The sequence below is a fragment of the Paenibacillus harenae genome (genome assembly GCF_030812415.1).
In the GTDB taxonomy this organism is placed as follows: Bacteria; Bacillota; Bacilli; order Paenibacillales; family Paenibacillaceae; genus Pristimantibacillus; species Pristimantibacillus harenae_A.
Genome location: NZ_JAUSST010000010.1, coordinates 1 through 57,671 on the forward strand (window position 1 = coordinate 1; position 57,671 = coordinate 57,671).

Genomic DNA, 57,671 nt, shown 5'->3' on the forward strand with positions numbered 1-57,671 from the left:
CTTGCTCAAAAACATTTTATTGCTTTAGTAATGAAGCCGAAGCTTCATATACTGGCAGTTTCGCTCGTTGTTCAGTTTTCAAAGAACAATCATTTATCTTTCGTGTCGGCCGTATGTTTCAGCGGCGACTTAGATAATATATCACAGACGCCTATAGCATTGCAAGTACTTTTTTTATATAACTTTATCTAGTTTCTACTATAGAAGAACAAAGAAAAACACAGTGCCTAAGCACCGTGTCCGTTAGCTATTCATTCTAGTATTGTTTGGCTGCCGAATATTTCGAAGCGTCTTTAATGAGATCGAATTTCTTATTGCTTTTCTTGAGACCAGCGTCAACCGTCGTGTCGATAATAACCCATTTGCCGTTCAAGAACACTTCGTTCCAAGCGTGGTACACACTCACATACTCCGTGTCTCCCATCACAAGTTTTGTAGGAACGCCTACACTGCGAAGCATTGCAGCGAATAACGACGAGTAGCCATAGCAGATGTCTTTTTTCGTCGATAATGTTTTATCGATGCTTGGTAGGTAATCTGTCGAGATGTTAGCCGCTAGATCGTAATCATATTTGATGTTGCCGATGATATAGTCGTAAATAGCTTTAACTTTCTCATTGTCTGTTTTACTGTTTTTTGTTAGTTCTTTTGCTTTAATAATTGCTTGATTAGCATTTGTCCAAGCGACGTTTTGAACCGAGTTCAGATATACCACGCTGCTATTAGTAAGGTTCAGGTTAACCGTTTCCTTCTTAACTACTTTGTATTTGTTACCTTCTGTATTCTCAAGCACCGAAACGGTGTAATCGCCATTTCCAAGTTGCAATGGAAATTGTTCTACTTTTTTGGCAGCAGTCATGTTGTATGTATATTTGTAATCGCCTTTTACGATCATTACTTTTGTTTTGACATTGGCATTCACTTGGTATGCTACCGATACAACACCTTTATCCAAGTTACCTGTATTCAACCAATTTGTGCTTTCGCTTGCTTCTGCACTTGTCACATTTATCGATGCGATCATTACGAACGCGGCTACTAACATAAGAATGAACTTGCGCATGAATAAAACTCCCTTCGGTAGCTGGCTGCCATCATTCGGAAGGCCCTTTAGCTTTGCGTCCCTGCCTTTCGGTAGGTTTGCCGTTATCGTGTAAAGTTTCATGGGATTGCTTGTCCCTTATTATAAAACAAAAAAAGCTCTGTCATTCGGTAGCTGGCTGCCATCATTCGGAAGGCCCTTTAGCTTTGCGTCCCTACCTTTCGATAGGTTTGCCGTTATCGTGATTCGCTTCTTCAAAACTTGTCCTACTATGAAGTAAATAAAAAATGCCTTGTCTTTCGGTAGCTGGCTGCCATCATTAGTAAGGCCCTTTAGCTTTACGTCCCTACCTTTCGGTAAGTTTGCCGTTATCGTGACTAGCACTATGGTTCTATTGTACCATATGATTCTAGTAAATCAATACGATCTAGCAAATTGATAGATCAAAATTTTACAACCGAATACACATACTCGTCGACACCAATACAGTTCAATTTATGCGCCGACAAAAAAACGCCCTGATAACCATTCGGCTCGGCTGTCAGGGCATTTGCTAAATTATTTTATACTTTTGTTATCTTTTTCTTTCTGAACGAGAGCAGTCCAATCAGGAGCAAGCCAAGTCCTACCATATAAGTAGGCAGTGAGCTTGTATCTCCTGTTTTCGGAAGTGTAGCTAATGGTACTACAGTACCCGTAACAGATGCTTCTTTCCCACCAACAGCATCGATATCAGCTCCTACTGCACCTTGTGGAATCTCGTTGTTATCTTCAACAACAACTTCCTCTTCGTCACCAACTGCCGACCCTTGAGGTGTTTCGTCCTCGTCAACGACAACTTCTGTTTCAGGAGTTGCTGTTGGTTCATTAGTTGGTGTTGGTGTCGTTGTAGGCTCTTCAGTCACTTCCGGTGTTTCCGTAGGACTTGATGTCACTACTGGTGTAGGCTTCGGTGTTGCGGGCGTTTCTGTCGCCGGCGTTTCTGTTGCCGGTGTCTCTGTTACTGGCGGCCCCGGTGTTACGTCTGGTGTGGGCTCTGGTGTTGGGCTAGGAGTAGGCTCAATGACTGTCTTTTTCACAAAGAACTCGATTTCTCTAATTCTATCGGTTTGAGCAGTTGCAGATCCGGACTTGACTCCGTTTGAACCATAAGAAGTGGTTTCGGTTTTATTTTTACTTCCCGATTTCCAAGTAATCTTCACGCATACTACATCATGATTCAAAAGCTCAGTGTCATTTATTACATCCCAATTTACTGTTTTTTTGTTATTCTCGAGTTTACCGCTAACTACTTTGTTGCCGCTAGGTCCAACTTCAAAGGAGTTCGCGTTGTTACTTACGCTATATTTGTGCTTGAATCGTAATCTTCCGTACAGCCTGGAGCAGGCAACTCCTTGAAATAGATTTGTACGTAAGCTATTCTTTGATCGACAGAGTAATTTACCCACTGCCACTTGCCTTTCACTTTCTCCCATAGCGAATATTCATACTTAGGAGCTTGCAGACCTGTATCGCTTAGAGCGCCGCCATCATACTCATATGTATTATATTCAAGATTCGTTAAACCTTGAACTTTCACGCAAGTAATCGCATAGCCGTCTGCTGCTTCCCAGTTCAAGTTTACTTTGGAGTTATCGCGGCTGCCGCTAACGACGGCATCTCCATCATCTTGCAGTTCGAAATTGTTGTTTATAATGAAAACATGATCCACGTAGCCGCCACTGCAATTGCTCGTTGATCCACCGTTGCCTCCGTGAGCAAATACCGTTCCTGCCGTTCCGATCGTCAGAATAACGACTAGCTTGATTAATAATGCGGACTTTAACCACTTCTTCTTAATCATAATTACCCTCCTAATATGATATGTGATCCATGGCTTCTGATAAAATAAAAAGACCGCCATGACAGTTCATGGCGGTCGGACGATCATTGTATCAGATACATATCGATACGGTAGACTCCTGGCTTTGCGTCCCAGCCTTTCGGATGGTTTGCGATTTACATGAGATATTGTTGTTTTGTAATGATTTTGCATAAATATGTAACATTCGTGATTCGAAAGAGACCTATTTTATTACTGTTTCTATTAAACTGTCAACACTAGAATTTGCAATTTAAGGACATACATTTCACGGCGTTAAATGAATACGCATTCATCGGTTTGCTCAAAGTCATTTCATCATTTATTCCGTAGAGAAAAATAAAAAAAGCGCGGCCGCCAGACGGTTATTCACCATCAGCGCAACCGCGCTTTTATATATTTCCTTATCCCGTCCAGCTACTCGCCGGTACGCTGCTCTCTCATATGCGGGAACAACAGTACGTCGCGAATCGAAGGAGCGTCCGTCAACAGCATAATCAGACGGTCGATGCCGATGCCCAGACCGCCGGTAGGCGGCATGCCGTACTCAAGCGCGCGGATGAAGTCGTCATCCATCTCATGCGCCTCGTCGTTGCCGTGCTCTTTCTCTACGAGCTGCGCTTCGAACCGTTCGCGCTGGTCGATCGGATCGTTCAGCTCCGTAAAGGCGTTCGCATGCTCGCGAGCTACGATGAACAGCTCGAAACGATCCGTGAAGCGAGGATCGGCTTCGCTCTTCTTCGCCAGCGGGGAAATCGCAACCGGATGTCCGGTAACGAATGTCGGCTGAATGAGTGTATGTTCGCCGAATGTCTCAAAGAACGCATTCAAGATATGACCGAATGTCATGTGCGGATCAACCGGAACTTTATGCTCTTTAGCCAGACGATGGGCTTCCTCATCGCTCATCTCGACGCTGAAATCGACGCCGGTGATCTCCTTCACGAGATCGACCATCGAAACGCGGCGCCATTGCGGCGTCAGGTCGACTTCTTGGCCTTGATACATAATCTTCGTCGTGCCAAGCACCTCTTGCGCGATATGCGCAATCAGATTCTCGGTAAGAGCCATAATATCTTTGTAATCCGCATAAGCCTCGTACAGCTCGATCATCGTAAATTCAGGGTTGTGACGCGTCGAGATGCCTTCGTTACGGTATACGCGGCCGATCTCGTACACCTTCTCCAAGCCGCCAACGATAAGGCGCTTCAGATGAAGCTCGATCGCAATCCGCATATAAAGCTGCATATCGAGCGCGTTATGATGAGTAATGAAAGGTCGAGCCGCAGCGCCGCCTGCTATGGAATGCAACGTTGGCGTCTCCACCTCCAAGTAACCCCTCGAATCGAGATATCGACGCATCGATTGAATGATTTTGGACCGGGAAATGAACGTTTGTTGAACGTCAGGATTCACGATCAAGTCGACATAACGTTGACGGTAACGAAGCTCGACGTCCTTAAGGCCATGGTACTTGTCGGGCAGCGGCAGCAACGACTTCGTCAATACCTCAACATCTTGCGCTTTGACGGAAATCTCGCCTGTATTCGTCTTGAATACGACGCCGTGCACGCCGACAATATCACCAATATCGAGCAGATCGAAGGCAGCGAACTTATGCTCTTCGACCGTATCCTTGCGGACGTAGATTTGAATCTTGCCGCTTAAGTCCTGGATATGCGCGAAGCCCGCCTTGCCCATGCCGCGCTTCTGCATAATACGGCCTGCAATGCTGACTTTAACCGCATGGCCTTCCAGTTCTTCCTTTGTCGTCGCCTCATAGGCTACTATTATGTCTTTGGCATTATGAGTGCGCTCGAACTTCTTGCCGAATGGATCGACGCCTAAAGCGCGAAGCTCGTCTAGCTTGTCTCTGCGGATCTGCAGAAGCTCGCTTAGCTCCTGTTCCTGTCCCTGCCCGTTGTTCTCATGTTCCACTTTCGTTCATCTCCCTGATACGTTAGGGTAACCGATAACGCTCAAAAAGCTTCCGGCAAGGAAGCTTTCTAAACCATTTATCGCAAACCTTATTTTTTGATATCGATAATTTTATATTGAATGATTCCGGCTGGTACGTTCACTTCTACAACGGTGCCTTTTTTCTTGCCTAGAATCGCCTTGCCAACCGGACTTTCATTTGAAATCTTATTTTGGAGGGGATCGGATTCCGCAGTGCCTACAATCGCATATTCCATCGTATCGCCGAATTCCATATCTTCAACCGTTACAATCGAACCAATGCTCACCGTGTCGATATCGATCTCATCGTTATTGATAATCCGCGCATTGCGAAGCATCTTCTCAAGCGTAATAATACGGCCCTCGATAAATGCTTGCTCATTCTTCGCGTCCTCATATTCGGAGTTCTCGCTAATATCGCCATAACCGATTGCAACTTTAATCCGCTCAGCGACTTCGCGACGCTTGATCGACTTCAGGGTCTCTAGTTCCTCTTCAAGCTTCTTTAAGCCGTCCTGAGTCAGAATGATTTGCTTATCGTTCATCTATCTGATTCTCCCGTCGTGTGACTTATTTTCATACCGTGTATGAATTCACTGTTACCTAATATATTACGCTTCACTGCCATCATACCTTGGGGCGTTTCACTTTGAAGGAGTCTCTTGCGAGTCTCTTTGGATTATATTGCACGATTATATTTCAAAGTTACCCTCAATGTCAATCAAAGCCAAACGACCCCTTGAAACCGTTTCATCTAGGCGTGAATCCATACATTCCGTATCATGACGACATCTGTCGAACGATGTCGATGCGAGTGCCGCTGCCTCCAAAAACGAAGCACACTCCGACATCTCGCATCCCTATGAACGCCGACCGCCATTCCTATTAATGAATGATCTCTTCGGCTCCGGTAGGAGCGGAAGAATTACCGTTGCGTTCCTGTTCCGCTTCTTCCTCCAACGATCGAATATAATTTTCTAAAATCGCCACCATGCGATCCCGGCCCGTTTCTTCCATAATAACATCCTTCACGCGAGCACCGCCCGGCAAGCCCTTCAAATACCATGCGAGGTGTTTGCGCATCTCGCGGACGGCTACCGCTTCGTTCTTCAGCGCGATCAGCCGGTCCAGGTGCAGAATAGCGACCTCCAGCTTCTCGCGTGGAGCCGGATCTCCCAGCAGCTCGCCCGTTGCCAAGTACTGAATGGTACGATAGAGCATCCATGGATTGCCCAGCGCGCCGCGTCCGATCATAACGCCGTCGACGCCGGTGTGATCCAGCATCCTTCGTGCGTCCTCTGGCGAGAATACGTCGCCATTCCCAATTACGGGAATAGATACCGATTGTTTGACATCCTTTATGATGTCCCAATTCGCCTTGCCCGTATACAGCTGCTCCCGCGTGCGTCCATGTACGCTGACGGCCTTGCCGCCCGCGCGCTCAACCGCACGCGCGTTCTCGATTGCGTAGATATGCTCGTCATCCCAGCCAATACGCATCTTCACCGTCACCGGCTTCTTCACGGCGTCTACCACTGCGGATACCATCTCGTAGATTTTGTTCGGGTCAAGCAGCCACCTGGCGCCGGCGTCGCATTTCGTTACTTTCGGTACGGGGCATCCCATATTGATGTCGATAATGTCTGCATTCGTCTGCGTATCGACGACCTTCGCCGCTTCGACCAGCGATTCGCGGTCGCCTCCGAATATTTGCAAGCTAAGCGGTTTCTCGCGCTCGTCAACGAACAGCATCTCCATCGTTCGCTTATTTCCGTGCAGAATCGCCTTGTCGCTTACCATCTCCGCGCATACAAGTCCGGTTCCGAATTCCTTCGCAATTAATCGAAAAGCAGGGTTGCACACGCCTGCCATCGGCGCCAGCACGACCCTGTTCTTCATCTCGATGTCTCCGATTTTCAGCATGCCGCTCCTCACTCCTCCATATTATTATTTCATCCAAGCGTCTTAAGCTGACGCTAGCCTTTTATTCACGGTTATCCGACATTAATTCCTCGTAGTCAATCCCGAGCGTGCTGGCGATATGGCCAAGCAGCTTCGGGTCTGTCTTCCTTGTACCGCGCTCAAGCGAGCCTAATACGGCTACCGATACGCCAAGCACCTTGGCCAGCTCCTGCTGTGTATAACCCTTCAGCTTCCGAAAGGCTCTGACGCGCTGCGCCAATTGATTGTTTTCCATAACGTGATGCCTTCCTTTCCATCCCGAAGCGCGCTGCCGGCCGCTAATGCGACCACGCTCCGCAGCGTATGCGATAATACGATAACGTCGTTAAGCGGCACAAGCACGAATGACCGCTCCATCATGCGCGGATGCGGCAGTGTCAGCTCCTCTTGATCCATTCTGACATTATCGTATAGCAGAAGGTCGAGGTCAATGGTTCTCGGTCCCCAACGTACCTGCCTAACCCGTCCTAGCTGCAGCTCGTACTCGAGTAGCTTGCGAAGCAGCTCGATAGGGGCAAGCGATGTGCGAATCGCTATCGCCATGTTCAGGAATGCAGGCTGATCCGTAAATCCGACAGGATCCGTCTCATAAATGCCCGACACCCTGCGCACTTCAATGGCTGGATCGCGATCGAGCAGCTCGATAGCCTGCATTAGAAGCTGCTCCCGATCCCCCATATTCGATCCCAAAGCGACATACGCTTCGAATGACTGCCCGTCAGGCGGGAATCGCTCTTCCATCTGCATCCCGCTTTCTCCGCATCTCGATCGTTACCCCGTCAAAGTGAATATCAAACGGAGGATGCGGCTTTGTTACTCGAACCGTCACTTCATTTACCATAGTATAAGCTTCCAGAACCCGCGATGCAATGTGACCCGTTAAAGCCTCAATCAGCTTGAAAGGCGGGCCCTCTACAATCTGTTTCGCGAACGAATGGATCTCTGCATAGTTGACCGTAGCGTTCAAATCGTCGGTCTCGGCAGCCTGTCCAAGCTCCATATGCAGTACGATATCGACGTAAAATTGTTGGCCCAGCTTATTCTCTTCGGCAAAAACGCCGTGATACCCGTAGAAGCGCATTCCTTTGATCGCCATTAGATCCAACTCCGTCACTCCCTCATCGGCAAACGCCTTATTTCTTGATCTGTTGTAAAATAGCGTCCGTCATCAAAGCCGTCTGCTTCATCTCGCGAACGTCATGCACCCGGACGATATGGCTGCCCTGCGCGATTCCGAGCGCAACCGTCGCGGCTGTTCCGAAAGCAAGCTCCCAGGTCGGCAAGCTGAGCGTGTCGCGGATGAACCGTTTGCGCGACGTGCCGAGCAGCACCGGATAGCCCAGCGCCGACAGCTCGGACAAGCGGGCGAGCAGCTCGAGATTGTTCTCGTACGTCTTCGCGAAGCCGATGCCCGGATCAAGCCAAAGCTGACTCTCCGCGACGCCTGCAGCCCTCGCGATCTCGACGCTGCCGAGCAGATCAGCCAGCACGTCAGGTACGAAGTCATTGTAGTCCCGCGCATGGCGGTTATGATTAATAATAACGGGGCAGCCGAACTCTGCGGCTACAGCTGCCATCTCCGGATCGCCCTTCAAGCCCCATATATCATTAATGATATGAGCGCCGGCTTCCATCGCCTGACGCGCGGCAGCAGCCTTGTACGTGTCAATAGACAACGGTATATGCGGCAGTTCCTTGCGGACCGCCTGAATTACGGGAATAATGCGCCGCAGCTCCTCCTCCAGAGGAACGGGCTCGAAGCCTGGACGCGTCGACTCTCCCCCAATATCGAGAAGATCAGCGCCATCTTCCACCATCGCTGCCGCATGGGCTACAGCAGCTTCTACCTGCGTATATCGGCCGCCATCGGAGAAGGAATCCGGCGTCGCATTGAGAATGCCCATTATTAACGTACGCTTTCCAAGCTCCAGCCGAATGCCGCCATTCAACTCATACACCCAATGCCCGTGCTGTGTACCAATCCTGCTCATGCTGTCACTCTCCTAAGCCTTATTCAATTCCGACATGGCCAGATGCGTCCGCCTGGTAAAGCCCAAGCAAGCTTCTCGTCAGCTCACCCGCACAACCGTCGCTAATTTGTATAGCCATGCTTCTTCCGTTCTCGTTCCCAGACAGCGCCGAAATCGGAATAAGCTCCTGAATGGAGTTGGTCATCCAGATTTCATCGGCCCGTACAAGCTCTTCCCATGTAAAATGTCCTTCTTGCACCGGATGCCCCGCTTCCCGCGCAAGCTCTATTACGCGCCCGCGCGTCACGCCGGGCAATATGCCCGTATCGATGGATGGCGTGTATAACACGCCATCCTTCACGTAGAACAGATTGCTTACGATGCCTTCCGCAAGCCAGCCTTCCTTCGTCAGCATAAGTCCCTCCGCCCCTGCCGGAGGCGACGAGGCAAGCAGCTCGCGCTTCGCAATCATATTATTCATATAATGGAGAGATTTGAATCTAACTTCTCCTTCCGGCGTATTCCGCCGCGTCTGCAGCAGCCTTAGCTCTCTTCCCTGCATAGGAGCCGATTTATCGACCGGGGGCAGCGACTTCACAAGAAGCAGCTCGGTTGGTCGCTCATAATCGCCCGTAGGCAGACCGAGCTCGCCTTCGCCCGCGCTGACAGTCAATCGAACATAGCCGTCCGACAAGCCGTTCGCGGCCAGCAGCTCCGTCACCTGCTCGGTAATCCGCTTCTGCTCTCCGCGGTATTGAATGCCTAACTGATCGCAGCCAGCCTGCAGCCGCCCAAGATGCCGGTCAAGCAGATACGGAAGCCCGCCATATGTACGGAACGTCTCGAACAAGCCCAGACCGTACAAAAAACCGTGATCGTAGACCGAGATCACGGCTTCGCTTGCTTCCTTGACAGAGCCGTTCAAACCTACTTTCATCGCGCGGCTCCGGTTTTATTTTGCAAGAAATTACGTAGCATCGTCAGGCCATGTTCCGTTATGATCGATTCTGGGTGGAATTGAACGCCCTCGATCGCGTACTCCTTATGACGAAGACCCATAATCTCGCCTTCATCGGTTTCCGCCGTAATCTCCAGACAGTCGGGCAGCGTCTCGCGACGAACGATAAGCGAATGGTAGCGTGTCGCGGTGAAAGGCGATGGCATGCCTTCAAAGATCGACTTGCTGTTATGGAAGATTTGCGACGTCTTGCCGTGCATCAGCTTCTCGGCGCGGACAACATCGCCTCCGAACGCTTGTCCGATCGATTGGTGGCCGAGGCATACGCCGAAGATCGGAATAACCCCTTTAAAGTGCTCGATGAGCGACAAACTGATTCCCGCTTCGTTGGGCGAGCAAGGGCCGGGCGAGATCAGAATATGATCCGGCTTAAGCTCTTCGATGCCCGCGAGGTCGATCTCGTCATTTCTTTTGACAATAATGTCTTCGCCAAGGTGGCCCAGATACTGAACTAGGTTGTACGTAAAGGAATCATAATTATCGATTACAAGGATCATCGTCAGGCTCCCCTCTTATCCGTTATTGGCGCCGGCCAACTGTTCGCTGTACTGAACGGCCTTCCATAACGCCTTTGCTTTGCTCAGAGATTCATAATATTCGCGTTCCGGATTCGAATCGATCACGATGCCGGCTCCCGCTTGTATATGAGCGACGCCATCCGTTACGGCCATCGTTCTAATAATAATATTAAATTCCATATCGCCGTTATAGTCAATCCAGCCGAGCGATCCCGTATACGGACCTCTCCGTACCGGCTCGAGCTCCTCGATAATCTCCATCGTCCGGATCTTAGGCGCGCCTGTAATCGTGCCTCCCGGGAACGTAGCTGCAATGACGTCATACGCATCCTTGCCTGCGGCAAGCGTTCCTTCGACTTGCGATACGAGATGCATCACATGCGAATAATGCTCGATGACCATCAGTTCCTTCACCTCAACGGTCCCGTACGCCGATATGCGGCCGAGATCGTTGCGTTCCAGATCGACGAGCATAATATGTTCGGCCCGCTCCTTCTCGCTTGCGATCAGCTCTTCCGCAAGCTGGCGATCCTCTTCTTCGGTCCGCCCTCTGCGTCTCGTTCCGGCAATCGGCCTCGTAGCCAGCCTGCCGTCCCGAAGCTCGACGAGCAGCTCCGGCGAAGCCGATACGAGCTGGAAGTCAGGGCAGCGCAGGAAGCCCATATACGGCGACGGGTTGAAAAGTCTGAGCCATTCGTACAGCTCTTCCGGCGACGTATGGATCGCACGGCTCTGACGCTGCGACAGGTTGACCTGAAACACATCGCCTTGGCCGATATAGTTGCGAATCGACTCTACGGCATCCATATATGCCTGCTTCTTGAACGGCGAGCTTATATCGTTCATCGCTTCAATGTCGATTTGCAGACGATCCGCTTCCGTGAGCTTAAGCCGCTTCTCCCTAAGCGCCTCTGCCCTGCGGCAAGCTTTCTCTTCCTCGAACCACGTCAGCCAGTAGTCCGTCATCCCTTCCGCGCGCGACAGCGCACGATCATAGGCTGCATGCAGCTGCTGTTCATCGGCGTTCGGATCAATCGGCATATGGACGGCACAATAGACGACGGAGCGCTCATGATCGATAATCCATAGCTCATTCATTCGCATGAACAAGTAATCCGGCAATCCCAGATCATCGTCCGCAAGCTCCGGAAGACGTTCTATTGAGCGTATAACATCATAGCTCCAATAGCCGACGCAGCCGCCGATCCATTTGGGTCCGTCAGCCAGACGCGGCCCGACTGCGCCCGCCATCCATTCCCTCATGACCTCAAGAGGCTTGCCTTGCCACTTCCTGCGGCTCTGCTCCTCCAGCGATTCGTAGGAAACCGATTCGGCCGAGAGGCCCTTGCCCCGAATAATCGCATCCGGATGCAAGCCTAAGTACGTATACTTGCCATCCTTGCCGCTCTCCAGCACGACAGCGTACGGCGAGGCGTCCTGCCATGCTTCTTCCCATGAAGTGACGAGTCCGCCGCCTTGGTCCTGAATCGGCAATTCCTTAAGCAACGGAAGCGTCGTATATTTCCGCTCGGCGTGCCACCGGACCCATTGCTTCCTATCGGTGACCATCACCCTCAACCCCCGTTCGTCTTACTTATTTTGCCTAGTATACAGAATAGCGAGGCAAAAGAAAAGGGCGAACCCATCCTCTTTCATGACCCGGCGCTGCGCGAAATGGAGAAAGCCTCCCACTCCGAGGAATGGAAGGCTTGGATATGAAGCTATCGTTATTGTTGATTAGTTGTCGAAGTTGAAAAGCGGCGTGCTGAGGTAACGTTCGCCGTTACTTGGAACAATCGCTACAACGCGTTTGCCTTTGCCAAGCTCTTTGGCCACTTGAAGCGCTGCGTAGATAGCTGCGCCCGAAGAAATACCGCACAGAATGCCTTCTTCTTTCGCTGCACGACGCGCGTACTCGAATGCATCCTCGTTCTCGATCGTAATAACGCCGTCATAGATCTCGCGGTTCAAGATGTCAGGCACGAAGTTAGCGCCGATCCCTTGGATCTTGTGAGGGCCTGGCTTGCCGCCGGAGAGCAACGGGGAAGCCGCAGGCTCAACCGCGTAGATCTTGATGCCGTCGAAGTTCTTCTTCAATACTTCGCCGGCGCCAGAGATCGTACCGCCGGTGCCGATACCCGCGATGAAAGCGTCCAGCTTGCCGTCAAGCGAGTTGATCGCTTCAACGATCTCAGGACCAGTCGTCTCGCGGTGAATCTTCACGTTCGCCTGGTTCTTGAATTGTTGCGGCAGGAAGTACGAAGGGTTCTCTTGCGCAAGCTCTTCCGCTTTGCGAACCGCACCGTTCATGCCTTCGGATCCTGGCGTCAGAACAAGCTCCGCACCGTAAGCGCGAAGCAGGTTGCGACGCTCAAGGCTCATCGTTTCGGGCATAACAAGAATAGCCTTATAGCCTTTCGCCGCTGCGACAAGTGCAAGCCCGATGCCTGTATTGCCGCTTGTAGGTTCAATAATCGTATCGCCAGGCTTAAGCACGCCCTCTGCTTCGGCAACCTCGATCATGCTGATTGCAATACGGTCCTTCACGCTTGCGCCTGGATTTTGGTACTCCAGCTTCACGTAGATTTCTGCGCTATCTTCGGGTACGAGACGGTTCAAACGGACAAGCGGTGTATCCCCGATTAGATCTGTAACACTATTCACGATTCTAGCCATGGAAATGAATGCCTCCCTATTCCGACTAAATTAGTAGGTTATTAACTAATAACATCTTATCAATGTCTTGCATCCGTTGTCAATAGCGACTTCTCTATATTTTGACCGATTCCGCTGCTATATTCTAATCCCGCTATTCATTATGCAGTAAGGCGAGATCCTACTCGTTTTTGACCGCATTATACTTGGCAAGCAGCATGTCCTCTTGCTCATTCATCGGACCGGCTTGTTCCAGTGCAAGCTGCTTGCGAACCGCGTCCTTCAGCCGGTCTTCGGTCATGCTCGTTGTCATTCTGCGCTCCGCCAGCCGAATAATCGCGAACCCGCCGTCCACGGCAATCGGTCCTGCCATTTCGGCAATTTGCAGACGGCTTGCCGTATCCATCATCTCGCTGTCATAGAACGGGTCGTCCGCATCAATGAGCCCGAGATCGCCGCCGTATTCCGCCGTAAAAGAATCCTGCGAGTACGTGCGTGCCAGCATCGCGAAATCTTCCCCTTCGATCAGCTTCTCCAGCACGTCGTCAGCTTGCTGCTCGGTCTCCGTCAATATCCATTGAAGATGCAGTTGCTCTCTCGGCTTGAACTCATCCTGATGCTCGGCAATATACTGCTCAACCTCGTTATCGTCGATATCGATACTGCGAACGACAATTTTCTCAAACAAAAGGCGATAGCGGACATCCAGCAGCAGCCGCTCCTTCGACAACCCGAGCTGCTCTTGCATCACTCTGTAAAATTCCGCTTCACTCTCGTAGCCTTCGGCCATCGCTTCCAGCTCGCGAGTCTGCTCCTGCGGCGATACGGATAAATTCGACTTGGCAGCCTCAAGCTCGATCGCTTTGCGGAGCATCATGTCCCGAAGAACATCCTCGCCGTACTGCCTATGCAGTTCGGCTTGCAGCTCCGCCATCGTAATCGGCTCTCCGCCCACTCTGGCAACGATCTGCCCTTTGTCCGGGGAATGATTGCCGTCCTTTTCTCCTACGCCTTCCGACTCTTCATTGCCCTGCGCTCCGTCACCTATTAGCGGCTGCTGCCATGGCCACACTTTGACGACGACAACAACGGCAAGTACAACCATACATACGGCTTGAAGGATGACAACGGCCTTCAGCACCTCGTATTTCTTCATTCCCCTAATGCCTCCGGTTATTGGATCGGCTTCGGTTTCGCTTGATCGAGCAGTTGTTCCAGCTTATCCCGTTCGAAGGTATACGCCTCGTTGCAAAAATGGCAAACGACTTCCGCTTTTCCGTCTTCTTCAATGATTTCTTGCAATTGCGCCGCGCCAAGGCTAATCAGGGTGCGCTCCATACGCTCCACCGAGCATGGACAATGGAATTCAATTTCCAACGTATCGTGAATGGTTAGTTCGTCCTGGCCGACAAGCCTATGCAGCACGTCTTCGGGGGTCGCACCTTGCGCTAGCAGCGAAGTAAGCTGAGGCATGGCGCCTAGCGCCTGCTCCAATCTTGTAATATCCGCGTCTTCGATGCCCGGCAGCAGTTGAATAATGTAGCCCCCGGCTTGCAAAACGGAATTATCCTCATCCACCAATACGCCAAGGCCTACGGCCGTGTTCGTCTGCTCCGATACCGCGAAGTAGTAAGTAAAGTCTTCGCCCAGCTCGCCGGATACAATCGGCACTCTTCCGATATAAGGCTCTTTCAGACCTAGATCCTTAATCACGTGTATATATCCCTCGCGGCCTACCGCGCCTGCCACGTCCAGTTTCCCAAGCGCATTGCTCGGCAGCTGTACCTGCGGATTGTCCACATAACCGCGAACCTGCCCTTTCGCATTGGCATCGACGACGATCTGTCCGATCGGGCCGTCGCCTTTGACCTGAATGGTCAGCCTCTCTTCACCCTTGAGCATCGCGCCCATCATCGCGCCCGCCGTGAGTGTCCGGCCAAGCGCTGCTGTCGTCGTCGGATACGTCATATGACGTCTGCGCAGCTCATCTACAAGCTGAGTCGTGCGCACCGCGAACACGCGAAGCTTCCCATCCCAAGCCATACCGCGTACCAGTACATCCCTCATCAGCTCATTCATGATTGTCCCTCCTGATTGCGTTCATATATAATACGCAGCCCCTCAAGCGTTAGAAGCGGATCGACCTTTTCGATCGTCTCCGATTCGGCAGCGATCAGCTCGGCTAAGCCGCCGGTCGCCACTACGCGAGGAGATACGCCGAATTCCTTGCGGATGCGATTCACGATACCGTCAACTTGCCCGGCATAGCCGAAGATAATTCCCGCCTGCATCGACGTTACCGGATTGCGTCCAATGACGCTTCGAGGTCTCACCAGCTCGATCCTCGGCAGCTTCGCGGCGCGTTGATACAGCGCTTCGGTCGAGATGCCGATGCCCGGTACAATCGCGCCGCCTAAGTAATTGCCCGCTTCGTCGATATAATCGAATGTCGTTGCCGTTCCGAAGTCCACGACGATGAGCGGCGTGCCATACTTCTCGATGCCCGCTACGGAATTGACGATACGGTCGGCACCGACCTCGCGCGGATTCTCATAACGAATGTTCAGACCGGTCTTCACGCCGGGTCCAACAACGACTGGCGTCTTGCGCAAATATTTCAGACAAAGCTGTTCCAGCGTCCGCATAAGCGGCGGAACAACCGACGAAATAATGACGCCGTCCATCTGATCCAGCTTTACGCCAGCGAATTGAAACAGATTGTGTATATTAATGCCGTACTCATCGACCGTAGCCGACCTGTTCGTACTGAGCCGCCAATGATGAAGCAGCTCCTTGCCCTTGTATATGCCGAGTACGATATTCGTATTTCCTACATCGATGACGAGAATCAACGCCGCTCGCCGCCCTTCTTCTCATTCAGATCCAGACTAATGTCCAGCGCCTGGAACGAATACGTAAGTCCGCCAACCGAGATCACATCGACGCCGCAGGCCGCCATGCCATGAACGGTATCGAGCGTCACGCCGCCGGATGCCTCCACGATAACATGCGGGGACGTCGCTTTAATATGGGCAACCGCCTCCATCATTCGCTCATTCGGCATATTGTCCAGCATGATGATGTCCGCCCCGCAATCCAGCGCCTCTTGCACCTGCTCCAGCGACTCGGTCTCCACTTCAATCTTCATCGTATGCGGGATTTGCCTGCGTGCGCCTTCAACCGCTGCGCGAATGCCTCCCGCGCCTTTGATATGATTGTCTTTAATCATCACCGCGTCATATAGACCAAAGCGATGGTTCGAGCCGCCGCCCACTCTGACCGCATACTTCTCCAGCATCCGGTGGCCGGGCGTTGTTTTGCGCGTATCGACAAGTCTTACCGGCAAGCCGGCAAGCGCCTCGACGAACTTAGCCGTTTTCGTTGCGATGCCCGATAGGCGCTGCATCAGGTTCAGCGCGAGCCTCTCTCCCGTTAGAAGGCTATGAGTGCTGCCCTCTACAATCGCGATGATCTTGCCCTTCTCCACTCGCTCGCCATCCTCTGCCATCGCATGGAAGTTAAGCGATGGATCTACAACCTCGAATACGAGCCGGGCGATCTGAAGACCTGCGATAATGCCGCTCTCCTTCATATGGATAACAGCCTTCGACTGCGAGCCGCGAGGTATCGTCGTCTCTGTCGTAATATCTCCGCTGCCTATATCCTCTGCAAGCCAATCGCGAATCTGATCGCGCATTGCCGTATCATACCCGCCCGCTGTCCACTCAAACATCTTCAATACGCTCCTCCGTAATACCGTATAAACGGTGCAACACCGTATGCTTGCGCCAGTTCTGATCGTCGCGGTACGGGTAATCCTCGCGGTAATGCCCGCCGCGGCTTTCTTGCCTCTGCAGCGCCGATTCCGTCGTCAGAAGCGCGCATGTGAGCAGATTCGCGAACTCGAATTCCTCCGTTTTCGTTAACACGGATTGATAGATCGGAAGCTGGCGCTTCAGCTCCTCGAGACCTTTCTCAAGACCTTTGGCATCGCGCCGCAAGCCGGCATATCTCACCATAATCTTCTGCAGCTTCAGCCGTTTCTCTACGATCGCCTGCATCGGCGCGCTGACGCGCCCAAGCTCATCCTCGATAATAGGAACAACATCGTTCGGCGACAGCTCGTTAATTCGCTTCACGATACGACGGCCGAACACGATGGCTTCCGACAGCGAGTTGCTGGCCAAGCGGTTCGCGCCATGCACGCCCGTCGAGGACACTTCGCCGCAGGCGAAGAGCCGCTTTATATTTGTTTCCCCATTTAGATCGGTTTTGACTCCGCCCATCATATAATGCATCGCGGGAGCGACCGGAATCCAATCGGATGTGAGGTCGAGACCGTATCTCAAGCAATATTCATATATAGTAGGAAAACGATGCTTCACCATTTCCGGCGATTCATGCGTAATATCTATGTAGACGAAAGTCGACTTCGTCTCCTCCATCTCGCTGACGATTGCTCTGGCCACTATATCGCGCGGGGCAAGCTCCAGTTGCTCATGATAATGCTCCATGAAACGTTCGCCTTTAATGTTGCGCAAATAAGCCCCTTCGCCTCGGACCGCTTCCGAGATAAGGAAGCGCGGTGCACCCGGATAGCAGAGCGAGGTTGGATGGAACTGAATGAATTCGACGTCTTGAATGTAAGCGCCTGCGCGATAAGCCATTGCGATACCGTCGCCAGTCGCAACTTCAGGATTCGTCGTATAACGATACAATTGGCCGGCGCCGCCAGAGCTCAATATAACCGCTTTGCCCCGCACGAACACTCTCTGTCCGCTTGGCTTCTGTACGATCGCACCGCAGCATACGCCATCTTGCGTCACAAGGTCGATCACGAAGTGATCGTCCCATACTTCAATTTTCGGATTGTTGACTGCGTTCTCCGACAAAGCTCGAACGATTTCATAGCCGGTCGCATCTCCGTTGGCATGCAAAATACGACGCTGACTGTGAGCGCCTTCCTTCGTAAGCGCGAACTCCCCATTCTCCACGTCGAACTGCGTTCCCATTGAGATGAGACTGCGCACGCCTTTGGGCCCTTCATGAACGAGGACATCCACCGCTTCCCGCGAGCACAGGCCGGCACCGGCTACTAACGTGTCCTGCAGATGATAGGCGGGCGAATCCTCGTCCGATATAACTGCGGCAATGCCTCCCTGCGCGTAACGGGTATTGCTGTCGAGCAGCGACTTTTTCGTAATCATCAATACCGAGTTGTTCTCGCTAGACCGTATAGCGGTAAAAAGACCGGCAATGCCGGCCCCAATAACGATGACATCCTTTTCTACAACAGGCAGCTCATCCAGCTGCACATCAACCAAGTATCTAGGAATCATGATGACGCTCCTTCAAATTTGAGCATGGGTGAAGCGCATGCTACTTCACCAGCAGCATGCGCTCCAAGGACAAACGGGCTTGATCCGCGATATGCGGCGGTACGTAGATCTGAGGCTGCATCGTCTCCAGCGCTTTGACGAGCTTCTTCAAATTGTTGACCTTCATGTTCGGGCAAACCAAATATTTAGATGCAAAATGGAATGTTTTGCCCGGGCTATCCAGACGAAGCTGATATCCCGTTCCGTCTTCCGTGCCAACAATGAACTCTTGACAATCCGATTCTTTGCAGTATTTAATGATTGCGGTTGTACTTCCGACGAAATCGCCAAGCTCCACGACTTCCGGGCGGCATTCCGGGTGAACGACGAACTGGGCGTTCGGATACTTCGCCTTCATCTCTTCAACATCCTTAACGGTAAGCATGTCATGGGTGTTGCAGTAGCCTTCCCAAATGATCATCTTTTTGTCCGTGTTCTGTTGCACGTAGTGACCAAGGTTTTTGTCCGGTACCCAAATGACTTCGTCTCCCTCAACCGAGTTGACGACCTTCACCGCATTCGCCGACGTACAGCAAATGTCCGTCTCCGCCTTGATCTCGGCCGACGAGTTGATGTACGTAACGACCTTCGCGTTCGGATGCTGGGCCTTCAGCTTGCGCAATCCGTCCACGTTAACCATGTCCGCCATCGGGCAGCCTGCACGTTCATCGGGAATGATGACCGTCTTGTTAGGAGCAAGAATCTTCGCGCTTTCTCCCATAAAATGAACCCCGCAAAATACGATGACTTCCGCATCGGTTTGCGCGGCCTTCTGTGCGAGCAGGAACGAATCGCCACGGAAATCGGCTACTTCCTGAATTTCGTCGCGCTGATAGTAATGAGCCAAAATAATGGCGTTACGTTCTTTCTTTAATTGCAACAGCCTCTCGCGCAGTTCCCGGTTTTGTTCCGCCTTGCGTTCCAGCGCTAATGCTTCCACAGTGGATCCTCTCCTCTTATGAGGGATGGGCGTCGATTCCCATTCCGATATGCGGCAAATGCTACTTTGTGAATTGATGCACAAACTTAGAAAGTCGCTTGCCTATAGTTTAAACCAAAAGGGATAAATTCATTTGATTAAGATTTAATTTACACTTGGTAAATGGCTCTGTCAATGCGTAAACGCCTTTTTATAGAACCATTTTTGAAATTATTCCAAATAAGTGCGGAAACGATGGAAAGAAGCCTATAAATAGCAAAAAGCTGCCCCTAAGAACACTTAGGGAACAGCCCTTCAACGATCGAATTGAGGATCAATTAACGTCTTGCCGGATCGTAAGGTTCGCCGAGCGCCGCAGGGGCATTCGAACGTCCGATGCCTCCGGCGAGAACGACAAGCGTCAGCACGTATGGCAGCATGTAGTAAAATTCGGCCGGAATTTGCTTCGAGAATTCGAATAGCTGAGCGAAATTGCGCAGCGCCTGCGCAAAGCCGAAGAACATCGCCGCTCCTACGACGCCAAGCGGATTCCACTTGCCGAATATAAGCGCCGCCAGGGCGATGAAACCTTGACCGGAAATCGTATTGTGGGCGAAGCTGCTTGTCGTCGTAAGCGTAATCGTCGCCCCGCCAAGCCCCGCTAATGCGCCGCTTAACATTACGCCGATGTAGCGATACTTCGTCACGTTGATGCCGACCGTATCGGCAGAGCTTGGATGCTCGCCCACCGCGCGAAGACGCAGGCCAAACGGCGTACGGAACAGCACGAAATAGCTGATGCCCGCAAGGATGAGAGCAATATAAGTCGTCGGATACGAATTAAACAAGCCGTTGCCGATGATCGGAATGGACGATAGTCCTGGAATCGCCCACTTCTGGAATACGAAGTCCAGCATCGTCGTCTGTCCCGAGTCATTGTACAAGCTTCTAGTCAAATAGATGGCAAGGCCAAGTGCCAAGATGTTGATTACGACGCCGACGACCGTCTGGTCGGAGCGGAACGTTATGGTAGCAACGGCGTGCAAGAGCGAAAAAATTACTCCGTATATTGCCGCCGCCATAAGCCCAATCCATGGAGCGGATTGTTCCAATCCCGCCTGTATCGCATAATCGGTAACGACAGCTGCCGCGAATGCGCCAGACACCATAAGACCTTCAAGTCCGATATTAACGACGCCGGACCGTTCGGAGAACAAGCCGCCGAGTGCGGCGAAGATAAGCGCAGTCGAGAACACGAGCGTAATGTTGAGCAGCTGCCCCAGTACTTCAATAACGTTCATCTACACCGCCTCCTTCCGTTTTTCCGCGCGCTTGCTCAGGAAAGGCTTCAAGAAAAACTTCACGATGCCATGCGAAGCAACGAAGAAGATAACCGAACCGATCACGATCCGTACGATTTCCTGCGGCACGTCCGCGCCAAAGTTCATGCCGGCGGAGCCGTAGGACAAACCTCCGAACAAGATGGCGCCAAGCAGTACGCCTACCGGTGTATTACCGCCAAGCAGAGCAACAGCGATGCCGTCGAAGCCATAGCCCCATGTGGCGGCCATAACCGTCTGGTACCCGAAGACGCCCAATATTTCGAACACGCCGCCAAGACCGGCGAAGATGCCGCTAATGAACATCGACTTCACCAATGTGCCCTTGACGTTCATGCCGGCATATAGCGCCGCGTCAGGATTATGCCCGACAGCGCGAAGTTCAAAACCTTGCTTCGTCCGCCATAACAGCACATAGAACACGACCACGCAAATAATCGCAACAAAAGTGCCCCAGTGCATACGGGCGTTCCCCATCAGCCCGACGAGCCAATCCATCGACAACCTGGCTGAGTCATGCACGTCAGGTGTCTTCTGCTGGCCTTGCTGCACCAGAAACTTCGCCACGATAAAATTCGAGAGAAACAGAGCGATCCAGTTCAGCATAATCGACGATATAACTTCGTTCACGCCGCGCTTCGCTTTCAGATAACCGGCAATGCCCGCCCAGATGCCGCCGAACAAAGCACCCGTAATGACGGCAAGCGGAGCATGAAGATACCAAGGCAATTCCAGACCAACGCCGACGAGCGTCGCGCCGGTCATGCCCATCATGAATTGTCCTTCAACACCGATATTGAATAAGCCGGTCCGGAAGGCGAACGCAACGGCAAGCCCCGTAAAGATAAGCGGCGTAATTGCGCGAATCGCCTCACCGATATCGTACGGACTGCCGAATAACATCTGAACAAGAGAGGTATACGCCAATATCGGATCATAGCCGCCCGCAAGCATCACAATCGCTCCGAATAATAAGCCAAGCACGATAGCGGCAAGCGGAATACCGACCGATGATTTGACGAAAATCTTTTTGAATGTGTCCACTTTAGGCTACCCCCTCTTCTCCAGATGGCTTCGTTCGGGCCGGTTGCCGGCCATCATAAGGCCGAGCTGCTGATCGTCGCGATGAACCGCATCGACCTCGCCCATAATGGCGCCTTCATACATGACGGCTATCCGGTCGGATAGCGAGTAAAGCTCATCCAGCTCGAAGGAAACAAGCAGAATCGCTTTTCCTTGGTTGCGGGCTTCAACCAGTCGTTTATGCACATATTCAATGGCCCCGATATCGAGCCCCCTCGTCGGTTGTACCGCAATGAGCAGATCGGGATCGCTATGAAGCTCCCTGGCAATAATCGCCTTCTGCTGATTGCCTCCCGACAACGCGCGAGCATGCGTATGTATGCCCGACGTACGGACGTCGAATTCATCGACCAGCTTCGTTGCCAGCTTGTCCATTGCTCCATAGTCAATGAACACGCCGCGACCGAACTCCGGCTCGAAGTAACTTCCAAGAATCATATTTTCGCTAAGCGTGAAATCGAGCACGAGTCCGTGCTTATGCCGGTCCTCCGGAATATGTCCAACGCCTGCGAGCGATACCTTCCGAGGCGACTTATTCGTTAAGTCCCGATCGTTCAGCTTCACGCTGCCGCCGCTTACTTGACGCATGCCGGTAATGGCATAGATCAACTCGCTCTGACCATTGCCGTCAACGCCGGCAATGCCTACAATCTCGCCAGCTCGAACATTGAAGCTGACACCGTTTAACACTTGCTTGCCCTGCTCGCCCTTCATTTGCAGCGAGTCTACCGAAAGCACAGTCTTACCTGGTTCGTTCTTCGTCTTCTCCACCTGGAACGATACATCTCTGCCAACCATCAGCTCGGCAAGCTTGCGCTCGTCCGTCTCCGACGTACTGACTGTACGCACTACCTTGCCGCGGCGAATGACGGTAACCGTATCGGCTAGCGCCATAACTTCCTTCAGCTTATGCGTAATAATGATGATCGATTTGCCTTCGGCAGCCAAATTACGAATGATCTCAATCAGTTCTTCGATTTCCTGCACCGTAAGCACAGCCGTCGGCTCGTCGAAAATAACGATCTCCGCGCCCCGGTACAGCGTCTTCAGTATTTCAACCCGCTGCTGCATGCCAACGGTAATATCTTTAATCCGCACTTGCGGATCTACTTTCAAACCATAGCGTTCGGATATGTCCCGAACCTTCTCATTCGCTAGCTTATAGTTAATGCTCAAGCCTTTCTTCGGCTCATTGCCAAGCACGATGTTCTCCGCCACCGTAAACGGCTGAACAAGCTTAAAGTGCTGATGCACCATGCCTATGCCAAGCTCAATCGCTTTGGCCGCTCCATCGATAACCGTTTTCTCGCCGTTCACGTAAATCTCGCCTTCATCCGGCTGATACAGCCCAAACAAGATGTTCATGAGTGTCGATTTACCTGCGCCATTCTCGCCTAGCAGCGCATGTATCTCACCTTTTTTGAGCTCAAAATCGATCGAATCGTTGGCCACTAGCCCAGGAAATCGTTTCGTTATTCCTTTTAACTGTACAGCCGCCAAGTTCCGGTCCATTCCTTCATCATCTCCCCGGTCAATTACCGTATTGAGTGCTATCTTCACTTAACAAAAGACAAGACCGGCCCAGAAGCCGGTCTTATGTCCCTACTTTCCATTACTGCACTTGCAGTTGTTCGTTTATTATGCAGCCGGCTCAACTGGTACCGTGATTTCGCCGTCGATAATTTTTTGTTTGAATTCCTCTACTTGCTTGAGGACATCCTCAGGAAGGTTTTTGTTCGTCTCTGGCAAGCCAACGCCATTATCCTTAAGTCCAAGCTCTTGCGTTGTACCGCCAGCGAATGTGCCGTTGATCAAATCTTGGGAAATTTTGAATACGGCAGCTTCAACGCCCTTCATCATGGAAGTAAGCGTGACTTCATCGCCGAATTCAAGCGATTGGTCCTTATCGACGCCGATTACCCAAACATCGTCGCCTGCATTTTTGCGAGCTTTCGCTTCATTGAATACGCCATTGCCCGTTGCGCCTGCTGCATGGAAAATAATATCAATGCCTTTGTCGTACATCGTTGCCGCGGCAATCTTGCCAAGGTCTGGCTTGCCGAATTCACCCGTGTAATTCACGTCTACAACGATTTCCGGTTTAACAGCCGCTACGCCAGCCTTGAAACCGGCTTCGAACTTCTTGATAACCGGAATTTCCATGCCGCCTACGAATCCGATCTTGCCTGTTTTCGTCATAAGGCCGGCAACAACGCCAACAAGGAACGAGCCTTCGTTCTCGGCGAACGTAATGGAAGCTACGTTAGGGGCTTCAATTACGCTGTCGATAACAGCGAGGTTAGCTTCAGGATTCTCGCTAGCTACTTTCGACAAAGCATCGTTGAACAAGAAACCGATACCCCAAGTGAGATTGTAACCGTCCTTCACGAACTTATTCAAGTTCGGCTCCATGTCGGCGTCGCCTTTGCTCTCTAAGTATTTCGTCGCTGCGCCGGTTTTTGCCGTCAAATCCTCTAACGCTTCCCACGCGCTTTGGTTAAACGATTTGTCGTGAACGCCGCCAACGTCGGTAACCATACCGATCTTGAAATCTTTACCGCTGCCGTCCGATTTCACTTCCTCTTCTTTGGCGCCTTCGTTGTTGCCGCCAGCTGCACCCTCGTTATTGGTCTTGGCTCCGCAGGCCGATAACACAAGCGTTGCAGCAATAATAAGCATAAGCATTGTACTAAGTGTTTTCTTCATACTTTTTCTCTCCCTCGCACCTGATTTGGCAATACCTCGCAACCCCGTTTACTTCTTTATTCTTGCTGTTTTTGGCCGCTATTATTTCATTATAGTTACAAAAAAATAAACGTCAACGATTTAATGTTAGGTTTCGTAACATAAAATCAAAGGAGACGCTTTCATGTAACAATAATGTTACATATCGACCGGAAGATGTGATTCCTAGGTTAGTTATTGCTGATATTTGTTAAAGAATCACATCCCTAATTATAGGCTATTTCCGAACATTAGTAAACAAGCATAAACGGCTTAAGCCGCCCTATAACGAGGCTAACGTTCCGTATTTTCTGATGTCGTTAAGGATGTAACGTCGTCGATAAACGGTATGCGGTGATATATGGGCATTCATGTAAGCGGAAACCTTATACTCCTATATTTTGAGAAGAAACGATTCCGGCGTCCTGTGCCATAAAATAAACGGCAGACCGGAGACAATCGTCTCTGGTCTGCCGTTTAAGGCCTCCGTCCGTTAAGGGACGCCAAGCTTATTAAGATTTGTTATTATCCGGATCTTCCTCAGACGTATCCTGCTTCTCAAGCTTCGGACCGTTAGCGTCAGCCGCTTCGTCCTCGCGAGTCTGAATGCGCACCTTCACATCGCCAACCGTCTCAATGACTGGAACGGATGTTAGTTCTCCCACTGCCGAACCGGAAGTTACCGAGTCGCTATCCGTAAGTGCGCCCGTCTCGATCAACGATTTGATTTGATCCAACTCAAGCGTCTCTTCGGTAAGCAACGTTTGGGCAATCAGATGGATTTCTTTGCTCTTCTCGGACAATAGCTTCTTCGCACGGCTGTAGCATTCACCTATGATCGACTGCATCTCTTGGTCGATCTCGTAAGCAATCGCATCCGAGTAATTCTGTTCATGACCGATATCGCGGCCCAGGAACACTTGGCCTTGAGTGCTGCCGAATTGCATAGGTCCGAGCTTATCGCTCATGCCGTATTCCATAATCATGCTGCGAACAATGCTTGTCGCTTGCTTGAAGTCGCTGTAAGCGCCTGTGCCGATTTCGCCGATGAACAGCTCTTCGGCTACGCGGCCGCCGAGCAATCCCGTAACTTTATCAAGCAGTTCCTGCTTCGTTACAAGCATGCGGTCTTCCTTCGGAAGCATGATGACGTAACCGCCGGCGCGTCCGCGAGGAATGATCGTAACTTTGTGAACGGTATCGGCATGCTCCAGGAAGTAACCGATAATCGTATGACCCGCTTCATGGTAGGCGACGATACGTTTCTCGCGATCGCTGATGATACGACTTTTCTTCTCCGTACCGACAATGACGCGGTCAATCGCTTCATCCACTTCCTGCATGGCAATGTCCTTCTTGTTGCGGCGAGCGGCAAGCAACGCCGCTTCATTCAACAGGTTCTCCAAGTCCGCGCCTGTGAAGCCCGTTGTACGCTTCGCAATCACATCAAGACGAACGTCCTTGGAAAGGGGCTTATTACGGGCATGAACCTTCAGCACCGCTTCTCGTCCCCTCACATCTGGGCGGTCGACCGTAATCTGACGGTCGAAGCGTCCCGGACGAAGCAAGGCCGGATCAAGAATGTCCGGACGGTTCGTTGCGGCAATAATGATAATGCCCTCGTTAGCGCCGAAACCATCCATCTCGACAAGCAATTGGTTGAGCGTCTGCTCGCGCTCGTCATGGCCGCCGCCAAGACCGGCGCCGCGTTGACGGCCTACCGCATCAATCTCGTCGATGAAGATAATACATGGAGCGCTCTTCTTCGCATTTTCGAACAAGTCCCTTACTCGCGATGCGCCGACGCCGACGAACATCTCGACGAAGTCGGAACCGGAAATACTGAAGAACGGTACGCCTGCTTCGCCTGCAACAGCGCGGGCCAGCAACGTTTTACCTGTTCCCGGAGGCCCGTTAAGCAATACGCCCTTCGGAATGCGTGCGCCTACCAGGTTGAACTTGCGAGAATCTTTCAAGAAGTCGACAACCTCGACGAGCTCTTGCTTCTCCTCGTCGGCACCCGCGACATCCTCGAACGTAATCCGTTTCTTCTCTTCATTGTATAAGCGTGCACGGCTTTTGCCGAAATTCATAACTTTGCCGCCGCCGCCCTGTGCCTGATTCATCAGGAAGAAGAACAGGACGAATATAATGACGAAAGGAATAATGGACGTAAGGAACGTAAGCCAAATGCTTGGCTGATCCATTTCCTTGCTTTCCATCTTGAAGCCGTACTTCTCTTGCCATTCAAGAATTTGCTCCTCGGCTCTGACGCTAATCCGGGATACGAATTGGTCGCTCTCGGCCTTCTCGGGAGCTTTAATATATTTACCAGTAACAAAATAAGTCTGGTTCTCATACTTCAAGCTTAATTCCGCTACATTGCCTGATTCAATGGCCGTGCGAAGCTCATCGTATCTTAAACCAACGGTAGTCTTATTCTGGCTGCTGATAAATTGAAAAATCCCAACGGTCACCAAAAAGATGATTAAATAAAATCCAGTATTACGGATGATCCGATTCATCCCCAACCTCCTCTCAGGCGCTTAAAATATTTTACCATAGCATGACTTTCCATAACAATAGAGGCAAGATGGAGAGGGCATGTACGGTTAATTGCGTGTTTACTTTTCATAAACCTCAGGTTTAAGGACACCGATATACGGAAGATTCCGATATTTCTCAGCGTAATCCAGGCCATACCCGACAACGAACGCATCCGGCAGCGTGAAGCCTTTGTAGTCCGCCTCGAGATCGACGGTACGTCGCGCCGGCTTGTCAAAGAGCGTAACGATCGTAACCGACTTCGCGTTGCGCCGCTCAAGCACATCGATCAAGTAGCTAAGCGTCAGGCCGCTGTCGATAATGTCTTCCACGATCAATACGTCGCGACCTTCGACCGAAACATCAAGATCTTTAATAATCTTGACGACGCCCGACGACTTCGTCGATTGTCCATAGCTCGATACGGCCATGAAATCAATCTCCAGCGGCACATCGATTTCCTTAACGAGGTCCGACATAAAAATAAATGCGCCCTTAAGAACGCAAATAATAAGCGGATTGCGCCCCTCGAAATCCCGGGTCAGCGTCTCGCCAAGCTCCTTTACCTTTGCCTGAATCTGTTCTGCATTATAAAGCACTTCCTGAATGTCGTTACGCAAAATACGGATCCCCCTACGCCTTAACTATGTTTATGAGTGTACCAGTGCGTCTTATTCGTTAACCGCGGGTCGCCCTAATGAACAGCACATCTTGCGTATCACGCACCGTAAGCGCATGAGCGGATCGCCGTATACCGGGTATCCATAGCAATCGTCCTGCCGCATCGAACAGCAGCGGATAAAGTTGTCGCTCCGACGGAGCAAGCTTCTCGTCAACGAACATATCTTGCACTTTTTTCGAACCATTTAATCCTAAAACTTGAATTCTGTCGCCGGGACGACGGTTGCGCAAAGTGAGCGGATAAGCAAGCTGCGCCAGATCGAAGCAAGCCTCATACCTCGAAGCCGGCTTTCGGCTGTCGATACTTCGAATACGATCGAATTGAAAGCTCCAGCCCGAGACGGAATCGATATCCGATGCAGTCTCGTTCACCTCGAAGCTGTATTCGTCAGCAGGACGCCCATGCGACTGCTGCGAAGCTTGAACGAAACGAAGACTATCGTATTCCCTCATGCACCTAACCCCTGCACCCGCATCCATTCGCCAAGTGCTAGGAGCGTGCTCCGCCGCGGCAAGCCGCATCGTTTCCACTTGTTCGAAGGATATGTTTTCCGTGCCCGTTGAAAGATACCTTAATATTAGTTTAATCAATCTCCTTTGTAAAGCGACGTGAAAGCCGCGTAAATCGGCACAGCTTACCGCATATTCTCCCTCGGAGACCGTGACAATCTGCGAAAAAAGCGATGCCGTCTGCTGTTCTATCCACTCGTCCTCCGCCCCGGCCACATCGGCGAGCCGTTGCAGCGATTGAGGAAGCTGGGGATTGAACTGCGTGAGGTAAGGCAAAATATCCAGACGTATTTGATTACGAAAATAAGTGCGTTTGTCGTTGCTGCTGTCCATGCAATAGGGTATGTCGTGCTCATCGCAGTAACGAACAATGTCTGACTTGTTCATACGCAGCATCGGCCGAATAAGTTCCACGTTTTTTTCGCGGCGTTTCGAGACCATTCCCGCTAGGCCCGTTAAGCCCGTTCCTCGCAGCAAACGCATAAGCACGGTCTCCGCCTGATCGTCGGCATGATGCGCAAGCGCGATGCGCGTCGCCCCGAAGCGCGACGCGGCCTCGTACAAAAACGCGTATCGCCGCTCCCGCGACGCCGCTTGTCCGTTCATGCGCGTTTCTTCTATATAGGCTGGCATATCGAGCGTGATCGCCTCGAACGGCACGCCTAATTGCGCGGCATAATCCCGTACGACGGCAAGCTCCCGCTTCGATTCTTCAACACGGAAGCCATGATTCACATGAGCGACGCTGACGCTCAGCTTGCCAGCTTTCATGAGAGACGACAGCATATGCAGCAGCGCCATCGAATCCGGACCGCCGGATACGGCTGCGACGATGCGGTCGCCTTCGCTCCATAGCTGCCGCTCGGCTGCCGCCCTCTCTAATTCCTGTTGCAAATTCATAAGTAATGCTGCCTCCGTTTCTGTTGACGCATACGGTCCATCGTCACAGCATGTTGCGAAGCAACCAATATACCGAGGTAACCAGCAGAATCGCCGATGCCGCTGCAAGCCCCTTGAGCCAGCCCGGCGTGGACGATGGACGGTGAGTGTCTCTCCGGTGCATAAGCACTCGCCAAGCTTCATAACCTTCTTTCGCATTCATGAACCCGCCGGCGAGCGCCTTGCGAATCCAACCGGCAATCGGCTTAAGCGCTTGACTGCTCTCCACGATCTGCTGCAGCTCGTCGGCCGAGCGATTCTGCGGCAACAGCTCCAGCGTCAACTGATGAAGCTGCTTCGGCTCATGCAGTTGAATGCACAGCACGGCAAAGGAGAATATATCATAACGCTCATCCGCCGATCTTGGACCGCCGTTCCAATACCCGCGATCATAGATCTCGGTAAATTGGCGAATGCTCTTGCCCTTCGCCGTCACCCCGCCGAAGTCGACAAGCTCGACATGGCCGTAATCGCCAACGAGTACGTTCTCGATCTTCAGATCCCCGAATACCCAACCCGCTTCGTGCAAATGCGACAGCTTCCCCAGCAAATTAAGCCCAACCAGCGGAAACCACTCCGTTCCCTGCTTCTTGAAATAGTCGGCGAGCGTCAATCCTCTTACGTAACGCATGATATAGAAAGGATACTCCTTTCCATCCGGCCCATACAAGTCGTCCACGTCGTACAGAAACGGCTCCAGCCCATTTCGCTTCTGCTTCGCGATGGACTGGAGCACATTAATTTCGGATTGAAGATCGACGGCATCGGCGCCGACCTTCAGCGCATACCACGTACGGCCCTGCTGCACGAGATATACTTTACCGTTAGCGCCTTCGCCAAGAAGCTTCTCTACCCTGTAGCGACCTTGATTCCACTTGCCGGTGACGGTCGCTCCTCGCCGCAGCTCCCATTTAAACGACGTAGCCACTCATCATCCCATCCGTTTCATCTCTGCTCTGTTTACCATAATCCCCATGACGGTAAAAATCAATGACCTGCATAAGCGCCGGTCCCGTCGGCGTCGTTCCGCCCATCTGCAGCTTCGGAAAAATCGCATGAACGCCGTTCAAGTGGCTCGTCCAGCCAAGATCCATTGCGCAGTCGTCGCCATGCCGCGATGCAGGAAAGTGGAACACCGCTATTTCACTCTTGCCCTGCCGCGCCTGCAAGCTAAGCATCAGATCGCGAATCGCTTCCTCAACCGCCGCCATCTTCGGCTTCATGCTTGCGCTGGCATCGATCAGCAGCGCCACTTGGAGCGACGACGTCTCGCCAAGCTCATCGATGACGCGAACGACCTCGCCGCGCTTCTCCGGCGGCAAGGCTTCGATTGAACCGTTGCCGAGCACCTGCTTCAATTCCTTCTGCACGGCAAGCTGTATCGTCTGCACGACCGTCTTGCGCGTCATCATCTGCACCGTCTGCGATAGCTGGCGCATATTGACAAGTCTGCTCAAGCCGCCGCCCGCGCGGGCGATCTCCTCGATCTCCGATGCGCCCATCTCGCCCGCATCGCCTTGATCGAGCACGCCGACGACATTGACCGAGATCCCCTCCGACTGCGCATGCGCCGCCGCCACGACCGGGCTTAGGCCCACGTTCGAGCAACCATCCGTTATTAATAAAATCTGCTTCATCTTGAAATCCCTCCTGAAGGAAAGCATAGTCTTCCTATCAGCTTTGCCTATTTCGGGAGAGATAAACAGCTAGACTAGCAAAAAATATGTACTCTCTTCTATGTATATCATCGGCATGATGCAGCAGGGGATGAATAAATCCTAATGCCTATCCTGCCATTGCTTCGTTGTTTCGTTGCAGAAACTGCAACGGCAACGCCAAAAAGCATGATGTCGCGGCAACTGGCCTGCTCAGTCGCTACGAAATCATGCTTCTTCGCTCAAAGGCATGCATGAGGCGCAAGATATTGGCCTGATAAGATCTAACTCACCGTCCTTGGACGCTCAACCTTCGATATGCCCGGCCAGCGGAACGATGCCCATTCCGGCATATGCTTGTCAATCCGGGCGACAAGTACCGTCATATCGTCAACGATCTCGCCTTCATGGTAGCGAACAACCCGTTCGAGCAGCGCATCGGCCATCTCCTGCGGATCCTCCGTCTTCAGCTCGCTAATAATCCGCTTCATCCACATCTCTTTATTGACCGCGTGACCCGGGGCATCATAAATGCCGTCGCTCATCATAACAAGCGTATCGCCGGGCAGCATCTGCACCGAGATAATGTCGACATCGATCTCTTGCAAAATACCGATCGGCAAGTTATTGGCCGAAATCGGAATTACTTCATTGCCACGCCTAATGAAGCTTGGCGTCGAGCCGATCTTCATGAACGTCGTCTGCGCGGAATACAGATCGACGATCGCAAGGTCCACGGTCGCGAACATCTCATCCGACGAGCGCAGCAGCAGCACCGAATTGACCGACTTCACTGCCAGCTTCTCATCCATGCCCGATTGCAGCAGCTGCTGCAGGATCGACAGCGCCGCGCTGCTCTCCTCGCGAGCCCGCTCGCCGTTGCCCATGCCGTCGCTGATCGCCACCGCGAACTTGCCGTTGCCAAGCTCGGTCATCGTAAAGCTGTCTCCCGACAGCAGATCGCCGCCCTTCGCCGCGCCGGCGATGCCCGTCTCTACCTCGAATTGCTTCGCCGAGCCGAACATCACGAGCGTCGGCTCTCCGCTCTTCAGCGGCGGAACTTCCGATTTCACCGCGATATGCTCGCCTAGTATATCGCTAAGCAACGGCGCGATAATTTTGCGGCATTCATCAAACCCCTTCCCGAATGTATGATACACCTCAATATCTACATTTCCCTCCTCCAGATTCACAATATCGATGCCCTGTATCGATAAACCGAGCCCCTCGACCGCCTCCCGGATCTGCTCCTCCTGCAGATGCAACGTCTGTCCCTCGCGCTTGATTTCCCTTGCCAAATCCTCCATGACCTGCGACACCCCGAGCAATTGATCGGCGACAAGCTGCCTGGAGTCGAATATTTGCTTCTTCCAGTGCATATTATTTTTATATAGCTCGTACTGCTGCTGCATATCGGCGAGCACGAGCGGCGTTTTGACGCAATGAGTCGTCCAAGACTTCGGCACGTCCTTATTATTGCGCGGTACGCGATCCTCCTCCACCGTCGTCATCATATCGGTCATCATCTTGTACGTATGAAAAAACTTGTCCTCCCAACATGCATCCCGTCTATGGCAGGAAGCGCAAGTTTTCTGTGCAACGGCACCCATAAAGTGATTAATCTCATCCTCCCGCTTGACATCCGTCACGCTCTTGTTCAGTTGACCAAAGCTGCGCGACAGCTGGCGGAATACATCCGAGTATTGCGTTACGCGGTCCGCCGTCACCTCGCGGACCCGTCTCGCATACTCATGCTGCGACTTCGCATGCTCGTTCGTTCCCGGCACGTAACGAGAGATGGTGCGAATCATCGCACGCGGCGTCAGCATCAGCATCGTAGCGGCGGCTACCGACTCCCACGTCGATGACATCACATCGGCCTGGCTGCCTACGTAGATCGAGAGGATCGACGTGCCAAGCAGCATCCCGAAAGCGGTTGCCATTTTGCCGCCTTCGCGAAGCAATCCCGCCAGCAGTCCGGCGAACGCCAGCAAACTCATCTGAACGATAGCTCCGTAATCGGCCAGGCTCAGGATAAGGCCAGCTACGACGCCGACCGATGCGCCCAGCGGAGCGCCGCCTGCCAGGGCGAACAGAAGCAGCATATACCTCGACATGACATGCTCGGCGGATAACCCGTAGAGCACCCATCCGACAGCCCCCGTCATCACCGACGCCAGCAAAATCATCAAACATATAATTTCCTCGTTCTTCAAAGAGGCCGATTTCTTCGTCATCGTGAGCACCGGTATCGCCTGAATGAAGACGAGCGTGAGCACGAAGCTGAGCCCCGCTTCCACGACGACAAGCATGAAATTGTACCAGCTTAGCGAATCGCCTATGAACACGCCGAACAACTGGACAAGCAGTGTCGCTGCGAACACGACGATCGGAGCTGACGTGAGCTCCGCACGTTCATAGGACTCCAACCCTTTAAGAAATAAGAATAAGACCGCAATCTCCATCGCAATCCACATCGGCGCCGGATCGGCCGCGAACCAGCTGCCGCCAACGAGCGAAATGGCCACCCATAAGTAAATGTCTCTCCTCAAAAAGTAGATGACCGCGAAGTAAGCTGCCGCGAATGGCATCAATGACCCTAGAATGACCGCTCTTCCAAGCAGGAATGCGACAGCAACGAGCAGAAACGTCCACTTCTTGGCTAAGAGAACTTGAATGAAATGCCGCGCTGCCGCCCATTCTCGTCCTTTCCGCATCATGACCTGAATCAGATTTGTCCGATTTCCTTCGGGGAGCTGCACCACATTTTCCTTTTCCACTAAACAGACACCACCATTCCGAGTTTGTTGTGTTTTTCATTATAGGAGGTTGTCCGCATGAAGTTTGTCAGTTAACGGAATGCGTCAAAAAGTTTTTTCCGACAAAAACAATTGCAGGCGCAGTCATTGTCATGACCATTCCAAACCCAGCGCCAGCAAGGCTTTGCACAGCCATGTCTTCCTTCTGTTGACAAATTCGGCTCAACAAAAATCGTCGCCAGCTATCTCGCTTAACTGTCAAATGGTGGGTGTAACCTGTCGGTATTGATGGAGGATCGGAGAAAAGTTTTTGGACGAGACGGGTCGCGGACGCAATCCGACAACCTAAGTCCCTCATCACGAAGATGTGCCTATGCAGCGAGTAGAGTAGGACGATAGTATGGCGAGAAGACGCAAAAAAAGCAGAACCATAAAGGTTCTGCTTGATGTATGATGGGATAACGATTCAGCTTATACCCGCTTGGCACCGCGTCCGCCGCGTTTGCCCTCCGTGTTTTTCTTCAAAGAGGAGATGCGTTCTTCGCTGTCTTTCAGGAAGCGCGACATTTTATCCTCGAATGACGGTTTACCGTAAGCCGGTCTGCCAGACGATTGCTTGTTGAAGGGACGGCCGCCTCGGTCTTGTCCTCCACCTCCGCGGTTGAAACGTTCTCCACCACCGCCGCCTGCGCCTGCTCCGCCTGTACGCTCACGTTGCGGTGGCGGCTGTTGGCCTTCTGGTCGGTCAATGGCTTGCTTAATGGAAAGGCCAATCTTGCCGTCTTTGTCCACGTTGATCACTTTGACCTTCACGACATCATCGATCTTGAGGTGATCCTTCACGTCCTTGACGTAATTATCAGCGATTTCCGAAATGTGAACGAGACCCGTGACACCTCCCGACAAGTCGACAAATGCCCCGAAATGCGTAATGCCTGTCACTTTTCCTTCTAACTTGGCGCCCACTTCAATTGCCATAAAATAAAATGTTCCTCCCTAAAAGTTTTGCGAAGCTGAATTCGATGAAATTCGAATGGATTGAAGCAAAACTTCCTCGTAAGCATACGCTTAGTTTTGCAAAGCTGAATTCGATGAAAGTCGAATTGGGTGAAGCAAAACTTACTTCGTAAGCATACGCTTAGTTTTGCGATTCGTAAAGCAAAGTCGATGATTTCGATAATATGATTCCAAAGAATCAATTTTATCGGAAAAATATCGCTACTACCGTGATTATAACCGAACGGAAGAAGTAAGGTCAACAGACGTTCACCCGATTTCGCCGCCCTATCTTACAACCTGTATCTGCGTCTCGCCCTTGTATACCATGCCTTGTTCCTTGGTTGCAAGCTGCGAAATATATTCTGGATCGTTCAGCCTCTCGATCTCCTGCTTCAATGCCTCGGTATCGGTCTTCGCCGTTTCCAATTGCTGCTGAATAGCCGCTAATCGCGCATTCGTCGCATGCTGCTCTTGCAGCTTGCCCACGAGCGTATAGGCCGCCCAGCCGATAAAGAGGACTACGATAAATAGCCACATCCGGATTCGGCGCTTCGATCCAGCGTTTGTTGTTTGCTTGTTCACTGCAGTCGTCATGTACGCGGGGGCCTCCTCAACCATTTGCTCCACAATTGGGCGATCGTAAATCCGAGCTTGCTCACTCGCTCCCGAAGTCGCCATTTGGCAACATAAGGTCCAAGCCAACGCGCCAGCGGACGCACGGCCGGGCTTGTCATCCAAACAAGCAGCCGCCAAAACGGACGAACCAATTGTAACACAATTTTTAGCAGGAAAATAGTGAGCGCAGACCCAAATCCTAAAATTACCTTAATCAATTTGTAGAGCAATAGGAGCGGTTTGACAATTACGAAGTCCAATACTCTAAGGATAAACGCGATGAGCGCGCGTACCGCACGAACGATCCATTTGACAGTGCCGATCACGATTTTGCTTAACAAAAAGTAATAGACGATAACGCCGGCAGCCAGTCCGATGAATACGTACGCCCGCACCTCGCCATTGTTGCTTGCGTACAGTACCCGGAACACGGCCAGAGCCGCTGCCATCCAATAGACGATGTCGAGCACCGGGAGCCACCAGCGGGGGAACTTCAGCTCGTTCGATACGACGCGGTAGCCGTCGAAGACGATGCCCATCCCGATCCCCGACAGCAGCATCGCGGCCATCGTCATCCATTGTACGGTTAATGTCACTTGAACAGCTTGCCGAACAAGCCTTTGGTCTTCGTAGAGGCGTTGCCGTCCAGATAGGCGAGCGAATGGACGAGCCCCTCGATGGCTACAAGGCCTTGCTCAAGGCTTAAATGTTTCATATGCAGGTTCTGCCCTTTGACCGTTAGGAAGCCTAGTTCCGTCTCTAGCAGAAACTCCTCGCTATCAAAGCTCTCTACGTTAATGACGCCGGTCAGCTCCAACAGCTTGCGGTTTAACATCTTCACTTCCTGGCGCTTCTGGCTCTTGCTTTGGTCCACCATAGACTCGTCCTCCGCTATTCGCTATATTTTAAGACTAGCTTATGGGGGTTGGACGAGTTTTAGAACCGGCTTTGACTCGCTTAAGCCGGGCATCGATGATGACGCTAATGACGATTAGCAGTAGTTCGACAAAATGCCGTTGCACAGTTTAGTTGCTCATAACTGTAAATAAAAAAACCGCCCGGCAAACGTAACGTTTACCGGGCGGTTATGTGCGCATAGGCGCGTATGTGCTTATTTCTCCCACTCGAGCAGATTCTCGCGCGGGCGCTGCTCTTCTTTCACCAAAGTGTACAGCTCTCCGGCTTCATCCTTCCGGGTCGATTCGGCGATGCGCTCGACGCGTACCGTTACGATTTTCTGCCCGTACTGGATTTGGAGCTCATCCCCGGCCTTGACGGTGCTGCTCGCTTTCGCTTCGCGGCCATTGATCCATACGCGGCCCTGCTCGGATACATCCTTCGCAACGGTGCGGCGCTTGATCAATCGGGACACTTTGAGAAACTTATCAAGACGCATTAGACTACTTGATCGCTTCTTTCAGCTTGTTGCCTGCTTTGAAAGCAGGGATTTTCGCTTCGGCGATCGTGATTGGATCGCCGGTTTGCGGGTTGCGGCCAACGCGGCCGGAACGCTTGCGAGTTTCGAAAGTACCGAAGCCGATCAATTGTACTTTGTCGCCGCCAGCAAGAGCGTCAGTTACTTCGCCAAGAAAACCGTTAAGTACAGCTTCTACGTCACGTTTAGTCAATCCGCTTTTTTCTGCAATGTTGTTGATCAGGTCTGTTTTGTTCATCATTAAATCCTCCTAATGTGATACCGTTATTTGGGGTCAGCGTTCTGCACGCCGCCGTGGTTGGTAATTTTTACTCCACATGCAGAATACATATTCTGCTCGAGAGCAAAAAAATCCTGCCGCTATTTGAAATTTTTTTGAACATAGTGAGGAATAAAGGCGATTTGTGACGAATGAGAACTATGATTGGCGCTTTGCCTCTTCCCACCAGCGATCCATTTCTGTTAAATCAGTCTGGTCAAATTGTTTGCCGCTTATACGAAGCTGCTCCTCAATATACGAAAATCGGTTTCGAAATTTTTTGTTCGTACGAGAAAGAGCCTCTTCGGGATCGGCATGGATGAACCGCGATGCGTTCACGACGGCGAACAATAAGTCGCCAAGCTCCGCAGCCTGCTCCTCCTCCGATTTGCTTGCAATCGCTTCGCGGAGCTCAGCGAGCTCCTCTTCGATCTTGGCAAGCACGGGACCGAGCTCATCCCAATCGAATCCGACCTTAGCCGCTTTCTTCTGCAGCTTATAAGCTTTCATCAAGGCTGGAAGATCGGGGGGAATGCCATCGAGCACCGATTTGCGGCTTTTATCGGTCCCTTTCATCCGCTTCTCTTCCGCCTTCATTTGCTCCCAATTGCCCAGCGCTTCCTCGGCGTCGTCGGCGTTCTGGTCGCCGAACACATGCGGATGGCGGAATACGAGCTTCTCGTTCAGCGACTGGATCACATCGAAAACGGAGAATGCGCCCATCTCCTCTTCCATCTGGCTATGCAGCATCACCTGGAGGATCACGTCGCCGAATTCCTCCTGCATGCCGTCCGGGTCGTCGTTATCGATTGCTTCAAGCGCCTCGTAAAGCTCCTCGATAAAGTTTTTGCGGATCGACTGATGCGTCTGCTCTCTGTCCCATGGACAGCCTCCCGGACTGCGAAGGATCGATACGATCTCGTGCAGCCGCTCAAAGGTGCGGTTGCGAAGCGATGCGTCGTCCGAACGCGGAATCCAGATGAGCGACAGGTTTCCGAAGCCCGGCGTACGGTCAAGCTCATAGAGCGGTACGCGAATGATTTGCTGCTCGCCGGATACGCCAAGCGCATGGCCTACGACGACTTCAAAATCGTCGGGATAGCGCTCCATTAAGGCAAGCTTCACGTCGGAAGCAGTAAAAGCATCATACACTTGACCGACAAGAGTATGCAACTGCGGCTGCAGCAAGGACGGCTGCAAATCGGTAGCGTCAAGCAGCGCGAATCCTTCGATCGGGTCGATGCCAAGGCTGACGAACGCTTGATCAAGGAAGCTCTCGCCGCCTATAATTACCAGCTCGATGCCCGCTTCCGGACCGTTCTCGCGCAGCAATTGGACCGTACGCTCGGCGACCATCGGATGGCCGGGAACGGCGTATACGAGCGATTGGCCTGCAGTTGCTTCACGGATTAGCGTGTCGGCGATGGCTGCGTACACATCGGGGAACGATTCATGCCGCTCGTAGAGGTAATCGAAGGATTGGTACGCGATTTCGTTATCCTGCAGCATCGCCATCATCGGATGATCGGCGGTGCGGACGTATAGACGATCGGCCTGCTGCAGCCTGCGGAATGCACCTAGCGTCAGCTGGTCCGGATCGCCCGAGCCGAGCCCGATGACGGTTATTGAGTTTGTTGCCATATGTAACGGCCTCCTCGGTTTCATTTAGTAAAGGTAATGCGTATCGGTAATGCGACAACGGTTGCTGCACTCCTGGTGCTAAGTTGGCGAGCTAACCGTCGGGCGCGATTGCATGGCGGTTGGTTTGAAGAAATAGCGCAAGTCTGTTTTGTTAATCCGGCGGGATCAGCCGCCAATGCCGGAGGCGGGCGGCCCATTTGCCGCCGCCCGGCAACGCGCGCCATTCGCGCGCGCTGACGGCGCCGCCGCGCAAAGCCGCGACGCCGAAGGCGCATGCGCCGACGGCAACGCCCGTCAGCGCGAGCGCAACCGCTGCCGCCCGAGGCGGCAGCAAGCCCAAGAGCGCGGCGCTTAGCGCGCGCTCGAAGAGCAGCAGCGCGGCGGCCATGACCGCGAGCGCGAGCGTAACGGCGGCGGCGGAACGCCCGCCAGCCGTTGCCTTTGCTGCGCGCGCCGCCGGTATCGGCGCGCCGCTAAGGGCGGCGGCGCGGTGCACGGCCGCCGCGCTCAGCAGCGCTGTCGCGCCTAGCGCCGCGACGCCGGCCGCCGCGGCGCCCTCCGCTCCGTATGCGGGCACAAGCACCGCATTAAGCCCCCCCTTGAGCAGCGCTGCTGTTAGCAGCAGCAGCGCCGGAGCGCGTACTGCGCCGAGGCTGGCGAGCACCGGCGCAGCTACCGCATTCACGCTGCCCGCGAGTGCCGTAACGCCAACGAGCATGAACACTAACGTTCCCTTCGAATCGGAGTACAGCATAACATTAAGCGGTTCTGCCAACAAAACCAGACCTAGACAAGCGGCTGCGCCAGTACCCCATGCAGCGCGCATCGTCACCGCTAGCTGCTGGCTTAACTGCCCATAGGCACCTCGCATCCTCGCGAGCGCCAAACCCGGCACGATTGCCGCTGCCGCAGCCCCGGCCATCATTACGACAAGCTGAACAAGCGGCTGCGCACGGCTATATACACCGAAGGCGCTCATCGCTTCAGCCTCAGCCATGCCGCTCTCATGCAGCAGCCGCGGTACAGTGAACGCGTCCACCGCGCCAACGGCAGGCACAACGACCGCGCCAAGCGCCGCAGGCAACGCGACAACGGCGAGACGCTTCATATCGGCCCGCAGAGCTCCTCGTTCCTTCGGCATCCGCGTCCTTCTTCGGCGGCGCCACGAGATCAGAGCAAGGAACAGCAGCGCCGCAACTCCGCCGCAGGCCGAGCCGCTCATCACGCCCGCCGCAATATCGGCCTCTCCCCAGCCCGCCGACCAGCTTAGCCACAGCACGAACACCATAACGCCAACGCGGACCAGTTGTTCGACAAGCTGCGACATGGCCGAGGGCGCCATTCGTCCAAGCCCTTGCGCATAACCGCGCAGCGCCGCCACTATCGGCACGAACAGCAATGCCGTGGAAACAGCGCGAATCGCGCCTGACGTCTCCCGGTCTCCGATTAGCCGCGACAGCTCGTCCGCCCCGGCCCACGTCAGTCCGAACGCGATAATGCCTGTACATCCAAGCAACAGCATGGCGGCATACAGCGTCCGGCGCACACCGCCCGCATCTTCTCCGCTGCGCAGCCGTTCCGCGATGAGCAGCGATACGGCAGTAGGCAACCCCGCCGTTGCCAGCACGGCTGCAAGCTGATAAAACGGATATACCGCGTTGTAGATGCCGAACACTCTGTCCCCTGCGATATTTTGCAACGGTATCTTCTGAAACACCCCGATAAGCTTGGATAAAAGAGCCGCCCCGGCCATAAGCATGACGCCGTTCTTCCAAAACCCGCCGGCCGGCTTGCGATCCATATTTCCACGCCCCTGCCCGTCGATCATGTATAGTTGAGCCTATTATACCTCACAACGGGGGCTTGGGAAAAACAACATCGACTTCTACTGCCATTCTTTCACGTTAGTTGCGGCTTCAAATGAAAATGCACGGATAAACTCCTCTTGCGAAAACGGTTTTTTCCTTCCACTGAACAATGAAAGCGCTCAGCCCCCCCGTCTCTAAGAGCCCCATATATAATGATGATAGCCGTTTGCTCGTTTCGACGATCATCGCATATTTAATGAGACGCCAAGGCTTGTTCAGAGATTTCTTTTTCAACTGCGCGATTTCCCCCTTTGTGCGATGGGCTAAAAGCCGGTTGGCTTAGCTTGGTTCTTTTGACGGCAATCGGTTGGTTCTGCTCGAATGGATTTGCTTTATCCTTTTGATTTCCCGCATCGCTTGTTTTTAGTCCTGAACTACGCTGAAATTTTGTCAAGCTCGACATCAAAGATGCGCTTGGCTAGAGCTCTCCCGTATCAGTTTGGAATAGTTGATTGATTCCGGTTTCATTAATGTTAATCCACGATCCTTCGTATAGGCTGGCGGGCATCGCGTTCCTTTTTCGTAACCCTGAATCCCGTGAGTTGAAAATAAAGCGTATCTTGCGCGTACGATATATCATGGTATATTATTTAAAACAATATGCTGATTTAGGGTTGTCTCTAAGGAGGATGTGAGGAAATGACCAGTCCGATGTACGAACGAATCTTCGCTGCTTTGCGCGATCAAATTTTAAACGGGCATTTTGCCGTTGGCGACCGCGTGCCTTCGGAGAAAGAGCTTGCCGACGAGTACAAAGTCAGTCGGATTACAAGCAAAAAGGCGCTCGAAATGCTGTCGGTCGATAAGCTGATTGTACGTAAACCGGGGCGAGGCTCGTTCGTGGCCGATCCGGGGGAACGGACGGGAGCACCTGCCGATGACAGCGGAAGTGTTCCAAGAAGAGGCGCTAAATCTGGAAATAAGCCTTTGATTGGACTCCTGATTACCGACTTCTCGGAAAGCTACGGTACCGGACTTGTTCATGGGATGGAGGAAGCATCCCGAAAGCACGATAGTTATTTAATCGTGAGACGGACATTCGGCAACCCGTCGTATGAAGAAGAGACGATCAAAGGGCTGCTTGAAATGGAAGTGGATGGGCTCATTATTATGCCCGCGCAAGGAGAATTTTTTAATGCGGAAATATTAAAGCTCGTCATCGGAAAATTTCCCTTCGTCCTAGTCGATCGTCATTTGAAAGGCATATCGGCCGGATCCATATGCACAGACAATGCGGCTGGAGCGAAGCAAGGAATCGAATATTTGTTCGAACTCGGCCATAGGCATATCGGTCTGCTGACTCCGCCTCCGGTCGATACAACTGCGGTGGAGGAACGGATCGAAGGATTCGTGCAGGCGCATGCCGAGAAAGGAATTGCCGTCGATCGCGAATTGTGGTTGGACGATATTCTATCGACGCTCCCAAGCGCGTTTACGGATGAAAACCGGGTGAAGGATATCCTCAAAATCAAGGAACATCTCCGAAAAAACCCGCATATCACGGCTCTGTTCGCAATGGAGTACAACATCGCCTTACTGGCACGCGATGCGGCAAGACAGCTGGGGCTGTCCGTTCCCGGAGATTTGTCCATTATTTGTTTTGACTGCCCGGCAGTTAACGGCCAGTTTTCCTTTACTCATTTGCAACAGCAGCAGGAAGAAATAGGGCGAATCGCTTTCGAGCATATCTTAATGCTGCGCGAAGAGCAAAGGACTCCGAACCGGACAACATTGGAAGCGATATTGATTGAAGGGGAATCGACTGCGATTGCACGGTCGACGAAGCTAGCGAAAATTTAAATCGGTTTGACCATGTCTCATAAATACTGAACACCTGTCGGGAATGCCGTCAGGTTTTTTTGCATATATTTGAATGATATAATAATATGCTTGAACAGGTATGAATAATATATTGACATTTAGATGGTATGACATTAAATTGGTGATGTAAGGGTTTTGTTGAACATCATTGTTGATAGTCGTTCGGAACAACCGATTGACATTTAGAAGGGAGACAGCCTTCCATGAACATGGTGGATTCTAATTTCGCGCTAACCCGTTTGATCCGTACAGTATCTGAAGGCACGGCACATAATCCGAAGCTGGCGGAAATGTTCCGAAGCATGCTCGAGAACACGCTAAGCTCGACGGTCCGCAGGCAAGCGGACGGGACTACATTTGTTATAACGGGCGATATTCCGGCCATGTGGCTGCGGGATTCGGCGGCACAAATCCGTCCATTCCTCGTTCCAGCGCAACAAGACGGCAACCTGGCCGATATGATCGAAGGGCTCGTACGACGACAGGCTGCGTTCATTTTGCTGGACCCTTATGCGAACGCTTTCAATGACACTCCTAACGGCAAAGGGCATCACGAGGACAAAACCGCGATGAACCCCTGGTTGTGGGAGCGAAAATACGAAATCGATTCTTTGTGCTATCCCGTACAGCTCGCTTACTTATTATGGAAAAATACAGGGAGAACGACGGTTTTTGATGACACTTTCCGCTCTTGTATCCGGGTGATCCTTCATACCTGGAGAATCGAGCAGCATCACGAGATGAAATCGACTTATGCGTTCGAACGTTTCGATTGCCCGCCTAGCGATACGCTGACGCGGAGCGGAAAGGGCGCGGAAGTCGCCTTTACGGGGATGACCTGGTCGGGTTTCCGACCGAGTGACGACGCCTGCCGCTATGGATATTTAATTCCGTCCAATATGTTCGCTGCGGTCGTCCTTGGTTATATAGCCGAAATCTCACGCGTCATTTGGAACGATACGGAGTTGGAGAAGGAAGCGTTGGCGCTCGAAGGCGAGATACGAAGGGGAATCGAGAAGTTCGGCTTAATCGATCATCCCGTCTATGGCACAATGTACGCTTACGAGACGGACGGGATGGGCAACCGCCTGCTAATGGATGACGCTAACGTACCTAGTTTATTATCGATCCCCTATCTGGGCTATGCGAAGGCTGACGATCCGATATACCAGAACACCCGCCGATTCGTGCTGAGCGCCGATAATCCTTACTGCTTCGCAGGCCGGAGCGCGACCGGTATCGGAAGCCCTCATACCCCGAATCGATATATTTGGCCTATTGCCCTCGCTATGCAAGGTCTTACCGCTATAGATCGACAAGAGAAACTCCGGCTGCTAAACGTGATGGCCGATACCGATGCCGGAACGGGAATGATGCATGAAGGTTTTCTGGCGGACGATCCCGCTATGTTTACCAGACCGTGGTTTTCTTGGGCGAACATGATGTTCTGCGAGCTGGCTATGGATTGCTGCGGAATCCGGATTCGGGAGGGGTAATCACTATGACGAGAAGAAAGCTCATGGAGTGGAAGAACGGGTACTTGTTTATTTTGCCATCGATCATTGGCTTCAGCGTTTTTGTCGCTTATCCGTTGTTGTCCTCGATTTACTATTCGTTGACGGAATGGAGCGGATACGATAACCCTCGATTTGTCGGATTCGACAACTTCAACTATATGTTTACGGTAGATCCGGCATTCTGGCCGTCCATACGGGCGACATTCTATTATGTGCTGCTGAGCGTGCCTTCATCGCTGATTCTCGGGTTAGGTTTAGCTATGCTGCTCAATAAGAGCCTGCCCGGAATCAAGTGGTTTCGCACCATCTATTATTTGCCCACTGTCGTTCCTTCGATCGCTACGCTCACGTTGTGGCTGTTCATTTACCAGCCGCAGTACGGCCTGGCCAACTCTTTGCTCCGATTGCTCGGCCTGCCGGAGGGAACCTGGCTTACGAGTGAAATGACAGCGCTTCCTTCTATTGTGCTTATCGGACTTTGGCAGGTCGGGTCGGGCATGATCATCTTCTTGAGCGGACTGCAGTCCGTGCCTCAGGAAATGTACGAGGCGGCTGAAGTCGACGGTGCGCCGAAATGGAGAGTGTCGCTTAACATTACGATTCCGATGATTACTCCTATTCTGTTTTTACAATTGATCCTCGGCATCATCGGTTCGTTCCAGGCATTCAATCAGGTTCAGGTACTGACGGGCGGCGGACCAAATTTCACAACCTCCTTGTTGAACTTCAAAATTTACACCGATGCTTTCAATGGCAGATTGTTCGGCTATGCGATTGCCGAGGTTTGGGTGCTGTTCGTTATCATTATGATTTTTACGGCAGTGACTTACCGTTATTCCAATCGGTTCGTTTATTACGAGAGCGACAATTCAAAGTAAAGAGGGGAAGGATGTCAATGGCAGCTCAACAGGGAGCAGCGGCCAGGCCGCGCAAAAAATACACTTGGCTTGACGCCGTGCGAATCGCCCTATTATCGATCGGCTCAATCGCCATGCTGTTTCCTCTTTTATGGATGCTGACGATTGCGCTCAAGAGCAACAATGAAGTGTTTCAGATTCCTCCGGAGTGGTTTCCGAAAGAGATGCAGTGGTCCAACTTTGTAACGGGGACGAAAGAGATTAATTTCTGGCAAACTTTCGTGAATTCCATGTTTATCGCCGTTGTATGCACGCTCGGACAGGTCGTAAGCTCGGTCCTGGTTGGATACGGACTCGCCCGGCTGAAGTTTCCGGGACGCAAGCTCTGGTTCTCGCTCTTCGTCGGAAGCCTCATGCTTCCGGGATTTGTCGGAATGATTCCGTTGTTTCACATGTACACGAGCCTTGGATGGTACGATTCATGGCTGCCGATCATCGTGCCGGCTTTTTTCGGAAACGCTACTTTCTCCTTCTTGTTCGTCCAATACTTGAAAACCATATCCGTTTCCTTCGATGAAGCGGCTAAAATCGACGGGGCGTCGGATATGTACGTGCTGACCAAAGTGTTGGTCCCAATGGCGCTGCCTGTCATTGTAACGATGGTTATCTTCTCCTTCCAGGGCTCGTGGAATCAGTATCTGGAGCCTCTCATTTACATCGTCACCCCCGAGAAGTGGACCCTATCCCTTGCCATGGCTTCTTATAAGGGGACCTACGCAACGGCTTGGAATTTGTTCATGGCCGCGGATTTGATTTATATTCTCCCGATGCTGCTGCTTTTCTTTTTCGGTCAAAAGTTTTTCATGCAAGGTCTCGGTTCCGTTAATTCCGCATCCTTAAAATAAATTCGAATCCGTGAAGGTGGTGATCGAGGAACGCAAATAAGGAAGATGCAAGAATGTCATGTTTTATTAAGAACATCATTCAATGGGAGGTCTTTCCATGAAAAAGGGAAAACGGAGTTGGTTGTCGGGTATCGTTGTTTTATTGCTTGCGATCAGCATGTTGGCCGCATGCGGCGCCAATAACAACGGAGAGGAATCATCGGATAGCGGGACGACGCCTGCTCCGCAGAATGCCAATCAGTCTGACGCAAAACCGATTGAAGTTACCATGATCACCTGGGAATCAGCGGCAATGAATGAGAAAATCATAGCATCCATGAAGAAATTCGAAGATGAAAATCCGGGTATTAAAGTCACGCTCATTCCTACGCCTTTGGACAATTACGGCGTCAAGATTAACGGAATGCTTACCGCCAAACAAGCTCCCGATATATTCATGACAGGCAATGACATGGCTTTGGACAACGGAGCCAAAGGGCTTCTGTATGAGTGGACGGAACATGCGTCCGCAGATTCGGATTTCATGGGCGGATTTTACAGAGGCGTCGTGGACGGCTGGTATCTGGACGATAAATTAATCGGCTTGCCCGGTCTCTTGAATACGTACGGCATCTTTTACAATAAGAAAGTTTTTAGAGACGCAGGTCTGCCGGAACCGAAAGCCGGTTGGACGTATGACCATTTCTTCGAGGCGATGCAAAAACTGTCGAGCACGCAAAACGGCGTACAGCAGTTCGGCTATTACGCTTCACCGGATCCGTTCCACATGTCGTTATATTCGGTTTCCGCAGGCGGCGCCCCGTTCGCGAACGGGATCGTAAATCCTACTAAAGTGGAAATCAGCCCCGCGTTCATCGAAGGCGTTGAAAAGTATAAAGCCGCTATCAAAAACGGTTACATGAATCCGCCTACCTATGATCTGTCCAACGTCATGAGCTCGTTCAAAGAGGGGAAAGTGCCCATGACCTTGCAAGGGCAATGGGTCGCCGATGATTTGATCCGTACGGCGCCCGCGGATTTGGAGTGGGGTTTCGTTCCGCAGCCGGTCTTGAACAGCCAATCGGAGATTTACGACGCCGTAGGCTGGAGCAGCCCGTCAACGATTAAAAATCCGGACGCCGTCTGGAAAGTGCTAAAGTATCTGGATTCCAAAATGTACGAGGAGGTTCTCCCTCAAACCCCGGTGGCTCCTGCGGCTTTCAAAGCGTCTGCGTCTGCGTATTTTAAAGCATTGGAGAGCGCGGGCCATCCCGATGTAGGCGAGACTATCGACCATATCCTGAATTCTCCCGATATTCAGCCGGTTCGCTTCTTGACTTCGTGGTCAGGGAAAGCCTATCCGTTCATCGAGGCCTCCTGGAAAAACGTGCTGATGAGCAAAGCCGAGATTAGCGACTTGAACGAGATGGCAGAGAAGATCAACAAAGTGATTTCAAGCAGCCGATAGAAAGGAACGGCAAAGCATGAAGCCGATTCGGATTATCCATGACCGACCGGCTTCGTCTTGCCATGCACTTATTTTGAATGGAGGCTACGTTTATGAGGTTGAAGAAGAAGATTTTCACCCATATGATCGTGATTTCTGCAGCAGTTTCCTTAATTTGGTATTCCGTATCTTCGATTGGGGCAACACGAGCTTATGCATTCGATGCATCAGATGCGGATACGGCTATAGAGGCGTTTAACGACATGTTTTGGGATCCGGTTGAAAAGTCTTTTTGGAAAAATTCGAATCGCAGCAGTCATCAAGATTTCTGGGTGGAAGCGGAGCTTTGGGAAATGGTTATGGACGCCTACGTTCACACATCCGATCCTGACTTGAAATCCAGTCTAAGAACCCAAATCGACGATATATTCGATGGTACGGTCGCTAAGTATGGAGAGGATTGGACGAACAACCATTTCAACGACGACATCATGTGGTGGGCAATGGGTTCTGCGAGAGCCTATGAATTAACCGGAGAACAGAAATACTTGGATACGGCAAAATATCATTTTGATTTTGTGTACGATACCCAATGGGACGATGAATTTGCAGGCGGCGGCATCTGGTGGCTGAATTCGGAGCACGATACCAAGAACGCATGCATTAATTTCCCGGCGGCTCAAGCGGCAATCTATATGTATAACATTACGCAAGACGAGCATTATTTAGATGCGGCTGTCCGTATATTCAGTTGGGGTAAAACGATGCTTACGGACGGGAACGGAAAAGTATTTGACCGGATCGAAGTCAAAAACGGCGCCGTGCCGGATGCGACCCATTACAATCAGGGCACTTTCATAGGCGCTGCAGTCGGGTTATATGAAGCAACCGGAAATACATCATATCTGGATGACGCAGTGAAAGCGGCGGACTTTACCATGAATCATATGGTTGATGCCAACGGATTATTGAACTACGAAGGCCCGAATGGAGACTTAAAAGGCGGAAAAACGATATTAATGCGCAATCTGGCCTATCTTCAGAAGGCATTGGAAGATAGAAGCGAAAGCAAGTATCAGCAGTTTGGCGGCGAATTCGACTATTGGCTTGCCTTTAATACCGAGATGGCCTGGAGCAATCGCAATGCCGACAATATCGTCGATGGCAACTGGGCAGGGCAACTGCTGGGCGGAACCTTCGAGTCCTGGTCGTCATCCGGCGCTGTCGAAGCTTTAACGGTTATTAAACCGCAGGATGTAGAACAGCAATATGCGCCTAAAAATGCTTTCCAAACCATCGAAGCGGAAAAATACAATATCGGAACCGGTTTTGTTCTGGAGGGATCCATTGAAGGATCGCTGCAGCTCGGCGGTATTCAGCCTGGCTATTATGCCGCGTATAAAAATGTTGATTTCGGGGCCGAAGGCGCTGCCGGGTTTATTGCCAGAGCAGCCAGCGGCACAGGCGGAGGCCTAATCGAAATACGGCTTGATTCCTTACAGGGTCCCAAGGTCGGAACCGTAAACATAGAAGGCACAGGCGGGTGGAACAACTATTTGGATACGGCCGCTCTGCTTAAGGATGATCAAGGGAATCCAAGTTCCGTATCGGGAATCCATGATGTCTATCTTGTATTCGCGAAGACAAACGATGACTATTTATTTAATCTGAATTGGTTCAAATTCACCGCAACGGATCCTACCAATACAGATGCATACGCCAAGCTGAAAGCCGGAAATTTTGAAAGCAGTTCAGGTCTAAGTAAAAATGAAAACGGGGGATTTCTGGACGGCATTCACAATAACGCCTACGCCTCCTATAAAGGCATTGACTTCGGAACGGGCGCTGCAGGCGTAACCTTTCATGTAACGAGCGGCAATCAAGGCGGCACGGTTGAAGTGAAATTAGACAGTCTGGACGGACCGACTGCAGGCGTGATTGGGATTCCGGCATTGGGGGATTGGAATAATTGGGTGGACGTTATGTCTACGATAGACGATACCGTAGCAGTCGGTATTCATGATGTTTATCTCATCTTCCGTGGAACAAACGGGAGCGATTATCCCTTGAATTTGGATTGGTTCACCTTTACGACCGTGAAGGGCAAGACACGGGATGCCTATGGCAAGCTGGAGGCTGAAAACTATACGAGCGGCGTAGGCTTCGGTAGAGAAAGCGGCGGAGGACAAACGTACTTGGCGGGAATATACGGTCCTAATCTTCCTTACGCCATGTATAACTTTATTGACTTTGGAAGCACAAGCCCTTCTAAATTCAACGTTCAAGCAGCAAGCGCCACAAGCGGAGGAACGATAGAAGTTAGAATCGACAGTATGAATGGTCCGGTTATTGCAACCTCTACCGTTTCGGGAACCGGCGGTTGGCAAAATTTCAATGTTTTCTCGGCCGATGTTACTACTCCCGTAACGGGCAAGCACATTGTCTTTATGTTATTTAAAGGCAGCGACTGGTTGTACAACTTCGATAAATTTACTTTCGGGGATCCGGCCGTGTTCACGGCACCGACTCCAACGCCCGAGCCCGAGAACGATAATGTGCCTCCCGGAGAGGTGGAGAATGTCCGGGTGATTCGCGGAGACGACAGCATCAAGCTGAATTGGGATGGTCCCTATGACAGGGATGCTGCAAAAACGCAAATTACTCTGCTCAGCAATGGGCAACCGGTTGGGAACGCAATCGATGTGGTCAGAGGCATTCAATCCGCTATTCTTTCCGGGATTGAAGAAGGCAAGGATTACTCCATATTAATAAGAAACATAGATGCGTCGGGAAATGCTTCGAACGGTATCGTGATCGATGATCAGGACCTTCCTGCTTATTCGGTTTCCGCAAACGGGATTGTTTTAAGCGACGGGGATTCACTCGAGGATTACGCAATTCTAAACTTTAAAGCACAGAGTAACGTATCGGCAATACGTACTGCTGCAATTACGATTGACGGCAAGGAATATAGAATCGATCCAACGGTCGAGCAAAGTATTGACATCGATATGGCCGGTAGCCCGGGAGTAAAGACGGCAACGGTTACAATCGAGGACCATACGGGAAACAAGCTTCAAGAGACCTTCAGGTTTGAAGTGACAACCAGTGTCAATTCCATGCAGCAATTAATCGATCGTTTCACGGATTCGGGAGAAATAGGCGGCCCCCTCATCAAGCAACTGACCAATGCTCTTAAGCAGGTTCAGCATCATCTTGATAAAGAGAATCCAAAAGATGCAATGAAGCATATGGGGGATTTTATAAAACATTTAAACAATGATGATTTAAGCCCGCATGCGAAAGAAAGAGCCAGAGCCATTCTGAATGCGGATGCCGAATGGCTTATCGATCAATACGCTGACTCTATGCAGCTTGAATGATTCGTTGAGTTAAGCTAGAAACCCGACCCCTCGTGGTCGGGTTTTTGCTATTGCTTACTCCATATCGGCCGCCTCCAGCATCATGCCGCTTGCGTACGCAATCCATTCTACAGAAAAAAGCTCCCCCGGTTCAGATCGCTCTGGCCCGAAGAAGCTGTTCTCTCGCCCGCTTATGTGCTTGTAAGCTGCCGTTCATCCTGTATAGTCCAGCCCGGAAGCTGACTATTGCTCCATCTGCTTAGCTAGGAAGCCCGCCGCTGTCTCCGCCATCTTCGTTTCCATCTGGGCCATCTTGACCGATTCGTCCTTGCTCAGCAAGACGACCGTTCCGATCGGATCGCCGCCAGCGATTATCGGTGCCGCGACGACCGAGCTGTACGTTTCCTGCAAATCCTTCACGATCTCGAAAGAGCCTCCGCTCGCCTCGACTAACGTTTTCCGGTTTTCCATACAGCTCTCCAAGACCGATCCGATCTGCTTGTCCAGCAGCTCTTTCTTAGATGCTCCGGCAACGGCAATAACCGTGTCTCTGTCCGTAATCATCGTTACATGGTTCGTGCTCTCGAAAAGGGACTCCGCATACTCCTTAGCGAAATCGCCCAGCTCGCCAATCGGCGAATACTTCTTCAATATAACTTCTCCATCGCGGTCTACAAATATTTCCAGAGGGTCTCCCTCGCGAATACGCAATGTACGGCGGATCTCCTTCGGAATCACCACACGCCCGAGATCATCGATGCGACGTACAATTCCAGTTGCTTTCATTTCATGTTGCCCCGCTTTCCTAGAGGATTTTAAGTCTACTGGACATCTGCTGCTCGTTTATAACGAAGAGGAAAGATCCTTTAAAGTGATTTTGAATCTGACCATAGTATTCATCGACTCCCATATTCTTATGCACGTCACTAAGTTGCAGCCAAACGCCCCATATTTCTGCAAAAGGCTCTATTCGTGCCTGTCGGCACGGCCTTATTGGCCCAATAAAGGGACTGGAAAATCAAGCCTTGACGTTTGTGTAACAAGCTTCTGGAAGTCACTTCCTTAAATCCTGCTGCAAGGCCGTCTTATCTTCTCCCGAAAGGTACGACGATGCTTGCTGCTCACCCTTCGTCATCAGCTTCCAAATCTGCTGCGCCGCCTCAAGCACCGTTTTCGGCTTCACGCCGCCCGTCGCTTGAAGCATGCGGAACGGACGCGCAAGCCTCGGCAGATGAAGGTCGGCCTTCGACAGCAGGCCATCGTCGAACAACAGATCGGTCGTCCCTTCGGCCAGCAATCCGCCATCCTTAAGCAGAAGCACCCGCCCCGCCCATTCAGCGGCAAAATCGACATCATGCGTAGCGACGATAAGCGTAATACCCGTTTCATGCATCGATTCTAGCAGTTCCTGAAGACCGTCCCGGCTCTTCGGATCGAGGAAAGCCATCGGCTCATCAAGCACGATGATGTCCGGTTCCATCGCCAGCACGCCGGCAATCGCCACCCGCCGCTTTTGGCCGTAGCTCAGCTCGAATGGCGAACGGCCGCGGTATTCCAGCATATTAACGGCACTTAGAGCCTTCTCCACGCGCTGTCGCGTCTGCTCTTCGTTAAGTCCCATATTACCTGGCCCGAAAGCGACATCTTCCTCGACGGAAGTCGAGAAGATCTGGTCGTCGGGATCTTGGAAAACAACGCCGATCCGGCTTCTAAGCCGCTTTGCGCCGCCTTCGGCAAGCGATTCGCCCAGCAGCCGAACCTCGCCCTCCGAGGGCTGTTCAAGCCCGTTTAGCAAGGATATGAGCGTTGACTTACCGGCTCCATTCGGCCCCATCAGGGCAACCTTCTCCCCTTGTCCGATACGGAAGCTGACGTTATGAAGCGCCTGCGTAGCTCCGTATCGATAGGACACGCCGAGCACCTCGATAGCCGCTTCCTTGTCTCCCCTCTCCAGCATGCCCAGACTTCCCCTTTCTCTTGCATGATGCTCATCGACGCCATTTTCCCCGCCAGGCTCAGGCGAATGACCGGCGAAGCCGCCGCGAGCCATGATTGAGTTGTATATTCGCTCGCTTCGACCTTGCGAACGCAGGAACAAAACGCCGAGAAGCTCTCCGAAGCGCTTATACGTTCGGCGGCTCCATAACCAGCCGTCAAGCACAAGTCCTCGCGAGCGCTGCGCCTTCACCATGCTCTGCGCCTCCGCTTTAAGCAAGTAGAAGTAGCGCAGCATCAAGCTGATAATCTCGATCAGCACAGCCGGAATGCCGACAGCCCGCAAGCTTTTAATCAATAGAAACTGCGGCGTTGTAGCGCCCATATAAGTAATAAGCAGATTCGCGCACACGATCTTCATTAAGATTATTTCCGCTTGGCTGACTCCTTCCGCGCTCGCCGTCAGTCCGAATATCGTGAATATGGGCGTTCCTTCCGATTGAAACGGAATGAAGACGACCGCGCCGAGTCCGAACGGAACGATAAGCAGCAATCGCTTCAAGATTGTCCGCAGAGATACACCCGCCCATAGCAGCCCGAATAGAAAACATCCTGCCGCCCCGAATAGAGCCGCAGGATGTTTGAACAACACAACAACAACCAATAAACCAATAACCGTCAACAACCGCCGCTTTGCTTGCCTCAAAGCGGGCTGCCCGGCTCTAGAGCCGCCCTTCTCCATCTCCATGTGACTGTGCATTCGCTTTCCCCCTTCGTGACGACAAGCCTTTGATCGACACCCAGAGGACTGCAGCCATAATGCCCGCTCCGATAACGCCGGCTAGTCCAACGCGAACCGCCGTCCATGGGATGCCCGCTACCTCGTAATCGGGAATCGGCGCCCACTCATGTACGGCGCCCGCTTGATCGATGAAGCCATGATCTTTCGCAACCCGCTCCAAACCGTCCGGATGAGGCGATGCCCACGGCGACAGCAGCCCTGCCGTTACAAGCGTGATGACGAGCAGCACGATCCATTTGCCCTTGCGTGCCGTGACTTGGAATTCGCTCATTGCAATGCCGCTCCCTTCACTTGCGCCTTGCTCCGCTCCAGCAAGTAGCCTGCTACAAGCGTTGTAATGACGCCTTCTCCAATCCCGATCAGCATATGCCAGCCAACCATCGCTTTCAGCGCCAGTCCAAGCTCGAACGTGCCCGACCATGCGAGCAGCAGCGCTACGCCCGCCGATGCTGCAACAATGGATAGCCATGATGCGATAAACGTAATAAAGATTCTCCCTTTGCCGCCAAAAAGCTTCATTCCTGCCTTATAGACGCCATATCCCACGAAACAACCGATGAAGCCCGTACATAAAATGTTCGCGCCAAGCACCGTAATGCCCCCGTCCTGGAACACGAGCGCCTGAATGATTAATACGGCGGCCATGACGATCGTCCCGATCCAAGGCCCGAACAAAATACTCGTTAACGCTCCCCCAAGAAAATGACCCGATGTTGCTCCCGCAATCGGAAAATTAATCATTTGCGCCGCGAAAACAAACGACCCGATCAACGCCACCATCGGCACCTGCTTGGACGACGATATACCCAGCTTCGTCTTATTCAAACTATAAGCAACGGCAGCAGCGCCGACCGCCGTTGTCGTCATCCATGCTTTCGCATCAAGAAAACCGTCAGGAATGTGCATTCGAAAGCTCCTCTCCCATTCCGAAATGTCACCTTTTATGACACCCTGCTTTTTCCTTATTATCAGATAGTGGCATTTTTTCGTCAAGGCTTATCTAAGTGATGAGATAATGGCCGAAGAAGCTGCATCTATTTCATTTTAGACTGAGGGAGCAAAAGAGAGAAATCGTGACATCATGAAACAAATGAGACCAACAGAAACTTCTTAGGCTAATCATGCGTCTATAGAGGTAACTAAATTTGTTAATATAAGGAGAAAACATGAAAAAATTTATCGCTCTAATCGCTATCCTCCTTTCCGCTGCGCTCCTCTCAAGCGGAAACAATGCCGTCGTGCATGGCGCGAAGACAACCATAATCACATCATTACCGCTCACCGGCATCATCGATATCGATGACAGAAGCTACGCCGACAACTTCTACGCACTGCAAAGCGACGGTACCATTTGGATTGGAAATGGCACCAAACCGGCTATCAGGGGTCCTCAAATTCCGAGTGCTGTCAAAATATCCGGCAATCTTGTACTTACCTCTACCGGCGAAGTATGGACATGGAGCAAAGCAAACTCAGTTCCTACTCGCGTTAAAAAGTTGTCCCAAATTAAGGACATTGACGACGGACCTGCATTTATGGCACTCGACGATAAAGGGCAACTATTCGTTTGGGGCAGCGTCTGTTATTCCTCTCTCATTCGGCCTGACTTCGAAACTCCGGTATGCTCAAGTAGCGAACCTAGTGAAGCGCTTAAAGCGCAAGCGAGCATCCCAAAGTTCGCTATCAATGACGTGAAAGCCATTCGAGCATCCATTCAGAGCCTGATGGTGCTCATGAACGACGGGGTGACGCTTCATACTTACGGAAATACCTATTTGATGGATATGGGAGTGGAAACCACCGTATCCAAAACGCCGATCATCGACTTTATCGGATTCGATACCGATGCGGCTGGTCACTCCGAGGTCCGAACCCTTCCCGATCAGCTTGTACCCGATCAATTCTCGAACCATCAGTTCCGTCAATTCAGCATGAGCTATGAAAACTTCTATTCCTTATATCTGGACAACGACGGTACGGTATGGGGATTGGGATCCGGTAATTCGGTAGAGCATATTCAACCACTTAAAGACATCGTTGAAGTGATCGCTGTGGCCTACAATAGCGGCACGGCTTTAGATAAGCATGGTGCGGTGTGGACATGGGGAAACCGGATCAATCTGCCATACGGCGGCACGACTGAAAAAGCTTTGACCACCGTCAACGCTAAAGCATCACTGAAACAACTGTCCCTCCGGATCAACGGCAAATTCATCGCATCCGATCCAGGCCCGATCCTAACGAGAGGAACGACCTTCGTGCCTGTACGCTCTTTATTCGAATCCATCGGGGCGAAGATCGGCTATAACAATGATAACGTTACCGTCTCTTACGGCAAGCAGTTGCTAACCTTCAAGGTATACGACGCCAAAGCGACGTTGGATGGGAAGAGCATTGTAATGCCGGCCGCGCCGCTCTCCTACCAAGGGCGGACGTATGTGCCTCTCCGCTTCCTCGCGCAAGCGTTTGGCGCTAAGGTAGCATGGGACAATGCGATTGGCGGCGTCACCGTTCAGTTTCCTGCCAACTAAATCTATTGCTGATTAAAGGAGCGATTCAATGAAACGATTTGTTAGTGCTCTGGCTTTCCTTCTAACATTAGCTTTGCTTCCTCTAGGCAATCCGACTGCCGAAGCTGGTGCAAAGACGACAATCATTCCTTCATTGCCTCTCACCGGCATCATCGATATCTACGATCAAAGCAACGCGGATCATTTTTACGCCTTGCACAGCGACGGTACGATTTGGATTGGCAATGGCAGCAAGCCCGCCGTAAGAGGTCCACAGGTTCCAGGCGCTATCAAAATTTCCGGAAATCTCATACTAACTTCAAACGGCGAGGTCTGGACATGGGATAAATCAGGAGATATGCCTAAGCGAATTACCGAATTGTCCGGTATTCAAAGTATAAGCTCCAATGGCCTCACTCCATCTATTAATATGGCGATGAACGACAAAGGACAGGTATATGTATGGGGTGAAACTTGCTTAACTTCACTCATAAGACCCGACTTCCATGGTAGAGGAGGGCTATGTTTATCCGTCTACCACGACAGACCGACTCCAGCCGATGATGAGCAAGCGCGCATACCTAAGCTCGCCATTGAGGGAGCGAAAGATATTCGAGCATCCCTGCAATATATATTGATTCTAATGGCAGACGGCAAAACGATTAAGGTTTACGGAAATACCGAAAGTCAGACTTACGCCATGTTCGAACATGTTTCCGATGAGCCGATCGTCGACTTTGCCGGTTATGATAAGGATTACGCCGGTCACTCGACCCTTACTACGCTTCCAGATGGGAACCATATTCGTTCGAGCCAGTATGTTCAAGTAAGCCAAGGTTATGGAGGCAGCTACAAGCTGCTTTTGCATAAAGACGGTACCGTATGGGGAAACACGATTTGGCAAGCCGATCCTATACGACGCATTACACCGCTCAAGGACATCGCCGAAGTCGCGGCAGTAGCTCTGAATAGCGGTACGGCCTTAGATAAATACGGCAAAGTATGGACGTGGGGCGATCGAAACAACATTCCGTATCAAGAGACGGAGGAGAAGGTGTTCGCCAAAGTTAACGCGAAGTCGGCACAGAAGCAAATCTCCCTCCGGATCAACGGCAAGTTCATCGCGTCCGATCCAGGCCCGATCCAAATGAAAGGTACGACCTTCGTGCCGCTTCGTTCTTCGTTCGAATCGATCGGGGCACAAATAAGCTACAACAACGGCAATGTTACCCTCTCTTACCAAAAGCAACAGCTTGCTTTCAAGGTGTACGACACCAAAGCGACGCTCGATGGCAAGAGCATTCAGATGCCAGCCGCCCCCCTCTCCTACCATGGCCGGACGTACGTGCCTCTCCGCTTCCTCGCGCAAGCTTTCGGGGCGAAGGTGCTGTGGAATAACAACATCGACGGGGTCGATATTCAATTCCCTTCCGTGAACTAATCTACGCAAAGGCACGGCTGCAACCATTCCTCTTGAATCGGAGTGGATGCAGCCGCGGCTTATTTGTTATTATGTCAGCTTAAGAACGACGATAACTTTGAACAAATCCCCGTCCGTCTCGATATCAAGACGGCCTTCATGGAGATCCACAATCGATTTGGCGATGGCTAGCCCAAGACCGGAGCCCTCCGTATGCCGAGATGTATCGCCGCGTTTGAACCGTTCAAGCAGCTCCTCGCCGTTTTCGCTATATTCGTATTTCGATACATTTTTGAACGTGATATGGACCTGATGATGATCTTCAATTCGTATCGTAATATAAGCCCGTGAGTGTTCCAACGAATACTTCACCATATTGCCTATTAAGTTATCGAACACGCGCCATAGCTTCTGTCCGTCCACGCTCGCATATACCGGCGTCTCAGGAGTCGATACGCGGAATTGTACCGTTGAACCTTCAATCGCATCGTCATATTCGGCGAGCGCCTGTTGCAGCAGTTGGACAAGGTCTGCCTTCGCAAGCGACAATTCGACATTGCCGCTTGCCATTTTCGACACCTCGAACAGATCGTCGATCAGCACTTTAAGCCGCTTTGATTTTTTGTCAATGATATCGATATAGGCCAATCTCTCTTCGGTCGATACGTCCTCTGCTTTCAGTAAACCTGTGTACGTAATAATCGATGTAAGCGGCGTCCGCAGGTCGTGGCTAACGTTCGTTATGAGCTCTGTCTTCAGCCGCTCGCTCCGAGCCTGCTCAT

General features: G+C 51.8%; 52 protein-coding genes and 4 riboswitches (1 of these 56 running past the window's edge). Of the genes, 8 read left to right on the forward strand and 44 right to left on the reverse strand.

Annotated elements, in window-relative coordinates:
* Positions 1-256: 256 nt before the first annotated feature.
* The 39 genes from J2T14_RS28440 to J2T14_RS28630 form a co-directional block, all read right to left on the reverse strand.
* Complete coding sequence (locus J2T14_RS28440; protein WP_307476431.1) at positions 257-1,063, reverse strand: transglutaminase domain-containing protein; 807 nt, start codon at positions 1,061-1,063, stop codon at positions 257-259.
* Positions 1,064-1,076: 13 nt separating this feature from the next.
* Positions 1,077-1,155: riboswitch (cyclic di-GMP riboswitch) on the reverse strand.
* 53 nt (positions 1,156-1,208) lie between these two features.
* Positions 1,209-1,287: riboswitch (cyclic di-GMP riboswitch) on the reverse strand.
* 53 nt (positions 1,288-1,340) lie between these two features.
* Positions 1,341-1,419: riboswitch (cyclic di-GMP riboswitch) on the reverse strand.
* A 186-nt stretch (positions 1,420-1,605) separates the two neighbouring features.
* Complete coding sequence (locus tag J2T14_RS28445) at positions 1,606-2,244, reverse strand: LPXTG cell wall anchor domain-containing protein (RefSeq protein ID WP_307476433.1); 639 nt, start codon at positions 2,242-2,244, stop codon at positions 1,606-1,608.
* 134 nt (positions 2,245-2,378) lie between these two features.
* The gene (locus J2T14_RS28450; RefSeq protein WP_307476435.1) at positions 2,379-2,885 is read right to left on the reverse strand and encodes a hypothetical protein; all 507 of its coding nucleotides are present in this window, start codon (positions 2,883-2,885) and stop codon (positions 2,379-2,381) included.
* A gap of 67 nt (positions 2,886-2,952) precedes the next feature.
* Positions 2,953-3,048, reverse strand: a riboswitch (cyclic di-GMP riboswitch).
* A 272-nt stretch (positions 3,049-3,320) separates the two neighbouring features.
* Positions 3,321-4,841: a lysine--tRNA ligase gene (gene lysS, locus J2T14_RS28455; RefSeq protein ID WP_307476437.1), complete on the reverse strand. Its 1,521-nt coding sequence runs from the start codon at positions 4,839-4,841 to the stop codon at positions 3,321-3,323.
* A gap of 89 nt (positions 4,842-4,930) precedes the next feature.
* Positions 4,931-5,407 (reverse strand): transcription elongation factor GreA, encoded by a 477-nt coding sequence (gene greA / locus J2T14_RS28460; RefSeq protein WP_307207933.1) that lies wholly within the window; start codon positions 5,405-5,407, stop codon positions 4,931-4,933.
* Positions 5,408-5,747: 340 nt separating this feature from the next.
* Complete coding sequence (gene dusB, locus J2T14_RS28465; RefSeq protein WP_307207934.1) at positions 5,748-6,785, reverse strand: tRNA dihydrouridine synthase DusB; 1,038 nt, start codon at positions 6,783-6,785, stop codon at positions 5,748-5,750.
* Between the two features lie 61 nt (positions 6,786-6,846).
* Positions 6,847-7,059, reverse strand: coding sequence for a helix-turn-helix domain-containing protein (locus J2T14_RS28470; RefSeq protein ID WP_307207935.1), 213 nt, complete (start codon positions 7,057-7,059; stop codon positions 6,847-6,849).
* Positions 7,011-7,565 (reverse strand): 2-amino-4-hydroxy-6-hydroxymethyldihydropteridine diphosphokinase, encoded by a 555-nt coding sequence (gene folK, locus J2T14_RS28475; protein ID WP_307476550.1) that lies wholly within the window; start codon positions 7,563-7,565, stop codon positions 7,011-7,013. The genes J2T14_RS28470 and folK overlap by 49 nt, the downstream gene beginning before the upstream one ends.
* On the reverse strand, positions 7,543-7,929 hold the full coding sequence (gene folB, locus J2T14_RS28480; RefSeq protein WP_307476439.1) for a dihydroneopterin aldolase: 387 nt from the start codon (positions 7,927-7,929) through the stop codon (positions 7,543-7,545). The genes folK and folB overlap by 23 nt, the downstream gene beginning before the upstream one ends.
* A gap of 28 nt (positions 7,930-7,957) precedes the next feature.
* Positions 7,958-8,815: a dihydropteroate synthase gene (gene folP, locus J2T14_RS28485; protein WP_307207936.1), complete on the reverse strand. Its 858-nt coding sequence runs from the start codon at positions 8,813-8,815 to the stop codon at positions 7,958-7,960.
* A 19-nt stretch (positions 8,816-8,834) separates the two neighbouring features.
* Positions 8,835-9,731, reverse strand: coding sequence for an aminodeoxychorismate lyase (pabC, locus tag J2T14_RS28490; protein WP_307476441.1), 897 nt, complete (start codon positions 9,729-9,731; stop codon positions 8,835-8,837).
* Entirely contained in the window at positions 9,728-10,309 is a 582-nt protein-coding gene (gene pabA / locus J2T14_RS28495; protein ID WP_307476443.1) for an aminodeoxychorismate/anthranilate synthase component II, read from the reverse strand. The genes pabC and pabA overlap by 4 nt, the downstream gene beginning before the upstream one ends.
* Positions 10,310-10,324: 15 nt before the next feature.
* On the reverse strand, positions 10,325-11,899 hold the full coding sequence (locus tag J2T14_RS28500) for an anthranilate synthase component I family protein (protein WP_307476445.1): 1,575 nt from the start codon (positions 11,897-11,899) through the stop codon (positions 10,325-10,327).
* A 168-nt stretch (positions 11,900-12,067) separates the two neighbouring features.
* Positions 12,068-13,006 carry a cysteine synthase A gene (gene cysK, locus J2T14_RS28505; protein WP_307207941.1) on the reverse strand — a complete coding sequence of 313 codons (939 nt, stop codon included), beginning with the start codon at positions 13,004-13,006 and terminating at the stop codon, positions 12,068-12,070.
* Between the two features lie 160 nt (positions 13,007-13,166).
* On the reverse strand, positions 13,167-14,141 hold the full coding sequence (locus J2T14_RS28510) for a peptidylprolyl isomerase (RefSeq protein WP_307476447.1): 975 nt from the start codon (positions 14,139-14,141) through the stop codon (positions 13,167-13,169).
* 17 nt (positions 14,142-14,158) lie between these two features.
* Positions 14,159-15,064, reverse strand: coding sequence for an Hsp33 family molecular chaperone HslO (hslO, locus tag J2T14_RS28515; RefSeq protein ID WP_307476449.1), 906 nt, complete (start codon positions 15,062-15,064; stop codon positions 14,159-14,161).
* Complete coding sequence (locus J2T14_RS28520; protein WP_307207945.1) at positions 15,061-15,837, reverse strand: type III pantothenate kinase; 777 nt, start codon at positions 15,835-15,837, stop codon at positions 15,061-15,063. Before J2T14_RS28520 ends, hslO begins: the two co-directional genes overlap by 4 nt.
* Positions 15,834-16,718 carry a carboxylating nicotinate-nucleotide diphosphorylase gene (gene nadC / locus J2T14_RS28525; protein WP_307476452.1) on the reverse strand — a complete coding sequence of 295 codons (885 nt, stop codon included), beginning with the start codon at positions 16,716-16,718 and terminating at the stop codon, positions 15,834-15,836. Before nadC ends, J2T14_RS28520 begins: the two co-directional genes overlap by 4 nt.
* Positions 16,711-18,324 carry an L-aspartate oxidase gene (nadB, locus tag J2T14_RS28530; protein ID WP_307476454.1) on the reverse strand — a complete coding sequence of 538 codons (1,614 nt, stop codon included), beginning with the start codon at positions 18,322-18,324 and terminating at the stop codon, positions 16,711-16,713. The genes nadC and nadB overlap by 8 nt, the downstream gene beginning before the upstream one ends.
* A gap of 40 nt (positions 18,325-18,364) precedes the next feature.
* Positions 18,365-19,303 (reverse strand): quinolinate synthase NadA, encoded by a 939-nt coding sequence (gene nadA, locus J2T14_RS28535; protein WP_307207948.1) that lies wholly within the window; start codon positions 19,301-19,303, stop codon positions 18,365-18,367.
* A gap of 317 nt (positions 19,304-19,620) precedes the next feature.
* Complete coding sequence (locus J2T14_RS28540) at positions 19,621-20,583, reverse strand: ABC transporter permease (protein ID WP_307476456.1); 963 nt, start codon at positions 20,581-20,583, stop codon at positions 19,621-19,623.
* Entirely contained in the window at positions 20,584-21,666 is a 1,083-nt protein-coding gene (locus J2T14_RS28545; protein ID WP_307207950.1) for an ABC transporter permease, read from the reverse strand.
* A gap of 6 nt (positions 21,667-21,672) precedes the next feature.
* Complete coding sequence (locus J2T14_RS28550) at positions 21,673-23,217, reverse strand: ABC transporter ATP-binding protein (protein WP_307476457.1); 1,545 nt, start codon at positions 23,215-23,217, stop codon at positions 21,673-21,675.
* Between the two features lie 126 nt (positions 23,218-23,343).
* A complete protein-coding gene (locus tag J2T14_RS28555) occupies positions 23,344-24,411 on the reverse strand; it encodes a BMP family lipoprotein (RefSeq protein ID WP_307476460.1) in 1,068 nt (355 codons plus the stop codon).
* A 530-nt stretch (positions 24,412-24,941) separates the two neighbouring features.
* Entirely contained in the window at positions 24,942-26,954 is a 2,013-nt protein-coding gene (ftsH, locus tag J2T14_RS28560) for an ATP-dependent zinc metalloprotease FtsH (RefSeq protein WP_307476462.1), read from the reverse strand.
* A gap of 99 nt (positions 26,955-27,053) precedes the next feature.
* Positions 27,054-27,593 (reverse strand): hypoxanthine phosphoribosyltransferase, encoded by a 540-nt coding sequence (gene hpt, locus J2T14_RS28565; RefSeq protein ID WP_307476464.1) that lies wholly within the window; start codon positions 27,591-27,593, stop codon positions 27,054-27,056.
* Positions 27,594-27,651: 58 nt separating this feature from the next.
* The gene (tilS, locus tag J2T14_RS28570; protein ID WP_307476466.1) at positions 27,652-29,064 is read right to left on the reverse strand and encodes a tRNA lysidine(34) synthetase TilS; all 1,413 of its coding nucleotides are present in this window, start codon (positions 29,062-29,064) and stop codon (positions 27,652-27,654) included.
* A gap of 43 nt (positions 29,065-29,107) precedes the next feature.
* Positions 29,108-30,031: a serine/threonine protein kinase gene (locus tag J2T14_RS28575; RefSeq protein ID WP_307476468.1), complete on the reverse strand. Its 924-nt coding sequence runs from the start codon at positions 30,029-30,031 to the stop codon at positions 29,108-29,110.
* Positions 30,015-30,740 carry a hypothetical protein gene (locus J2T14_RS28580; RefSeq protein WP_307207959.1) on the reverse strand — a complete coding sequence of 242 codons (726 nt, stop codon included), beginning with the start codon at positions 30,738-30,740 and terminating at the stop codon, positions 30,015-30,017. Before J2T14_RS28580 ends, J2T14_RS28575 begins: the two co-directional genes overlap by 17 nt.
* A 302-nt stretch (positions 30,741-31,042) precedes the next feature.
* Positions 31,043-33,478, reverse strand: a complete 2,436-nt coding sequence (spoIIE, locus tag J2T14_RS28585; protein WP_373458225.1) for a stage II sporulation protein E — start codon at positions 33,476-33,478, stop codon at positions 31,043-31,045.
* A gap of 510 nt (positions 33,479-33,988) precedes the next feature.
* Positions 33,989-34,495 (reverse strand): S1 domain-containing RNA-binding protein, encoded by a 507-nt coding sequence (locus tag J2T14_RS28590; protein WP_307207960.1) that lies wholly within the window; start codon positions 34,493-34,495, stop codon positions 33,989-33,991.
* Positions 34,496-34,801: 306 nt separating this feature from the next.
* A complete protein-coding gene (locus J2T14_RS28595) occupies positions 34,802-35,110 on the reverse strand; it encodes an FtsB family cell division protein (protein ID WP_307207961.1) in 309 nt (102 codons plus the stop codon).
* Positions 35,107-35,727, reverse strand: coding sequence for a spore cortex biosynthesis protein YabQ (gene yabQ, locus J2T14_RS28600; RefSeq protein ID WP_307476470.1), 621 nt, complete (start codon positions 35,725-35,727; stop codon positions 35,107-35,109). Before yabQ ends, J2T14_RS28595 begins: the two co-directional genes overlap by 4 nt.
* The gene (gene yabP, locus J2T14_RS28605) at positions 35,724-36,008 is read right to left on the reverse strand and encodes a sporulation protein YabP (RefSeq protein WP_307207963.1); all 285 of its coding nucleotides are present in this window, start codon (positions 36,006-36,008) and stop codon (positions 35,724-35,726) included. The genes yabQ and yabP overlap by 4 nt, the downstream gene beginning before the upstream one ends.
* 234 nt (positions 36,009-36,242) lie before the next feature.
* Positions 36,243-36,527, reverse strand: coding sequence for an RNA-binding S4 domain-containing protein (locus J2T14_RS28610; RefSeq protein ID WP_307207964.1), 285 nt, complete (start codon positions 36,525-36,527; stop codon positions 36,243-36,245).
* Positions 36,528-36,531: 4 nt separating this feature from the next.
* Entirely contained in the window at positions 36,532-36,804 is a 273-nt protein-coding gene (locus tag J2T14_RS28615; protein WP_307207965.1) for an HU family DNA-binding protein, read from the reverse strand.
* A gap of 180 nt (positions 36,805-36,984) precedes the next feature.
* On the reverse strand, positions 36,985-38,466 hold the full coding sequence (mazG, locus tag J2T14_RS28620; protein WP_307476472.1) for a nucleoside triphosphate pyrophosphohydrolase: 1,482 nt from the start codon (positions 38,464-38,466) through the stop codon (positions 36,985-36,987).
* 151 nt (positions 38,467-38,617) lie between these two features.
* The gene (locus J2T14_RS28625; protein ID WP_307476474.1) at positions 38,618-40,267 is read right to left on the reverse strand and encodes a polysaccharide biosynthesis protein; all 1,650 of its coding nucleotides are present in this window, start codon (positions 40,265-40,267) and stop codon (positions 38,618-38,620) included.
* A 260-nt stretch (positions 40,268-40,527) separates the two neighbouring features.
* Positions 40,528-40,728, reverse strand: coding sequence for a hypothetical protein (locus tag J2T14_RS28630; RefSeq protein WP_307476476.1), 201 nt, complete (start codon positions 40,726-40,728; stop codon positions 40,528-40,530).
* A 245-nt stretch (positions 40,729-40,973) separates the two neighbouring features.
* Between J2T14_RS28630 and J2T14_RS28635 the strand changes: the two genes are divergently transcribed.
* The 6 genes from J2T14_RS28635 to J2T14_RS28660 all read left to right on the forward strand — a co-directional run bounded on the left by J2T14_RS28635 (position 40,974) and on the right by J2T14_RS28660 (position 50,243).
* Positions 40,974-42,134: a GntR family transcriptional regulator gene (locus J2T14_RS28635; protein ID WP_307476477.1), complete on the forward strand. Its 1,161-nt coding sequence runs from the start codon at positions 40,974-40,976 to the stop codon at positions 42,132-42,134.
* Between the two features lie 230 nt (positions 42,135-42,364).
* Positions 42,365-43,651: a glycoside hydrolase family 125 protein gene (locus J2T14_RS28640; protein ID WP_307476554.1), complete on the forward strand. Its 1,287-nt coding sequence runs from the start codon at positions 42,365-42,367 to the stop codon at positions 43,649-43,651.
* A 5-nt stretch (positions 43,652-43,656) separates the two neighbouring features.
* Entirely contained in the window at positions 43,657-44,550 is an 894-nt protein-coding gene (locus J2T14_RS28645) for a carbohydrate ABC transporter permease (RefSeq protein WP_307207971.1), read from the forward strand.
* 17 nt (positions 44,551-44,567) lie between these two features.
* Entirely contained in the window at positions 44,568-45,434 is an 867-nt protein-coding gene (locus tag J2T14_RS28650; protein WP_307207972.1) for a carbohydrate ABC transporter permease, read from the forward strand.
* 97 nt (positions 45,435-45,531) lie between these two features.
* Positions 45,532-46,881 (forward strand): ABC transporter substrate-binding protein, encoded by a 1,350-nt coding sequence (locus tag J2T14_RS28655; RefSeq protein WP_307476479.1) that lies wholly within the window; start codon positions 45,532-45,534, stop codon positions 46,879-46,881.
* Between the two features lie 92 nt (positions 46,882-46,973).
* A complete protein-coding gene (locus tag J2T14_RS28660) occupies positions 46,974-50,243 on the forward strand; it encodes a carbohydrate-binding protein (protein ID WP_307476481.1) in 3,270 nt (1,089 codons plus the stop codon).
* 222 nt (positions 50,244-50,465) lie between these two features.
* Here the strand turns inward: J2T14_RS28660 and spoVT are convergent, their stop codons facing one another.
* From spoVT to J2T14_RS28680, 4 genes are all read right to left on the reverse strand, one after another.
* Positions 50,466-51,008, reverse strand: coding sequence for a stage V sporulation protein T (spoVT, locus tag J2T14_RS28665; RefSeq protein WP_307207976.1), 543 nt, complete (start codon positions 51,006-51,008; stop codon positions 50,466-50,468).
* Between the two features lie 268 nt (positions 51,009-51,276).
* Complete coding sequence (gene cbiQ, locus J2T14_RS28670) at positions 51,277-52,917, reverse strand: cobalt ECF transporter T component CbiQ (RefSeq protein ID WP_307476483.1); 1,641 nt, start codon at positions 52,915-52,917, stop codon at positions 51,277-51,279.
* Positions 52,880-53,230 (reverse strand): PDGLE domain-containing protein, encoded by a 351-nt coding sequence (locus J2T14_RS28675; protein ID WP_307476485.1) that lies wholly within the window; start codon positions 53,228-53,230, stop codon positions 52,880-52,882. The genes cbiQ and J2T14_RS28675 overlap by 38 nt, the downstream gene beginning before the upstream one ends.
* On the reverse strand, positions 53,227-53,865 hold the full coding sequence (locus J2T14_RS28680) for an energy-coupling factor ABC transporter permease (protein WP_307207979.1): 639 nt from the start codon (positions 53,863-53,865) through the stop codon (positions 53,227-53,229). Before J2T14_RS28680 ends, J2T14_RS28675 begins: the two co-directional genes overlap by 4 nt.
* A 260-nt stretch (positions 53,866-54,125) precedes the next feature.
* Between J2T14_RS28680 and J2T14_RS28685 the strand changes: the two genes are divergently transcribed.
* On the forward strand, positions 54,126-55,490 hold the full coding sequence (locus J2T14_RS28685) for a stalk domain-containing protein (RefSeq protein ID WP_307476487.1): 1,365 nt from the start codon (positions 54,126-54,128) through the stop codon (positions 55,488-55,490).
* Between the two features lie 28 nt (positions 55,491-55,518).
* Positions 55,519-56,910 (forward strand): stalk domain-containing protein, encoded by a 1,392-nt coding sequence (locus tag J2T14_RS28690; RefSeq protein ID WP_307476490.1) that lies wholly within the window; start codon positions 55,519-55,521, stop codon positions 56,908-56,910.
* 69 nt (positions 56,911-56,979) lie between these two features.
* On the opposite strand, the gene J2T14_RS28695 is transcribed toward J2T14_RS28690, so the two are convergent.
* Positions 56,980-57,671: the 3' portion of a sensor histidine kinase gene (locus tag J2T14_RS28695; protein ID WP_307476492.1), read on the reverse strand. Its footprint extends 1,534 nt past the window's final position; only the last 692 of its 2,226 coding nucleotides appear in the window; its start codon lies beyond the right edge, outside the window; its stop codon occupies positions 56,980-56,982.

Bases quoted from the DNA above. Each gene is read 5' to 3' on its own strand.
- pabC (WP_307476441.1), bottom strand. From the start codon at position 9,731: ATGAAAGTAGGTTTGAACGGCTCTGTCAAGGAAGCAAGCGAAGCCGTG.
- J2T14_RS28555 (WP_307476460.1), bottom strand. From the start codon at position 24,411: ATGAAGAAAACACTTAGTACAATGCTTATGCTTATTATTGCTGCAACG.
- cbiQ (WP_307476483.1), bottom strand. From the start codon at position 52,917: ATGCACAGTCACATGGAGATGGAGAAGGGCGGCTCTAGAGCCGGGCAG.
- spoIIE (WP_373458225.1), bottom strand. From the start codon at position 33,478: ATGATGCGGAAAGGACGAGAATGGGCGGCAGCGCGGCATTTCATTCAA.
- J2T14_RS28450 (WP_307476435.1), bottom strand. From the start codon at position 2,885: ATGATTAAGAAGAAGTGGTTAAAGTCCGCATTATTAATCAAGCTAGTC.
- J2T14_RS28645 (WP_307207971.1), top strand. From the start codon at position 43,657: ATGACGAGAAGAAAGCTCATGGAGTGGAAGAACGGGTACTTGTTTATT.
- J2T14_RS28440 (WP_307476431.1), bottom strand. From the start codon at position 1,063: ATGCGCAAGTTCATTCTTATGTTAGTAGCCGCGTTCGTAATGATCGCA.
- folP (WP_307207936.1), bottom strand. From the start codon at position 8,815: ATGAGCAGGATTGGTACACAGCACGGGCATTGGGTGTATGAGTTGAAT.
- yabP (WP_307207963.1), bottom strand. From the start codon at position 36,008: ATGGTGGACCAAAGCAAGAGCCAGAAGCGCCAGGAAGTGAAGATGTTA.
- J2T14_RS28610 (WP_307207964.1), bottom strand. From the start codon at position 36,527: ATGCGTCTTGATAAGTTTCTCAAAGTGTCCCGATTGATCAAGCGCCGC.
- J2T14_RS28500 (WP_307476445.1), bottom strand. From the start codon at position 11,899: ATGGTCACCGATAGGAAGCAATGGGTCCGGTGGCACGCCGAGCGGAAA.
- J2T14_RS28675 (WP_307476485.1), bottom strand. From the start codon at position 53,230: ATGAGCGAATTCCAAGTCACGGCACGCAAGGGCAAATGGATCGTGCTG.
- hslO (WP_307476449.1), bottom strand. From the start codon at position 15,064: ATGAATGAGCTGATGAGGGATGTACTGGTACGCGGTATGGCTTGGGAT.
- J2T14_RS28635 (WP_307476477.1), top strand. From the start codon at position 40,974: ATGACCAGTCCGATGTACGAACGAATCTTCGCTGCTTTGCGCGATCAA.
- J2T14_RS28640 (WP_307476554.1), top strand. From the start codon at position 42,365: ATGGTGGATTCTAATTTCGCGCTAACCCGTTTGATCCGTACAGTATCT.
- nadC (WP_307476452.1), bottom strand. From the start codon at position 16,718: ATGTTTGAGTGGACAGCGGGCGGGTATGATACGGCAATGCGCGATCAG.
- J2T14_RS28510 (WP_307476447.1), bottom strand. From the start codon at position 14,141: ATGAAGAAATACGAGGTGCTGAAGGCCGTTGTCATCCTTCAAGCCGTA.
- J2T14_RS28595 (WP_307207961.1), bottom strand. From the start codon at position 35,110: ATGACGACTGCAGTGAACAAGCAAACAACAAACGCTGGATCGAAGCGC.
- cysK (WP_307207941.1), bottom strand. From the start codon at position 13,006: ATGGCTAGAATCGTGAATAGTGTTACAGATCTAATCGGGGATACACCG.
- greA (WP_307207933.1), bottom strand. From the start codon at position 5,407: ATGAACGATAAGCAAATCATTCTGACTCAGGACGGCTTAAAGAAGCTT.
- tilS (WP_307476466.1), bottom strand. From the start codon at position 29,064: ATGAATTTGCAACAGGAATTAGAGAGGGCGGCAGCCGAGCGGCAGCTA.
- mazG (WP_307476472.1), bottom strand. From the start codon at position 38,466: ATGGCAACAAACTCAATAACCGTCATCGGGCTCGGCTCGGGCGATCCG.
- J2T14_RS28680 (WP_307207979.1), bottom strand. From the start codon at position 53,865: ATGCACATTCCTGACGGTTTTCTTGATGCGAAAGCATGGATGACGACA.
- J2T14_RS28470 (WP_307207935.1), bottom strand. From the start codon at position 7,059: ATGGAAAACAATCAATTGGCGCAGCGCGTCAGAGCCTTTCGGAAGCTG.
- J2T14_RS28660 (WP_307476481.1), top strand. From the start codon at position 46,974: ATGAGGTTGAAGAAGAAGATTTTCACCCATATGATCGTGATTTCTGCA.
- J2T14_RS28650 (WP_307207972.1), top strand. From the start codon at position 44,568: ATGGCAGCTCAACAGGGAGCAGCGGCCAGGCCGCGCAAAAAATACACT.
- J2T14_RS28655 (WP_307476479.1), top strand. From the start codon at position 45,532: ATGAAAAAGGGAAAACGGAGTTGGTTGTCGGGTATCGTTGTTTTATTG.
- J2T14_RS28580 (WP_307207959.1), bottom strand. From the start codon at position 30,740: ATGAAGCAGATTTTATTAATAACGGATGGTTGCTCGAACGTGGGCCTA.
- J2T14_RS28550 (WP_307476457.1), bottom strand. From the start codon at position 23,217: ATGGACCGGAACTTGGCGGCTGTACAGTTAAAAGGAATAACGAAACGA.
- ftsH (WP_307476462.1), bottom strand. From the start codon at position 26,954: ATGAATCGGATCATCCGTAATACTGGATTTTATTTAATCATCTTTTTG.
- spoVT (WP_307207976.1), bottom strand. From the start codon at position 51,008: ATGAAAGCAACTGGAATTGTACGTCGCATCGATGATCTCGGGCGTGTG.
- pabA (WP_307476443.1), bottom strand. From the start codon at position 10,309: ATGATCCTTGTAATCGATAATTATGATTCCTTTACGTACAACCTAGTT.
- J2T14_RS28625 (WP_307476474.1), bottom strand. From the start codon at position 40,267: ATGGATCGCAAGCCGGCCGGCGGGTTTTGGAAGAACGGCGTCATGCTT.
- nadB (WP_307476454.1), bottom strand. From the start codon at position 18,324: ATGATTCCTAGATACTTGGTTGATGTGCAGCTGGATGAGCTGCCTGTT.
- J2T14_RS28685 (WP_307476487.1), top strand. From the start codon at position 54,126: ATGAAAAAATTTATCGCTCTAATCGCTATCCTCCTTTCCGCTGCGCTC.
- folK (WP_307476550.1), bottom strand. From the start codon at position 7,565: ATGGAAGAGCGATTCCCGCCTGACGGGCAGTCATTCGAAGCGTATGTC.
- J2T14_RS28540 (WP_307476456.1), bottom strand. From the start codon at position 20,583: ATGAACGTTATTGAAGTACTGGGGCAGCTGCTCAACATTACGCTCGTG.
- J2T14_RS28590 (WP_307207960.1), bottom strand. From the start codon at position 34,495: ATGGCAATTGAAGTGGGCGCCAAGTTAGAAGGAAAAGTGACAGGCATT.
- dusB (WP_307207934.1), bottom strand. From the start codon at position 6,785: ATGCTGAAAATCGGAGACATCGAGATGAAGAACAGGGTCGTGCTGGCG.
- J2T14_RS28615 (WP_307207965.1), bottom strand. From the start codon at position 36,804: ATGAACAAAACAGACCTGATCAACAACATTGCAGAAAAAAGCGGATTG.
- J2T14_RS28690 (WP_307476490.1), top strand. From the start codon at position 55,519: ATGAAACGATTTGTTAGTGCTCTGGCTTTCCTTCTAACATTAGCTTTG.